This window comes from Peribacillus simplex (genome assembly GCF_900156045.1).
Taxonomy (GTDB): domain Bacteria; phylum Bacillota; class Bacilli; order Bacillales; family DSM-1321; genus Peribacillus; species Peribacillus simplex_D.
The window spans coordinates 1-57,671 of the sequence record NZ_FTMX01000008.1 but is presented as its reverse complement, the minus strand read 5'-3'; the positions used below and the strand labels follow the sequence as shown (position 1 = coordinate 57,671).

Sequence of the window (57,671 nt, the reverse complement as noted above, 5' to 3'; positions counted from 1 at the left end):
TCTCGAGTAGGAATATAATAAGCGGTGAAATTCAATGTTTGCACGGCTTGCCGCTATTCGGTCATTACTATTAATTGCCTGTTGCAGTTTATCCGTTGCCCATTCCAGTTTTTTTAATTCCTCTTCCGTAATTCCTTCACAAGCTTTTTGTATCGAATAGTTTTCGAGCATTTTCCTGATTTCCAATTCCTGATGTAAAAGTTCAATATCCACATTGGAAATGACCATCCCTATACCAGGTTTCACCTGAAGCAAATTTTCCTGTTCCAATTTCCTCAAAGCTTCCCGAACCGGTGTACGGCTACAATTGAATTGTTGAGCGATATCATCTTCCGTTAAACGGTCTCCAGGCAAAAAAATCCCTTCAATGATCGCATTTTTTATAACAAAAAATATAGCTTCCCTTAAGGGCTTAGAAGAATAATGTTCTATTTGTTCTGTAATATATTGATAGTGATTGGTTTCCATGGTGCTCCTTTCTACAATCCAATTATATACAAGTATATTTATTTTATCTTAAAAAACGATTGAAGTCATTGTAATGCTTCAGACTTTTAAATATTTATACAATTCAATGGGAAGGGTACATTACTGTTTTGGCCCAACAAATGATTTAGAGTTTTAGTTCATATAAAAATGTGGAAACAATTATTTCTTTTTTACAGATAACCATGAAGAAGTGAGATTCATGTTGCTGGAATACATAAAGATGCTATGATGGAAATCGAAGCTTATTTTAAACAAAAGAGAACATCAGATTGATATTTTCTTTTTTTTAATATACATAGATGATACAGGAGGAGTTTTTAAATGAATTTAGCACAATTTCCTAGAAAGCGATATACACCGACATATACACCGATTGAAAGATTAGATCATTTTTCTGAAGTTCTTGGGGGCCCATCCATTTATATTAAACGAGATGATATGCTTGGTTTGACTGCTGGGGGAAATAAAACAAGGAAACTGGAATTCCTTGTTGCAGATGCATTGGAAAAAGGCGCGGATACGTTGATTACATGTGGAGGCATTCAATCCAATCATTGCCGCTTGACACTAGCTGCCGCCGTTAAAGAGAAAATGAAATGCATCCTTGTGTTGGAAGAGGGACTTTCAAAAAATTCAGAGCCGGATTTTAACGGTAATTATTTTCTCTATCATTTATTGGGGGCTGACCAAATTATAGTTGTCCCTAATGGTGCGGACTTAATGCAAGAAATGCAGAAAGTGGCTAAAGAGGTATCAGAGAAAGGACATCGACCTTACATCATTCCGGTTGGAGGATCCAATGTCATAGGCGCAACGGGATATGTTGCTTGCGCACAGGAGATCTTGGCACAGTCCTTTGACCAAGGGATTGATTTGAAAGCAGTTATTTGTGTAAGCGGAAGCGGAGGGATGCATGCTGGTTTGGCGGCCGGATTTCATGGAAATCAAAGTGGAATATCGGTAATCGGAATAAATGTAAGCAGAGGAAAAGCTGAACAAGAAGAGAAAGTTTATCAGCTAGTTAACGAAACTTTAGCACACATCGGCATTCCAAATTCAATTCCTCGTGAGGCTGTTACGTGCTTCGATGAGTATGTCGGTCCGGGTTATGCTCTGCCTACACCTGAAATGGTGGAAGCAGTCAAGCTAATGGCAAGAACGGAAGGGATTTTGCTGGATCCGGTATATACGGGTAAAGCGGCAGCGGGACTCATCGATTTAATACAAAAAGGCACCTTTAAGCCTGAGGATAACATTCTATTTGTTCACTCTGGCGGTTCTTCATCGCTATACGCGAATACATCTCTCTTTAATTGAGATGTGCTTATAAAAAAAGTTTAAGTGGAAGCGAGAGTATTTTAAAGAAGCAACAAGTAATGATGCAGCGATGGATGGACATAGCACATGATAGAACCGGTTTCCCAATGTGCTAGCGTAATAGACTATTGTCCATGGACAACAGAGAGGATTCTACAGTTGTAGAATCCTCCTTTAATAATTATGTTACTTTTCGATTAAAGCCGTCGTACGATCATAAACTACTTTTCCATCCATGATCGTTAACTGTACCTTTGTATCTGGTATTTCTTCCACGTGTACTTCAAAGAGATTTCGTTCTAATACTATGATGTCTGCAAGCTTATCTACTTCTAATGATCCTAATTCCTGCTCTCTAAATGCACCGTAAGCGGGTCCAGCCGTATAAGCTTTCAATGCTTCGGCAAGTGTTATGCGCTCATGTGGATGCCATACCGTTTTTCCGCTGCTATCGATTCTCGTTACAGCACGATAGATTTGTAGGAGCGGATTAAGGATATCAATCGGGAAGTCCGTTCCAAATGCCAATCTCGCTCCCGCTTCTTGCAATGTATTAATCGAGAAAACATGTTTTTCCCGTTCAGTACCAATTCGCTCGGTGTAAACACCTCTTTCGGACATGGCAAAGTGATCCGGCTGCATTGAGGCAGTAACGCCTAGCTCTTTGAAACGATGAACATCATCCGGGTGGATCACTTCAATGTGTTCAACAGAATGACGTGAATCTCGTTTACCGTGTGTTTTTTGGGCTTCCTCATAGGCATCTAAAGCAAGGCGGACCGCTCCGTCGCCAATGGCATGAAAACGGATGCTAAAGCCTTCTTTATCTGCATCAACGACCCATTTTTTGATCGTTTCAGGAGGGAACGAAGATTCACCGCGAGTTTTCGGTGAATCAGCATAAGGTTCAAGTAAGTAAGCGGTACGGGCCGTAATGACGCCATCGATAAATTGTTTAAGTCCTGACACACGAAGTTTATCCGATTGATACGTATCTCGTAATTGTTTGACACGTTCAAGATTGTCATTTAAAGCTGGCCATAAATGAATACGGGCTGTTAATTCTCCATTGTCTTCAAATTCCTTGAAAACATCATAATCATTAAGCATTTCCAATGCTTCAATCGCGAATAAGTCGTGGACGGATGTAACTCCTAAACTAGCCGCATGAGCGAGGAAATTCGTGAAAAGTTCTCTCTTTTGTTCTTTTGTAAAATCATAGGCATAAAGGATAACCGCGTCCATTGCTTTTTCGTATAAAAGACCATTAGGTTCTCCAGTTTCGTCTTTTCCGATAATTCCATACGAAGGGTTTTCGGTATGACGGGTAATATTAGCGATTTCAAGTGCCTTTGAATTTACCCATGCGTAATGACCTTCGGCGTGAAACATAAGCACCGGACGATCGGGGAGAATACGATCCAATGAATGCCGATTCGGTAATTGCTGCGTATCCCAATATCCTGCATCCCATGAAGAGCCGATTATCCATGGATCTTCCGAGCGAGATGCGGCAAATTTACGAATCATTTCCAACGCTTCTTCTTCTGAACGGGCTGAGAATAAATTGGCACTATTCATCGAAACGGCTCCATCCATCATGTGAAGATGGAAATCATGAAAACCTGGTATAATTAATTGGTCATTAAATTGATAGATTTTCGTATTCGCGCCTGAATAAGGTTTAATCTCATCCTCAGAACCAATCGCAATGATTTTGTTGTCCGTAATCGCAATTGACGCGGGCTCCGGTTGATCAGAAAGACCTGTAAATACAGCATTACTTGAAATAATTATATCAGCTAGTTGTTGATTCATTGTCTAACATTCCTTTCAATCCTATAGAGTAGCTTCCAAATTATTAAGCTTGTTCAATGGCAAGCTCAGGAGGCGGTTGTTTAAACATTTTCGTGAGGTTTAGAAGGTACACAAATCCGATCGCAAACCAAGTTCCTCCTAATATTAACGAATAGATGTCTAACTTTATCCAAAAGAAACCTGTCAAAGAAGCACCAATTAACGGAATGATAAGGTACCGAATTGTCCCCATTAAGGAACGCTGTTTTTTTCGGAAATAATAGTGAGCGATAACAGAAAGATTAACGAAAGTAAAAGCGAATAATGCACCAAAATTTATAAGTGATACGGCAGTCGTAAGCCTTAAGAATAGTGCGCTTAAAGCAACGCCTCCTATAATTATAATGTTGAAGACAGGTGTACTATATTTAGGAGAAAGATATCCGAATATTTTGGCAGGAAGTACACGTTCACGTCCCATCGCATATAAAATACGTGAAGCACTTGTTCCTGACGCAATAGCTGATGAAAAACTTGACATGATTCCCTCAGCAAGCATATAACTAATCAAAAAGTTACCCCCGATATACATTGCAATTTCCATATAGGCAGATTCCGGGTCTTTAAATGATTGGTAGTCTGGCCAGACAAGCTGTAAAAAGTAAGAACCGATAAAATAATATAATCCACCAATGATCGTTACAAGATAAATAGCCCTAGGTATGGATTTTCGAGGATTTTTCGTTTCTTCAGAAAGAGTTGTCACTGCATCGAATCCTAAAAAGGAAAAACATAAAATAGGGATAATGGACATGAAGCCCTGTATATTTATATTTGAATCGATAAACGGTAGGATCGAAAAAAGGGTACCTGCTCCTTGACCATTTAAAAGACCCTTTATTGAAAAAATGGTGAACAACGCAAGTGTTCCGAATTGCAAGAATAGAAGCCCCATATTAAGTTTAGCAGCAATCTTAATACCAAGAATATTTATAATCGTAACCGTGACGATAAAGAGAATAATCCAAATATACATAGGAATCAAAGGGAAATAGGCCTTCATTGCAATTCCTAACAATAGAGCACTAATCATTGGACTGAACATATAATCCAGTATGATGGTCCAACCTACGAGAAAACCAATGTGAGGACTTAGGGATTTTTGGGTAAACGTATAGGCAGCACCGGCATTTGGAAAGGCTTTTACCATTTGCGCATAGCTGTAAGCCGTAAATAACATAACGATTAAGGCGACGATATAAGCAGTTGTAATCATCCCGTTCGTGCTTTGAACAGCTACTCCATATGTTGAAAACAAAGTAGTTGGAGCCATAAAGGCCAAGCCAAAAAACACAACATATTTTAATGGGAGTGAACGTTTAAGAGTTGGTGTGTTTGAATGATTCATATATCAGTCCTCCGTATTCAAATGGCTGCATCGATATAAGTGAACACTACATGATAATGACGCTCTTTGACCAGCCTCTTAATTTAATTATTGCCCCAGGTTATCATAAACTACTTTTCCATCCATAATCGTTAACTGTACCTTTGTATCTGGTATTTCTTCCACAGGGACTTCAAAGAGATTTCGTTCCAAGACTACAATATCTGCAAGCTTATCTACTTCCAATGTCCCTAATTCCTGCTCTCTAAATGCACCATAAGCGGGTCCGGCTGTATAAGCTTTCAATGCTTCGGCAAGTGTGATGCGCTCATGTGGATGCCATATCGTTTTTCCGCTGCTATCGATTCTCGTTACTGCACGATAGATTTGTAGAAGCGGATTAAGGTTATCAATCGGGAAGTCCGTTCCAAATGCCAAATTCGCTCCGGATTTTTGCAATGTATTTATAGGGAAAACATGTGTTTCCCGTTCAGTACCTATTCGCTCGGTGTAAACACCTCTTTCTGACATCGCTAAGTGATTTGGCTGCATCGAAGCAGTTACACCAAGCTCTTTGAAACGATGGATATCATCTGGATGAATCACTTCAATGTGTTCGACGGCATGTCGTGAATCTCGTCTATCATTTGCCCTTTGCGCTTCCTCATAGGCATCTAAAGCTAGTCGAATTGCTCCATCTCCAATCGCATGAAAACGAATGCTGAAGCCCTCTTTATCTGCATCAACGACCCATTTTTTGATCGTTTCAGGCGGGAAAGATGTCTCACCGCGTGTTTCTGGTTGATCCGCATAAGGCTCGAGTAAATAAGCTGTCCGAGCGGTAATGACGCCATCGATGAATTGTTTCAGTCCTGACACACGGAGTTTATCCGATTGATACTTCTCTCGCAATTGTTTGGAGTGCTCAAGATTGCCATTTAAAGCAGGCCATAAATGAATACGGGTTGTTAAATTTCCTTTGTCTTCAAATTCTTTGAAAACATCAAGAGATTCTATATTTTTTAAACCATGTAAATCATGGGCAGCGGTTACCCCTAAGCTTGCTGTGTGTGCCAAGAAATTAGAGAAGATATCTTTCTTGTGTGCATTTGAAAAATTAAATGCATGACGGACAACCCCATCCATTGCTTTTTCATATAAAATACCATTGGGTTCTCCATTTTCATCTCTTCCTATAATGCCATAAGAAGGATTTTCCGAATGACGAGTGATATTTGCAATCTCCAATGCTTTCGTATTCACCCATGCATAATGGCCTTCAGCATGAAACATGAGTGCTGGCCGTTTAGAGAGAATGCGATCCAATGAATGGCGAGTCGGTAGTTGCTGTGTATCCCAAAAGCCTTCATCCCATGTAAATCCGATTACCCATTGATTTTCTGGTTTTGCTTCGGCGAATTTGTGAATCATATCCAGCGCATCATCTTCTGAACGAGCTGCGAACAGATTGACACTATTGAGGGCAACGGCACCATTCATAATATGAAGATGGAAATCATGGAATCCCGGCATTATTAATCGGTCTTTAAACTGATAGATTTTCGTGTGCTCACCTGCGCAGTGTTTAATTTCTTCAACAGAACCAATCGCAACAATTTTGTTGTCCTTAATCGCGATGGAAGCGGGTTCAGGCTGGTCGGAAAGACCTGTAAATACAGTATTGCTTGAAATAATTAAGTCAGCTAGTTGTTGACTCATCATCAATCATTCCCTTCTTTCATGGCCTATTATCAAGCTTCCTCAAAGGAGAGCTCAGGAGGCGGTTGTCTAAACATTTTCGTTAAGTTTAATAGATAAATAAATCCGATAAGTAGCCAAATTCCACCTAGTATTAGTGAATGTTTATCTAATTGTATAAAAAATAATCCAATCAGTGCTGCACCAATAAGCGGGATAATCAAATATTGAATCGTTCCTTTAAAAGACCTCTGTTTCTTTTGAAAAAAATAGTAAGAAACAACCGAAAGATTCACAAAGAAAAAGGCAAATAACGCTCCAAAACTAATAAGCGATACCGCTGTCGTTAGATCTAAGAAAAGAGCACTTAACGCAACCGCACCCATGAGTAAAATATTGAACACCGGTGTCCGGTATTTTGGGGATAGATAGCCGAAGAATTTTTTCGGCAATACATTTTCCCTTCCCATTGCATACAAAATACGAGAGGCGCTCGTTCCCGAAGCAACGGCCGAAGCAGTGGTGGATGTTAGCCCCACTGCTACAAAGAAGCTCACAAAAATGTTTCCGCCGATATACATCGCGATCTCTAAATAGGCGGATTCAGGGTTATTGAAAGAATGAAAATCCGGAAAAATCAGTTGTGCAAAATAAGAACCTGTAATAAATAAAAATCCGCCAATTATCGATATAAAATAAATCGCTTTTGGCAACGTTCTCGTAGGATCCTTAGTCTCTTCTGACAATGTAGTTACTGCATCGAAGCCTAAAAAGCTAAAACATAGAATAGGGATAACAGATAGTAGAGTAGGTACGCTAATTTCAGAATCATAAAAGGGAATGGTTGAAAATAATGTCCCTGTTCCTTTTCCTGCAAGAAGCCCTTTAATGGACAAAATAAAAAATAGGCCAAACAATAAAAATTGAAAGAAAAGCATATACGTACTAAGTTTCGCTGCTAATTTAATGCCAAGGATGTTGACAACAGTAATGTTCACAATAAATAAAATGATCCAAACAAACATTGGAATGGATGGAAAATAAGCTTTCAATGAAATTCCAACGATTAGGGAGCTGATCATCGGGCTAAATATATAATCAATGATGAGTGTCCAACCAACGATAAACCCAATATGTGGACTTATTGATTTTTGCGTAAACGTATAGGCTGCTCCCGCCTTTGGAAACGCTTTCACTAATTGGGCATAGCTATAAGCTGTAAATAACATGACAACTAAAGCAATAGCATAAGCCGTTGGCATCATCCCGTTAGTGCTGTTTACAGCTACCCCATATGTTGAGAAAAACGTTTTTGGAGCCATGAAAGCCAATCCGAAAAAGACGACATGCTTTAAAGTAAGAGCACGTTTAAGAGTTAGTGAATTCGTATTTTCCATTAATCAATCCTCCTTGTGATTTTTTTACTAATGATCGGTAGTTACATTTCATTAAAGTGCACTTCGTTAATAACTGGATTATTCGGAATATTTAACTTAAAAATCCCGTATATATCCAGGTAATGAAAAGTTATCATTTTTGTTTTAAAGGATAATCAACATAAAAAGTGTTTACTTGTGAACTGAAACAACTTTATGCCTGAATGTTTTTAACCGTTTTCATAATTCCTCTTTTTTTGCCTGTCCTCTAATCGGCCGCAGAGAGGAGTTGGTAAAGAAGAGTAGGAAAATGCAAGGAACTACTTCGTAAAGGCCTTGTCTTTTTTGATTTCACATTTTTAATTAAAGGCATCACTCCTTAGAACATAATGATTTTTCAAAATAATGCTTTGCTGTTTCATTTAGGAATGCATCACTCCATTCAGTATGTGTAAATCCATTATAAAGTCTCGTCTAACACCAGAGTAAACAGTTACGATACAAAAAAAACAGCCTTTGAAATGATAATGCTTTCATTTCGAAGGCTGTTTACTAGTTACTTTCTCTTGAATCGGAATTTGTATTTCATAATAAGCTTCATCATATTGATCGGTAAGAGAAACGTCGACCTGCATAATTCGAAAGGCGTCACCGGTAATAACATAACCATGTGTATCGCAATAATGGAGTAGCTTTTTTAGCTGGGGTAGCATTTTTTCCCTTGTGAGTCCTCCATAATAGGAACATAAAAATAGGCCTTCTTCAATTTTTTGGGTTGGTTGCCCTGACTCTTCATCCTGAACTAGAATGAATAACTGAGATTGATAGTCACTTAGGTTAGAGGAAAAGTCAGATGATTGACGAATTTTATCAAAATACTCTTTCTTGATAAAATCTCCAAATTTATTGCTGGCCAATGCAGGAATGATTCCACCAATCCTGTTTTCGAGCTCCAAGTATCCAAAATAAAGATTTTCTGTATCCGCCCAACTTACCGATCTGCCTAGCTGGATGTATTCCCGTTCTTCAAATTGTTTTATCACGATATCCGAATTCCTGTAACTGTTTGTGAAATGTTCAATATTGTATAATCGGGTCATCAATATATTATGGATATCTTGCAATTTCTTAATTTCTTCCTGAATATTCGCCATTGATTTTTGAAGTGATTCAACCGACTTTTTTACATTGCGATTCGTAAGAAATTGCTTGATTTCCCCTAAGGAAAATCCGATGCTCCTTAAATCTTTTATCGTTCCGAGAACTTCATACTGGGAAATGGAGTAATAACGATAGCCAGTTTCGGGATCAATATGATAAGGCTTTAGCAATCCAATTTTATCGTAATGACGCAATGTATCTACGGTTACACCTCGCAACTTCGCCATTTCTCCTATACTAAGCTTATTTTGCATGGCTTTTTCTCCTAACCAATAATGAATTTATCTATATTAATAACATGATTATCCTTTATTATAAAGTAGTGATTCTTGTTGTGTATAGCTAGTGTAGGATGATTTGTAGAGCATTGCACTTCCGGTTTAGGTCGAATACTGGACGAAAAGTTTACGTATGCAATTTTATGTACATGGGTTTTCCATTTCAACTCTTGAAGAATGGGAATAACAACCGGATGAAAAAAATCCACTCTCAGATTTCAACTGAAGTTCCATCGCATGTTCATTAAGGAATTTGTAATGAGGGAACGTATGTTTTATAATGTGCTTTAAGTAATTATCTATCGAAATAGGGAGGGATTATATGTATATTTCAATTTCGGATTTTATTAAAGAATGGAATAAAGAAGCCATACTGACTCAAAATGTTTTGGATGGTTTGACTGATGAATCCTTAGATCAACAAGTTTATCCTGAAGGTCGCACTTTAGGAAGAATTGCATGGCATTTCACAACGAACATTCCAGATTATCTAGATCATTTCGGGTTAAAGATAGAACGGATAGAAAGTTCGGAAAACGTTCCATCTTCAGCCCGGGAAATTGCCATCACTTTTAAAAATGTAAGTTCTCACGCAGCCCAAATTATTGAACAGCAATGGACAGACGAATCACTGGGACAAATACAAGAAGCGTTTGGAAGACAGGAAACAAATGCTTCCATCCTTATGGGGCTAATCAAGCATATTGTTCATCATCGCGGACAAGTTACAGTTCTGATGCGTCAAGCAGGAATAAAACCTTATGGGGTTTATGGTCCGCCAAAAGAAGATTGGATTCATCTAGGTGTGCAAAATCCACCGCTTTAATAACTTATGAATGCTTAAGTTAGGATTTTCAACATTGGGGTTCATTGGCGAAATTAAATTCCAGTTCTCCATTTTATAACTGATAATATGTTAAAGCATCCTTTGAAGGGTGCTTTTTTATTTTACAAAGTTTAAATGAAACCAGCTAATTTAGAGGCGATGTTTTAAATGGCATCCTTATTTTTCAAACTAAAGCTAATGAAGTAAAAGTAAAAGGTGCCATAGATTCCGTCTTGCCTTTTTGAATAGACTATATTAAATCATTAGTGCAGAATAGTTCTTTTATAATATTATTTATAATTAAATGACGAGACCTTACCAAATCAATTAAAGTAAAGCTGACTGAAAGTGTCTAGTTATAAATATCAGTATTTTGTTGAAAAATGTCGTTATTTGCGAATATCATTATCTTCATTTCTGAGATATTATTATATTGAATTAACACATTGAAGTGATAATGCAACCTTATGTCGGGGCTCAATTAAGTGAGTGGGGGAAAATAAATGAGTGTAATCATCGAGAAGAAACGAATGGAAAACTATACTCATATGGAAGATGTAATGTTGGTTGGAAAAATCCATAATGGTGATGAGGATGCACTGGACTTTTTAATTAAAAAATACAGATGTGTCGTTCAATCAAATGCTTTGAAGTATTTTTTAACGGGTGGAGATAAGGAAGACGTCTTTCAGGAAGGGATGATTGGACTATATAAGGCCATTCGAGACTACAAAAATTGCAAAAAGTCGTCTTTCAGATCATTTGCGGAACTTTGCATTACAAGACAAATCATAACGGCTGTTAAAGCGGCTATTCGCCAAAAGCATTCTCCCTTAAATAATTATGTTTCATTGTATATGCCTATCTATCAAGGGGAGTCTGAACAGGGCCTAATTGATCTAATTCCTGAACAGAGACAAAATGACCCAGTCACGATTTTAATAAAATCAGAAGAAATTTGCGATATTGAGCTAATTTTAACCGAAGTCCTTACTGAGTTGGAAAGCAGTGTTGTGGACTTGTACCTGGAAGGAAAAACTTATTTTGAAATAGCAAAAGAACTGAATGTTCAAAAAAAGACGATCGATAATGCACTTCAGCGGGTAAAAAGGAAACTGGAGAGGCACTTAGAGTCCAGGAGGGTGGAAGAATAATAACAATAAATCTTTAAACTTTCGGTCATTATTATTTGAAAATTAGCATCGAAACGATTTAGTTTAATAAAAAATAGAATAGATAAAAATACTAGTTAATAATGGAGCTATTCGTGCAGTGCTATCCTAAAGGAAAATAAAATCCCTCTAGGTAAATCGCCGATGATAAATTTTTTGAGTATAAACACAAAAAGCCCAACTGGAACACATGGGCTTTTTATTATGTTCATTTTTTTAATTCACTCTATTCAATTGGAGATTATATCTCAATGTTTCATCTTCTGAATATAATTTGTATCCAAGTCCATCACTGTAATTAAGAAAGACTTTATCGGGAAGATGCTTTTTAGACTCACTTGAAATTAATACGGGGACCCCATCGATTATGAACCTCTCATCATCTTCGTTCTTATTATCAATTTTCAATTCATGTTCCACATAAATCGAACAGCTACCAACATAAATGGCTTCGATGCGAACACCTTCATTCTCTTTATAATTCACTTTTAATAGTTGTTCAATCGCTGCTTCTTTAATCTCAATATTCATAAAACCCGCTCCCATACAAAAATTGATATTATTTTTTATCTAATCAAGGAAAACAAAAATCAATATATGAAGAATCCTCTATTTATTCATATACCCAATTGTTTATAAGTTAATGTGAATAAGATTGACAAGTTTGGATTTACTCAGACTTCTTAATTAAGTATATTAAAGCCGATGTTTAAACAGTCTAGTCCCGGATCATCTTGGCTTATGATTGTTTAATAATATCACCAATAAGTTCCTGACATCATGTGTCTGTAACTTCATTATTGGAATAGCATATTTTCCAATGATCATCCTATCGGCTTTGCTTTCATAGGCCATTTTTTGTTTAATTCAGTTATGAAAGTTTTGACATTCTTTTTATCTTCCATGATTGGGGAATAGACGTACGAAAGTGTTCTGTTAAATGATTCATTTTTTACCTGAATAATAGAAAGGATTTTATTTTGTACATCCCTTTCAATTACACTTCGGGAAAGCAGTGCCAGCCCCAAGCCATTTTTTATAAGTGTTTCTTTAATTCCTTGATTACTGCTTATCGTGAGTATCGATTTAATTTTCAATCCATTTGAACGTATGACGTGATTAAGGTATTCGCGTGTCCCTGATCCAACTTCCCTTGTTACCCATGCTTGGTCATGTAAATCAGTAATCTCGACTTCGTCTTTATTAGCGAGTTCATGATTGTTAGAAGACACAATGAATAGCTCATCTTGCATGAATGGGTGAACAGAAAGCTCTTTTTCATTAGTTTGACCTTCGATTAAACCAATATCCACTTTGTATAGCCGAACGGCTTGAACGATTTCTTCCGTGTTTCCGATTACGACTTGAAGTTCAAGTTCAGGATAGTCCTCTTGAAGGTCGATGAGTAAAGAAGGAAGGATATACTCTCCTATTGTAAAACTTGCTCCTATCTTCAATTCGCCCTTGATGGACCTATCGTGTTCCTGAATGTCTTGTCTGGTCTGTTCATAGATTGTGATCATTTGTTTGGCCCGGTCGTAAAGAATTTCTCCCGTTATGGTGACTTTTAGGAATTTAGGAGAACGGAGAAATAATTTGGTTTGGAACTCTTCTTCCAATTTTTTTATATGCAAACTAACACTTGGTTGCGACATAAGAAGCATTTCTGCTGTTTTAGTAAAATTTTTGACTTCGACAAGGGTCACAAATGTTTTTAGAGCATCATAGTACATAGAAATTTCTCCTTATTATTAATATTCTTAATAGTTACAATAAATTATATATATTTTACTAATGATGCGCCTTCCAGTAAAGTTTTAATGAGAAACTTATTTTAGGAAGAGTATAAGCTGGGGAAGGTTAATGTCCTTTATAACCTAATTTTTTATTTGTAGCGTGCTATGAACCTATATGACTGTATTTTCAATTTTTTTTGTAGTTAAAACCGACTTCGTCTATAGGAGTAAACGAGTTAATTATTTTATGGATGGAAATAAAAATGTTTAACCCACTCGTTATACCTAAGAATCAACTAAGATAAGTTAATATCCCTTTGTGAGGTGGAAATCGTGCAACTTCAGGTAAGTAACAGTCCCTTTAAACATGAGCAGGCAGAGCTCCTTAACAGCCTCCTGCCCAGCTTGACAGAAACACAAAAAGTTTGGTTGAGCGGTTATCTGACAGCATCATTGTCAGTTTCGAATATGAGTTCAGCCGACGCTCCGGTATTGGAAGCTCAAAGCAGCGGAAAGACAGTATCAAAAGAGGTGACCATTCTTTATGGTTCACAGTCGGGCAATGCTCAAGGGCTGGCAGAAAATGCAGCGAGTAAGCTTGAGGGTAATGGCTTTCAGGTTACCATTTCATCCATGAGTGACTTTAAATTCAACAATTTGAAAAAAGTCCAAAATCTCCTCATTTCCGTTAGCACGCATGGAGAAGGTGATCCGCCGGATAATACATTGTCTTTCCATGAGTACCTTCATGGCAGGAGGGCACCAAGCCTCGAAGGTGTCCGCTTTTCAGTATTGGCGCTTGGGGACAGCTCATATGAGTTTTTCTGTGAAACGGGAAAACAATTCGATAAACGCTTGGAGGAACTAGGCGGGACACGGTTATTTCCGCGAATGGACTGCGACCTTGATTATGATGAGCCTGCTTCTGAATGGCTGGAAGGAGTCATTTCTAGTTTAAATGAAGGGCAAGGCAGTTCTGTTGCTGCAGTTCCCGCAACGATGGCTTCAGTAGGTGAACAAACGTATTCGAGAACAAATCCGTTTAAAGCGGAAGTGCTTGAAAACATAAATTTGAACGGTCGTGGCTCCAATAAAGAGACACATCATCTCGAGTTATCTCTTGAGGGCTCTGGTCTTACATTCGAACCTGGAGACAGCCTTGGTATGTATCCGAAAAATGATTCGGATTTAGTGGATATGCTTCTTAAGGAACTGAATTGGGACCCAGAAGAAACCGTGAAGGTCAATAAGCAGGGAGAAGTTCGTAAGTTCAGGGAATCGCTCATCTCCGATTTTGAAATTACGGTTTTGACAAAATCCCTCATTGAACAAGCGGCCCAGCTTACAGATAATGAGGATTTAAAGGAGCTTTTAGCGCCTGGTAATGAAGAAAGGTTAAAAGAATATCGTGAAGGCCGTGATTTGCTTGATTTTGTCCGTGATTTTGGCTCATGGGGTGAATCGGCGCAAGAATTCGTATCAATTCTCCGGAAAATTCCAGCCCGCCTATATTCAATTGCGAGTAGCTTATCCGCATATCCGGATGAAGTGCATTTGACAATCGGAGCTGTCCGGTATGAAAGTCACGGAAGAGAAAGAAAAGGTGTCTGCTCCATTTTATGTGCGGACCGGTTACAGCCTGGGGACATGCTGCCTGTTTACATTCAGCATAACCAGAATTTCAAGCAGCCGAATAACCCCGACACTCCAATAATCATGATTGGACCGGGAACGGGCATAGCTCCGTTCAGATCTTTTATCCAAGATCGCGAAGAATCGGAAGCGAAAGGGAAAACGTGGCTCTTTTTCGGCGATCAGCATTTCGTGACGGATTTCCTTTATCAGACTGAATGGCAAAAGTGGTTGGAAACAGGCGTACTTACGAAAATGGATGTTGCCTTTTCACGTGATACTGATGAAAAAGTGTATGTTCAAAATCGGATGCGCGAGCACAGCGGGGAATTATACGGATGGCTTCAAGAAGGGGCAGCTGTATACATTTGCGGTGACGAGAAAAACATGGCACATGACGTCCATAATACGCTTATTGAGATCATAGAAAAAGAAGGCAATATGAGCCATGCTGATGCGCAAGCTTATCTTGAAGAATTGCAACAAAATAAACGCTATCAACGTGATGTGTACTGAAAATTTGGAGGTAAAGGAGATAACAACATGGTGAACCCACTATTGAAAGCACTATTGAAAGCACCAGAAGGCCCGCCTAGTGATGTTGAGCAAATTAAAGACAAAAGCGATTATTTGCGAGGTACACTTGGAAAAGTGATGCAGGATCGGATTAGTGCTGGTATTCCGGATGATGACAATCGACTAATGAAACATCACGGCAGTTATTTGCAGGATGACCGGGATCTACGCAATGAGCGTCAGAAACAAAAACTGGAGCCTGCCTATCAGTTTATGTTGCGTGTCCGCATGCCCGGCGGGGTGGCACAGCCTTCTCAATGGCTTGTTATGGATGACCTTGCCCAAAAATACGGTAACGGGACCTTGAAATTGACCACAAGGCAAACATTTCAAATGCATGGTATTTTAAAATGGAATATGAAAAAAAACATTCAGGAAATCCATGCTTCCATGCTGGATACAATCGCTGCATGCGGAGATGTAAACCGGAACGTAATGTGCAATTCAATTCCATTTCAATCCGAAATCCATTCCGAAGTATATGAATGGTCGAAAAAATTGAGTGATTATCTATTGCCACGTACAAGGGCGTACCATGAAATCTGGCTGGATGAAGAAAAAGTGGTCGGTACTCCTGAATTGGAGGAAGTCGAACCAATGTATGGAAAGCATTATTTGCCAAGGAAGTTTAAAATAGGCATTGCGGTCCCTCCATCGAATGACATTGATGTTTACTCCCAGGATCTTGGCTTCATCGCAATTGTTGAAAATGGAAAACTCATTGGTTTTAATGTGGCGATCGGCGGCGGTATGGGAATGACCCACGGTGACAAGGCGACATATCCCCAATTAGCCAAAATAATCGGCTTTTGCACCCCTGATCAAATATTGGATGTGGCTGAAAAAGTCATTACGATTCAGCGTGATTATGGAAACCGGTCCGTACGGAAAAATGCACGGTTCAAGTATACGGTTGACAGGCTTGGGCTCGAAACGGTAAAGGCTGAATTGGAAAATCGTCTAGAATGGAAGCTGGATGAAGCGAGAACTTATCATTTTGATAATAATGGTGACCGCTATGGATGGGTAGAAGGTGTGCAAGGAAAATGGCATTTTACATTTTTTGTCGAGGGTGGCCGAATTGCCGATTCCAATGATTACAAGCTGATGACCGGTTTGCGTGAAATTGCAAAGATCCATACGGGTGATTTCCGTTTGACGGCCAATCAAAACCTGATCATTGCAGATGTATCAAGTCAGAAAAAGAAAAAAATCATAGAATTGCTTGAGACATACGGTTTGACGGATGGTACACATCATTCGGCGCTCCGACGCAGCTCGATTGCATGCGTGGCGCTTCCAACATGCGGGTTGGCAATGGCCGAAGCGGAGCGTTATTTGCCGGTTCTGCTTGATAAAATCGAGGACATCGTAGATGAAAACGGGCTGAAGAACGAAGAAATCACGATACGCATGACTGGTTGTCCGAATGGCTGTGCCCGGCATGCACTCGGGGAAATAGGTTTTATCGGTAAGGCACCTGGCAAATATAATATGTATCTGGGTGCTGCATTCGACGGAAGCCGATTAAGCAAAATGTACCGTGAAAACATCGGTGAAGAAGAGATATTGAAAGAGTTGCGTGTACTTCTTTCCCGATATGCAAAAGAACGTCAGCAAGGAGAGCATTTCGGAGACTTTGTCATCAATGCGGGCATTGTTAAAGAAGTGACGGATGGAATGAATTTTCATGATTGATTAAATGCAGTGAGAGACAGGTATAATTCCTGTCTCTTTTTGTATTCAATAGTTTTCCGGAGTGCAATGATAAGAATGATAACTAGGCCTGGAACACCGGCATTGAAACATGACCATTCATTTTCATCGTCTATTTTTTTGACTTGCTGTTATTTTTATAGGCTACCTCTGCTTCAATCTCAATAAGATAATCCGGCGAAACCAGACTTTGAACCCCTACTGTAGAACGAGCGGTTTTTACTGGATTATCCTTTGTATTAAAGAACAGGGCATACGCATCAAACCAACCTTGATAATCTGGTTTATCTGCTTTGTTTGGATCTGGCGCGACATACACACGCAGATAGGTTACATTAGCGAGGGAAAGTCCTTTAGTTTTCAAATCTGCTTTTAATTTTTCTAAGATTCCGATTGCCTGCCTTTCTGTATTGCCATATCTCTCATAAATGGTTTTTCCATCCTTGTTTAAAAGAGGGGCGACTGTTCCGCTAAACAATAACCGGTTATAACTTTGAGGTATAGCAACTGAACTGGAAATCGCAGAAGTTGGAGAGCCAAAGAAGATCACTTTATCTGAGTTCAATTCATTTATATCGTTACTTGCGGAAGCAAAAGAGATTCCTGTGATTAAACTTATACCTAATACTAAAGTAGTAATGACTGATTTCATGTTTTTTTTCATAAAGTCAGCTCCTTATCGAAAAGTATTCCTGAAAATTTATTATTCTGAGACCCCGGTTTGGATGATGTTGACTTTAGTTTCTACATTAATGTCCATCACCGGATAAATCTTTTTCCAAAGTTCATAGGTCATTTTTTTATTTTTGGCGTGATATTTTTCCTTCAATCCAATCGGGTCAAGCGATTTTTTTTGAAAATCTTTAATAAGACGGTTTGCTTGCTTGGTTATGTCATTTTCCATTTCCTTTTCAATTTTTTTTATCATCTTTCTATTGGTAAGGTTGTCACTTCTCATGGATTCCTTGATTTGGCCTTTAATTTTGATCTTAATCGAAATCGAGGGATTTCTCTCTGAGCCGGATACCTCATAACTTGAACCACTTCGGATACTTTCCACAACGATATCACTTTTCTGCTTGTCTTTTAATTTGAACTTGTAAATTCCCCGTCTATGATGTTGAACTAATGTCTTAAAAATGAACATATCATCCGTTCGAACTTTACTGACCATTTTATCCTCATGAAATAGGGCGATTCCAGAAACAGCCACTTCATCATTAATTAATTTAAACAAAGGAAGATACGAATCGCCGCCAGTCTCTAGAGAGTTTCCTAAAAAAAGATGAAGGTTAGTATCCGGTCCGTTCCCTGTTTCATTTTGTTGATTGATCAAATCCGATAAATAGATTCCAATATTCACATTTGTATTTGGTGGTTTCGTATGTATGACATTCTTGACCTTTCCTTCAACGATGGCCAAAATGACCCTGTTTCCAAGTTGTGGCTCACGGTAGAAATAATCGGTCAGTTCTGTTATTCCGATTTCACGGACCATTTTCTCGCTAAATAAAATGATGCGTGTCTGTCCAAGCAACACCGGCTTATCTGCTTTTTTTGAAACGATAGCCTGGACATCACTCGTTGTCGTTGATGTTCCAGTTAAGATTTGATACATACCCGTCTTGTCCTGTTGGAAGATAGGGATGACGAACATTCCTTCGATTATTTTATCCTTTCGTATGTCGTAGCCAATGGCTTGGGACATATTGACTTCATCAACCACTCTTGGCTGGGCGCAGCTGCAAAGGAGGGGAAAGATCAAGATAACAGGAAATAATTTTTTCATATAGGTTTCCTCCTTTTCTTTATATAAATGATGACCAAAAGAAGAGGCAAGTATAAAACAAGGAAGAGCACGCCGTATGGATTGATGATTTTATTCAGTATATATAGGGAATCGACATCAACAACAAAAATATTCGTAAGCAGGATTATTATGGACATCCCCCATAATGGATACTTTTGCTGAACATTGAATAAACGCTTGAAACCTCTGCTTGCTGCCCACAAGGATATAGTCATGTTGGGAATGATGACGATGGCCCACCAAGATACATCTATGTATTCAAATCGCTGGATGAAGGGCAACTCGACAATGCTGGTCATTGATAGTGTCGGCCATATAGTCAGCTGCAACTGTTTTTGTGAATAAAAAACAAGTGAAACCAAATAAACGAATACGGTTATTAAGGTTGTTGTCAAGGCGCCACCATGGGCATATTTTTGTGAAGTTTTAGCATCTTTGATGAACGGGTAATACATCACGATCATTTCAAAACCAAGCAATGTCAATGAAGTACTTCTGGTTCCTTTCCAGATATCCGATAGAGTGTGGTGGAAAACAGGAAGTAAATTGGTGAATTCAGAGTATTTCATGGCATAGAATAGGACAAATAATAGCCAGTATGTCAAAATGACGCTTAAAAAGGCAATACCCGTAACCGTACGGAACCCTCCCGTATTTATATAATAAATCACGAGCAGGAATACTATAGCAAACGCCCATGATGGTACCTCATCAAACATCCATACATGTATGACATTTATATAGCTGATCATGACTGTCATACTAAGAAGAAAAAAGTAAAGAATGAATACTAGACTGAAGAAATTCCCGATCCATTTCCCGAATGCATGATTATTTGCCGAAATAATATCACCAGGAACGATACTGAAGATTTTATATATGACCCAAATCATTATATGTACGATCAGGCCCGCAAGTAGTATCGAAATCCAGCCATCCGTTCCAGTTATCTTCGCCAATACCCTTTGAAAACTTAAAACGCCTACTCCCGTTTGCATGGAATGCACTAAAAAAAACACATAGAACGGTGACACCTTATATTTTTCATTAACTCCAGCTTGGTTCATATAGGCCCCTCATTTAAATCATTCATTAAAATCATTTTTTTTGATTCTTGCTTTTTTTGGCTGTGGCTGTCTGGATATATTATCAGGACGTAAATTTACAGGTCGCGACTTGAAAATGTTAAAGGGAAGCCGAACAAAGCTGTCTTTCCAATCTTGCATACGAAATGGATATATCGGTTCAAGGTATGGATGTCCCATCGACGTTAATTTGATGAGGTGGGTCATCAAAAACACGGCTGCTATGGTAATGCCGAGCAGGCCCCAAATTTGGGCTCCGATTAAAAAGGGGAACCGCAGAAGTCGTATGGCATTACCCATTTTATAAATGGGAGTTACAAATGATGCCAATGCCGAAAGGGCAACGATGATCAATAAGATATTACTGGTCAAACCTGCTACAACGGCTGCCTGACCGATTACGATACCGCCGACGATACCTAATGTCTGACCTACCTTCGTTGGCAGCCTGGCAGCCGCTTCACGTAATAGCTCAATGGAAATCTCCAAGAATAATGCTTCGATCAATGGCTGGAAGGGGATTAAGTTCCTTGAAGTGACGATCGTTTCCAAAAGGTCTTTAGGAATCAGTTCATAGTGATAAGTAAGAACGGCTACATAAATGGGAGTGGCAAATATCGAAAAAGCGACCGCGAATATCCTTAATAACCGGAAAGCAGATGCCGGAATCCAAGGCATATTATAATCTTCCATGGTGATAAAGTATTCCAACAAAATGGTTGGAGTAATGAGTACTGAGGACGACCTATCGATCAACAAGGCCACTTTACCTTCAGCCAGTGCACTTGCGATGCGATCAGGCCTTTCCGTATTTAGAAAAAGGGGAAATAAGGTATTTGAATTATCATATAGCATTTGCGCGAGATAGGACCCATCCAATATTTCATCAAACTCTACGTCATTGATCCTTTGTATAACATTATCGACGTTTTCCTGATCAACGATCCCTTCTATCGATAAAACTGCCACCTTCGTTTTAGACAAGGTTCCCACTGTCATTTCACTTACTTGCAAACCAGGGATCGGCAGCCTTTTTCTAACTAGATTAAGATTGATATCAATATCCTCGACAAACGCTTCTTGAGCACTTATGATCCCAAATTCGAGTTCAGGTTTCTCAACTTGTCTTCCTTTTTGGGCTGCAACATTGATTAATAGGCATTCATCAAGATTTCCATCTAAACGAAGTGCAATTTCGCCTCTCATGATCCTTTCTTCGATTACAATCTTGGTACTGGTAATCAGTGTGTTTTCAATTGGTACGTTTTCCTTAATTTGCTCCAAATTTATCGTTTCCAGAGTCGGTATGACAGAAAGAACACTTTCGTGAAGTTCCTTTGCATCGATTAAAGAGCGATAAAAGGATACCCAGTACCCTATGCCATTATAGGTTCCTTGATGGTTTACGAAATCATGGGATGAAGAAAGGGTATTGAATAGGTCCCTTACTTCCGAAACTTTATTTAATTCATCATTTTTATCGTTTGGTTGATTGGGTTTTTTTTTGAACTTTCCGCGGTTAAACAAATGATGTCACCTCTAATCTAAAGCTGGTTATTCTAGCATTTGCAATTTAATTACAAATTAACCATTTACAATGTTAATGTTCCTTAAAGGAAATGGGGATATATATATAAATCGTTGGTTATAAAAACTGTCACCATTTCCTTTTCGAATAAAATAATTGAAGAAAGTGGAAACTAAAATAAAACCCATTCAACCAAAGGAGTTCACCATGAAAAGTACACCCTTGCATATTAAATTGGATCAAAAGCAGGAAAAATTGAAATCTGAATTGGATATGCAGGATGATGTAGTTTTTAAACAGGTTTTCATTCCCGGTTATGAGGTTTCAGGATTATTCGTATTTGTCAATGGAACGATGGACTATCCAGCATTCAATGAAATAGTCCTGGATTTATCGGCTGCGCAGGTCGAATCAAGGCACCCGGTTTCCATCGAGAAGCTGGTCATTTCCAAAATCTGTTCAGTCAGGGAACAGGATGTGGAAACCTATGAAACAGCCAAAGAGCATATTTTTGACGGGAAAACACTTTTGTTTATAGATGGAATGGAAAATGGCTATGTCTTGAACCTGGAAAAGGAAAAAAACCGTACTTTTGGTGAACCTTCGACAGAGAGGGTTGTCCGGGGCCCGAAAATGGGCTTTATCGAAAGTCTCCAGGAAAATATCGGCTTGATAAGGCAATATTCAAACCATCCCAACCTTATCGTCAAACAACAGAAGTTAGGAACGCTTGAAAAGCGGAAGGTTGCATTGATCTATTATGAAGGTAAAGCAAGCAATTCTTTGTTAAAAGTAGTGAATAAACGGATAAATGGAGTAAAAGCTACCGATCTCCAAGACTCGGGGATGCTTGAAGAATTAATTGAAGATACATCGTTTAGTCCTTTCCCACAGATCCAGAATACGGAGCGTCCGGATAAAGTATTGGCGTCACTGCAGGAAGGAAGGGTAGTCATCATGGTTGACGGCTCACCATTTGCATTGATGGCACCTACGACAATGACGATGCTTCTGCAGTCACCTGATGATTATTATGAAAGATGGGTAGCGGGTTCTTTTCTACGTGTTCTTCGTTACTTTTCTTTATTTATTACCGTTTTTCTTTCAGGAATTTATATCTCCTTGGTTTCGTTCAACCCTGGATTGCTTCCGACAGAATTGGCTATGTCAATAGCAGGAACAAGGGAGAACGTTCCCTTTCCTCCTTTTGTAGAGGCAATCATCATGGAATTGACGATTGAACTGCTTCGTGAAGCAGGTATCCGGCTCCCGGCGCCCATTGGGCAAACGGTTGGATTGGTTGGTGGCGTCATTATTGGACAAGCCGCCGTTCAAGCGAATATTGTTAGTTCCCTCATGGTCATAATCGTTGCGATTACGACGATTACCTCTTTTACGGTACCACAATATAGCTTTGGACTGGCATTCAGGGCATTAAGGTTCGGGGCGATGATTTTTTCCGCCGTTTTAGGCCTATATGGAACCACTTTATTCTTTATCATCATTATCAGCCATTTGTCGAAATTGACTAGCTTTCAAGAACCTTATTTTCAACCAATGGATTTTATCGGTAAAAAGACGTGGAAGGACGCGTTCCTCCGGTTACCGAAGCGGAAAAAAGGGGGAGAATTTTCTTGAGCCAAGCAGACGGCAAAATTCTTAGAGGGGAATTGGCCTCGATTATTTCATGCGCCATGTTAGGAGTCGGGATGCTTACGCTTCCAAGGACGATAACGGAAAAAATTAATTCATCCGATGGTTGGATCGTCTTGATTTTTAATGGGATTGCTATTGCCCTTTTCATATGCTTATTGGTTGTACTGTTAAAAAAACATAAGGTGGCTAGCTATTACACATACATGGAGGAGGCCTATGGAAAGTGGCTCTCCAAAATTATTGGGTTGATCGTAGTGGTGTACTTTGTAGGCGTGGCGAGCTTTGAAGTGCTTGCAATGAGTGAAATGGTCCGCTTTTATTTGCTGGAGGAAACCCCGGTTGAAATATTGATACTCACATTGATTTTAGCAAGTGTGCATCTATTGACAGGCAAAATTAAAGCCATTGCAAAGGTGTGCGTATTCTTTCTACCTCTGACAATTGTCATCGTCTTGCTCATTTATATGTTCAGTATTAAAGTAGTCGAAATAAAAAACCTGCAGCCTGTACTTGGAAAAGGATTACTCCCCGTGATGAAAGGAATGGGTTCCGGGACTTTGTCTTTTTTTGGAATTGAACTTTTCATCTTTTTGTTTGGTATCGTTAAAAATCAAAACAAAGTAAAAAGTGGCGTGTTAATCGGTTTTTTCATACCGATGATATTATATGTTATTACATATGTTCTGGTAGTCGCTACACTGACTGTCCCGGAAGTTAAAGCTGTTACATGGCCAACCATTTCTTTTATTCAATCGTATGAAGTAAAAGGGATATTTATAGAGCGTTTAGAGCTGTTTCTATTAATCACCTGGATTCTTCAGTTCTTTTGTACTCATGCAATTTACTATTACTTCGCAGCAGAAGGACTGACGAAAATTTTCAACAATTCGTATTCAACGAACCTTATTGTTTTGGTTCCGCTCATTTTTTTCCTGGCCAAAGTCCCTAAAAATACAATCGAGATTTTTAAATTCAGCGATTTGCTGGGTTATGTTTTTCCCTTTATATTGATTGGCTTGCCAATTATTACATTCCTAATCGTTCAAGTGAAAAGGAGCAGAAGAAACGGATGAAAAGATTATGGTTGATCTTGTTTATTCCATTGCTTGCTGGCTGTTGGGACAGTCAAAATATTGAAGAATTATCTCTTGTGGTGGGAATGGGAATCGATAATAGTAAAAAGAAAGACGAAATTATGTTAACAGAGCAAATTCTGGTACCTCCAGGAAATGGTGTTCAGGAGAATCAAGCTCAACTAAAATATAAGAATGTTACAGTCAGTGCTAAAACGTTGCATGAAGCAATAAGGGATTCTTTGCTCATAACCAATACGGTTTTAACCAATCATCAGCGTATCATGCTCATTAATGAAGATGTATTAAAGAAAATCCCGATGGAAGCGATCATTAATCAGGCAATTCGCGATAATAATACAAGGAGAAGTTGCCTTGTTTATTTAACAAAGAGACCGACCAAAGAAATTTTGGGATTAGCCGACGATGGGGAGATCCCTTCGAATGTAATTTATGAATTGAAAGATAATGAGAACAGAACGAATAAAATCCTTCAGCCTTTAACGATGGGCAAAGCTTCCTCAAGTTTGCAATCAGATGGAAGCTTTGCCATTCAGGCCGTTGATATTAGAAGAGGGAAATTAATTTTGGAGGGTGCAGGGGTAATCAACAATTCAAAGTTGGTCGGAGTCATGAATGATGAAGATATAGCTGCTTTAAATTGGTTGAACGGAAATGTGAAAGGCGGAATAATCGAAGCGGTCCAACACGGTAAGCCTTTAAGTGTTGAAGTGATAAAAAGGACAAGGAGGAAGGTCACGACGGAATTGGACGGTGATCATTTAACGATCAATGTTAAGGTCGGGTACACAGCTAGACTTTCGGAAGATTGGTATGGTAAGGAAAATTCATTTGAAGAAGCCTATCTTAAAGAGATTGAGCGTATTGCCGAGGATGAAGTGAAGAAGGACGTCAAGAAAATCGTATACAAATTACAGCATGAATATAAAACAGGGGTAGCGGGATTTTATCGTTATGTGGAAAATCAGCATCCAAAGTTTTGGGAGAAAAATAAGCAGAAATGGGACGAAATTTTCAGTAAAGCTGATATTAATTATGAAGTGGACATAAGGATCGTGGACTTCGGTGCAAAAGGAGGGGTGAAGTGAATGGGCTTACGAAGAAAAACCTTCCGAATGGGAAGGTTTTTTCAAGTGCTCTTTAATTGATATGCATTTAAAAAGGCTCTCTGAATGTTCTAGGCAGATTCGTCACTTCATGTGCAACCCTGATGCCGGATTGAATGGCTCCTTCAATCCATGCTGGAACTGTTGATGTATGCTCACCAGCGAAGTGGACCCTTCCTTCAGGTGTCGGGATGTATGGAAACAAGTCCGTTTCCTGACCAGGTTTAAACATGGAGAAAGCGCCGTATGAATACTGATTCAATGTCCAGCTATAAGAAGCCCCTGATAAAAAATGATCATATACTTGTTTTCCATGGACCTGGGCCAAATTTTTCAATGCGTGTTGTATACGGTCTTTTTCAGGAAGTATATCCCATAAAGTGGCATCATCTTCCCATGTATAACTTGCCAAGATGATACCTGATTCACTCTGGTTGCTCGTTTGGCTGGGGTAATAAGAAAATCTAATCGGTAAATCGGTCGTCAATTTACCACCGAAGATTCCTTCTTTTTCCCAAAACCTATGTGTAAACTGAAGTCCGATTTTCGTGGACGCAGCATAATGGAGTTCCCTTATTGCCTTCCACTTATTATGGGAAAAGGAATTCCGGGGTTCAATATCCATAAATTGCAGCAATTGAAGTGGGATAGTCACGATGGCAAGGTCACCTGTAACGGTTAAGGGGTTTTGGCTTTGAGTATGTTTAGAGTGGATGGTGACTTGATTATCATGTTGGATGATCTTTGTCACTTCATATCTGAAGTTTAGATTATCCCTCAATTCCGGTATAAAAGCATAAGGAAGCCGGTCGTTTCCTCCTTCGATTGCAAAAAATTCTATGTCTGGATTAAAGAGTGGCATAAGTTCCCGAAGTATGGCAGGAAAAGAAAGTTCCGGGAATCCTTCTAAACCCATTAGGACTTTGATGCTTTCAATCGCCCCTGTTGAAAGGCTCATTCCTACTGGATTGTACTGCAAAAAGAAGCTCATGGAGTATTTATCAAACTCTTTGATGACAATTTCCCAATTTCTACGTGGGTTTTGAATGATGAAGTCAGTCACAGGCTTAATTGCCATGTTAAGTAATTCTTCAGCTGTTTTACCTCTTTCATGGGGTGCTACAGGGTACCTGAGTATATCCGGGTTCCGTTCATATATGGCAGCGATCGTCTTGATTCCGTTGGCATAAATGGGATCATTAGGAGTCGCATTAATAAAAGTGTTGACTCGTAAACCATACTTCTTGATGTATTCAGCAACTAAGTAATGATAATTCGGGATGCGCATGGCACCTGCTTCAAGGTAGGAACCTTCTGAAAATGGCTCACGTATCGTCAAAACACGCCCTCCGACCCTCCCGGTAGCCTCCAATATCGTAACTTCGTGCCCCGCTTGTTTTAAAAGGGATGCTGCAACCAGCCCAGACATGCCAGCACCAATGATAATGATTCTTTTGGGAATCTGGGATGGTCCCAGGCCATTTCTGATAACAGCCAGCATTTGATCGGGTGATAGCGGATCTTTGAAAAAGGACAAAGTGTTTTTCTCCTCTCTTGTTGCACTTCCTATATGGGATTTAAGCTATCTTATTCCTATTGGGTCACCATTTATGAAGGATCTTCAATAATTTGTCATGATTGATTATTTCTATCATATTCCTCTAGGTTTATCCTTTATGTGGAACACTCAATTATTAGATAATTTAAGGTGCAGAAGATGAATAAGCTGATTCATTGTTAAAAGACGATGCCATTTTTTTCGGAATGGATGGAGCCGATTAAGTTTAGACAGTTAGAGAAGCGGTGTTCAGCTTTTTTGAAAAATGGGATGAAATGACGAATAATGCTTTTCGCAACCTTATTTCGGAAAAAATGCACAAATCTATATCTATCAATTAAAGTTGATCAAGCAATAAAAAAGTGGATATTAAATAACTGAGGCAATTATCGTTCTTGTCTATTGAAGCCAAACGCTAATTTAGCATAACAATTGGAGTTAGTATAGTTTCATATTTTTAGTGAGTGCACATAAATCAGTGTGTTAATTAAGTTACAAAAAGGTTTTAGGCTCCTGGCCTATGAATTATTTTATTTATACGTGGTGGGGGATAACACTATATAGTATCATTCATAAAAGTGCTAATTCGTGAGCATATAATAAAAAAACTCTATTTTATGATAGAGTTTTTTTATTATAGTATTCCGTATTTCATTTACAGAAAATCAATCGATAGAAACATAGAGCGAAGTTTATATTATAATAATGTTATTAGTTTTTATTTACACATATTTGTTTTATGATTGTTTTAGAAGATGATACTGTATAAATTCTTATACTTTCTCATAAAATATATAATAAAAGGGGTTTATTATGTATAAAATGGAAGAAATTAACCTAGACAACTCCTTCACTATAGTGAAACCCTATACATCTTTAATTGATATAAAGAATAACTTTTTAAAGTATGATTTTGTAATCATTTCTGCGAAAGAATACTACATTGTTTCAAAGAATGAATGCAATTTCTTGGCATTAATGGATGATTCACTGTCTGTAATCGAGTGGATTGAAAAGGTAAAATGGACTCCCTCTACCATTTCTAAAATAGAAGAACTTTTTATGTTACAAATTGATTGGAGCAGACCGGTCCTAATTAAAGATCCAGAAAAAGAAGGAATTATTGGAATCATAACTGCAAACCAATGGGTTCAACTGCTGGAAATGAAAAATGAGGAGCTATCCGCATACTTTTCTACATTGGCGGAAACCATTAATGACGCAGTCACGGCTGTGGATCAAGAGGGGAAAGTTATCTGCTGGAATACCGTCGCTGAGGGAACATATAGTATTAAACGTGAAAATATCCTTGGTCAAAAGATTGGAGAGCATTTTCAATCAGAGTCTATTATATTACATCGTATTTTAAATGAGGGACGTCCCGTTCGTGGGGCTTATCATCGCCCTAATAATGATAATCACGTATTAGTAAATGCCTCTCCCGTTATAAAGGATAATACAGTTATTGGAGGCATTGCAACAGAACATGATATTACTCAAATTGTTCGTTTAAACGAGGAACTTGATTCTTCGTTACCGTTACTTATCCATCAGGACAACCCTTTTTCATCTATTATAGGAGTTAATGTAGAAATTCAAAAAGCAGTGAAGGTAGCGCAAAAAGTTGCCTACGCGGACATTCCGGTTCTGTTAACTGGAGAACCAGGTTCAGGAAAAGAGATGTTAGCACAAGCTATTCATTACGGCGGTTCAAAGCGTACAGGTCCTTTTGTATCTATTAATTGTTCAGCCATTCCTTCCACTCTTTTAGAGATTGAATTATTTGGATATCAAAAAGGAGCTTTTACAGCAGATAAGAAGACTGAAAAAAACGGAAAAATTGAACAATCACATAATGGAACATTATTTATTGAAGAAATTGATAAAATGCCATTAGACATTCAAGAAAAATTTCTACACTACTTGGAACATGGATCATTTTATCGTGTAGGTACAACGGAATTATTGACGACACATACACGTGTAATTGCCTCTACATCTCAGGCATTAGAAGCAATGGTAAAGGAAGGGAAATTCAACGAAAATCTTTATTATCGCTTAACTGTAATTAACATTGATATTCCTCCATTACGTGAAAGACCGGAAGATATTGTCAAATTAGTTGAACAGTTTGTGCAAGAGTTCAGTTCTAAGTATAAGAAACCAGTTCCGAAAATTGGATCGGAAGTTATAACTATATTAGTTAACTATGAATGGCCAGGAAATGTCCGCGAACTTCGGAATGTTGTGGAACGTGTTATCCTTCTGAATGATGAAAATATTATTAAAAGCAATCATCTTCAAAAAAACATAACTAGTAGTTATTATGTTCATAATGGCCATATCCCAGGCCCACAAGAAACATTATTTCAGGAAGAGGAAAAAGAAGAGTTATTCATGATTCAAGAAGCCTTAAGCAAGACATATGGAAACAAAAGTGCGGCTGCCAAATTACTCGGTATGTCCAGAGGAACACTCTACAATAAGATTAAAGAATACAAATTAAACTGATTTATTTTGCATTTTATTATTTCCCAGTTACGCACTCTATTGAAAATTTTGCTATCGCAGATAACAAAAAACGAGAGCCAGTTTCTGAAAAGACTGCTTTGATATTATCCCCTTTAGGTAGACAGTATAAAAAGACCACAAACAATCGTGGATATTACGCTGCTGCCTGGAGGGGATTTTATTATGGCTAAAAAAGGGCAAAAGTTCGAGAAATATTCAAAGGAGAAGAAAATGAAAGCTAATGATGTATTCGAATGGGGAAGGCAGCGATGAAATGATTACGAAGAACGTAAGCCTTCGTAGTAGGTATTCAGCTCAAACTAGTCTCTTTAGACGTTAAGATGGTTTATCCCCCAAAAAGGGATGTATACAGAACCATTCTCCATTCGGATCAAGGCTTCAAATACACAGTCCATGCATACAATGTACGACTTCAATAGCTCGGTATTAAATGAAACGAACTTGATAATGTCTGAGTGGAATCGTTCTTCCCCATTATATATCAGAGATGTTGAATCAAAATCATTTTAAAACTGTTTAAAGGTGAAGAAATTCTATTATTACGACAGCAAACGATTCCAAAAATGACTCAGCCACCGAGCTTCGATTGAATATCGAAACTCGATGGCTGTAGTCGTTTTATGACTGTCTACTTGACAGGTGAAATCAAATAATCTGAGTTGGGATTTTTTTATGCGCCAGCCGTGCCTAAGTTCTATTGGAAAAGAGTCCATTGTTTATGACGTCTTACCTTTTGTTTTGTAATTAAGATGCATTTTTTTCTTTGTTCATTGATAATAAATCCGATGATTTATTTTTCTTTAAGACAAAGAAAGAACCGACAATCAGAATAGTGAGAAGTAGTGTTAAAAAGAATTGTAAACGTAATGAATCAATAAATGTCATCGAGATGAAAATACTAGTGATCGTAATAATCGTTGCATATGTTAAATAAGGAAATAACCACATTCTGATTTTAAGTGCTCCAGGATTTTCTTTTTCGTATTTTCTTCGCATACGTAATTGAGAGAAGGCAATCACTAGATAAACAAGAAGCGCTACACCTCCGGAAGCATTAACTAAAAACAGAAATACTTTATCTGGAGAGACGTAATTGAACCCAATACTAATATAAGCAATAACGGTACATCCTAAAACCGCATTCATTGGTATCCCCTTCTTATTTACCTTTAAAAACATTCGGGGAGCATCTCCATTTTCCGCCATCGAAAATAACATACGGGAGCTCGTGTAAATACCAGAATTCAAACAAGAAAGTACTGCCGTAAAAAGAAGGAAATTCATGATTTGAGCTGCAGCTGGTATATTTAAAAGTTCAAGGACAGAAACAAAAGGACTTTTCATCAAACTAGTAGAGTCCCATGGAAGAATTGTTACGATTATTAAAATTGAACCTAGGTAAAAAGTTAAGATACGATAGATAACGGTATTTGTAGCAACCCTCATGGCTTTTTCAGGATGTGAGGTTTCCCCTGCTGCAGTCGCCACGATTTCACTCCCCATAAAAGAGAACATAACAACGGCAACTCCTATAAAGACAGAACTTATTCCAGATGGCAGGAATCCACCTCTATGTAGAAGGTTTGAAGTGCCAGGTGATTCGATACCTGGTATGAAACCGAATATAATGGCCCCTCCAAGGATTAAAAAGAGAACAATACTGACAACTTTGATCATGGATAGCCAATACTCAAACTCACCAAATGATTTAACAGAATAGATGTTAGTTAGGGTTAATAAAAAAGTAAGCATTAAGCTGACTGACCAAGAAGGCAAAGAAGGAAACCAATATTGAATAATTGTCGCACCTGCTATTGCTTCAACTGCAATGGCAATTACCCAAAAAAACCAGTATAACCAGCCAATTGTGTACCCGGCCCAAGGGCCGATCGCCTCTCGGGCGTAAGTGGAAAAAGAGCCGCTTGATGGATTTGCCGTTGACATTTCCCCAAGCATCCGCATCACCAAAATTACCAGTAATCCAGCTATTGCATATGAGAAAATAGAACCTGGCCCAGCCGTATTAATTAACGGGCCACTTCCAACAAATAATCCAGCACCGATGATTCCTCCTAGGGAAATCATGGTAATATGCCGAATTTTCAACTCTTTTTTCAATTTAGGTTGTTGATGATTCATATCCTACATCCTCTCTATAACGTAAAAACCAAAAAAATTAAGGGGATTCAGATCTTTCAAAATAGCAGAAAGTGAAAACCCTTAAAACAAGAAATAAATCTTTAACAAATCTTCCTCTTTTATTTCTTCTGCTTATTAGCATTAAAAATTCCATTTGCATATAGACTCCAATTAAAAGGTGAAAAAATATTAAGAATTATATGATAATACACTTTGTTCATATTTGTCTATTTATTTCCTGGAACGGAACAAAAACTATACAGTTATGTATACTTTAAAGTTATTTAAAAAACATAATCATCAGTTAATTAAAAAGCGAGCTCGTTCTGTTGTTATGATTGAAGGCATTCTTACAGCCATTTACATACTTTGTGATTCAGGAACTATGCCTTTGATTAAAAAGAAGCCGGTTACTGGGGGTGAATTCTCCCCAAGATAAATAAATTCTCCCATATACTGTTTAGAATATATCTATTGAACAAAAGTGTTTAATTTTAATTTATTTACACAATTTTGTTAAAAGTAGTATACAAAAGTGTGTAAATGGAATTATAATATGTTCATATTAAGTTTTTGAATATTTTTTGTATTATAAATTTTCCGTTAATAAAGGAGGCGAAATTGGATTAGTAAACTTTTTCATAACATCCATTAAATCTAAACGAAGAATTAGTATTTCATTTAAATTAGAGGCAGCTGCTATCATTTGAAAATTATTCATTACTTTTAATTAACTTAAGTTGAAGCGCAATTCCATTGATTATACAAATCTATTTTTTAAGGGAGAGAATAACATGATTACAACAAACAATACCGACATTAAAACATATAAGCACGAACCATTTACAGATTTTACACTTGAAGAAAATAAAAGTGAATTTAGAAAAGCTTTGGAAGTTGTACAATCAGAGTTAGGAAAAAATTATCCACTTGTCATTGGAGAAGAATTCATTACAACAAATGAACAAATTGTATCGTTAAATCCAGCAAAAAAGGAAGAAGTAATCGGTCGAGTTTCTAAAGCTAATAAAGAATTAGCTGAGAAAGCAATGCAAGCAGCATTGTCTACATTCACGACATGGAAAAAAGAAAAACCAGAAGAACGAGCTAACATTTTATTTCGTGCTGCGGATATCATTCGTCGTCGCAAACATGAATTTTCAGGCTATCTTGTTAAAGAAGCTGGAAAGCCATGGAAAGAAGCTGATGCAGATACGGCTGAAGCAATTGATTTCCTTGAATTCTATGCCCGTCAAATGATGCAATTAAAAGACGGAGTACCTGTAAAAAGTCGTGAGGGAGAGGCAAACAAGTTCAATTATATTCCACTTGGTGTAGGTGTCATTATTTCTCCATTCAACTTTCCATTAGCTATTATGGCCGGAACTGCAGCTGCAGCGATTGTTGCTGGAAACACGATTCTTCTGAAACCATCAAATAACACACCAGTGATTGCAGCGAAATTCGTTGAAGTTATGAAAGAAGCAGGTCTTCCTCATGGTGTACTTAACTATGTCCCAGGAGGCGGTGCGGAAATAGGCGATTATCTAGTTGATCATCCTAAAACTCGCTTTGTTTCCTTCACGGGTTCCCGTGAAGTAGGCTGCCGCATTTATGAACGCGCGGCAAAAGTGCATCCGGGTCAAATTTGGTTAAAGCGTGTGATTGCCGAAATGGGCGGAAAAGATACTGTAGTCGTAGATAAAGACGCGGATTTGGATGTAGCTGCCTCCTCGATTGTTTACTCTGCTTTTGGATTCTCGGGACAAAAGTGTTCGGCTGGTTCACGTGCAGTGGTACATCAGGATGTTTATGATGAAGTCCTTGAAAAAGCAGTGGCATTAACCCAGACTTTAACGATTGGCTGCCCTGAAGATGTAAATACTTATATGGGACCCGTTATCAGCCAGGCTTCTTACGATAAAATCATGAAATATATTGAAATAGGTAAGGAAGAAGGCAAGTTGATGACAGGTGGAGAAGGGGACGACTCAAAAGGGTACCTTATTGAACCGACCATCTTTGCGGATATTGATGAAAATGCACGTCTGATGCAGGAAGAAATTTTTGGACCTGTTGTAGCCTTTTGTAAAGCGCGCGATTTCGATCATATGATGGAAATCGCGAACAATACAGACTACGGCTTAACGGGTGCGTTACTTTCTAACACTCCTGCTCATATTGAACGAGCAAAAGAAGAATTCCACGTAGGTAATCTATACTTCAATCGCGGTTGTACAGGAGCAATCGTTGGGTATCATCCGTTTGGTGGGTTCAACATGTCTGGAACGGATTCGAAGGCAGGTGGACCTGATTATTTGATTCTACACATGCAAGCGAAAACAACTAGCGAAACACTTTAATAAGAGCTGGGGCAATTAAAAAGGTTGCCCCATTTAATATAACGAGGACATGCATTTTAGGGGGATATATTCATGCTAGCAGATGTTTCAAAAAATATTTTTCTTCACGCTTCCAACAACAAAGCGTTAAATAAAGCTGCGAAAAAATGGGGCCTTCGATTTGGGGCTTCCCAAGTTGTGGCAGGAGATACTATCAAAAGTGCGATTAAGAAAGTTCAAGAATTAAATGAAAAAGGCTTGGTTTGTACACTGGATCATTTAGGGGAATTTGTTTCAAGTAGAATAGAGGCGATAGAGGCAACGGAATATAACGTAAGAACGTTGGAAGCAATGGGTAGTGCAGGAGTAAATAGTAATCTATCTGTAAAAATGACCCAACTTGGTTTGGACATTGATCGAAATTTTTGTGTTCAAAATATGTGTCTAATTCTTGAGACAGCCAAGAAATACAATAATTTTGTCAGAATCGATATGGAAGATCATGCACATTGCCAAATCACGTTAGATATCCTGAGAGAATTACGCGAAACATATGATAATGTAGGAACAGTAATTCAATCCTATTTATATCGAGCGGAGCAGGACGTAAAAGAATTAAAAGGAATTCCCCTTCGTTTAGTTAAAGGAGCTTATCAAGAATCTCCTTCTGTGGCTTACCAAGAGAAAGAAGAAGTGGATAAAAATTATATGAGAATCATTGAAGAGCATTTGCTGAGTGGTAGCTATACGGCGATTGCTTCCCATGATCATCGTATCATTGCCAGTGTAAAAGAGTTTGTTCAAAAACACAATATTCCACGTAACCAATTTGAGTTTCAGATGTTATATGGATTTAGAACAGACATGCAATTAAGTTTAGCTAAAGAAGGATATACAATGCGTGTGTATATTCCTTTTGGTAACGACTGGTTTGGTTATTTTATGCGTCGCTTGGCAGAAAGACCACAAAATATTGCATTTGCCCTTAAAGGATTCTTTTCTAAATAATGGATGAGTGTATTAAAATGGGTGAAGATATCATAGAAAGTTAATTTACTTGTAGAATTCGTAACTGGGAAACTAAACAGATAGGCACAACCACTCTTTCTAAAATAGAAAAATATAAGCATAAATCTTCTCTCTTTCTCCGATTTAGCATGCATAAGGAAGATTTACGTTGTTGATAATTAAGTCGAATTCATTGATGATGGTTCAGTTTCAACTAGAACCGGAAGTCAAAGAAAGCGCTCAGTGAAGATATAATATGACCCCGTCCTCCCTTGACCGGTGAATTCACCAGTATGAAAAGACTTGAGCAGGTGGTGAATGATATTGTAAAGCAAGCTGCGCATTCTTGGAACACTAGGCTACGTACGCCGTTAGTGTTTTAAGGATAAAAAGCTCAAAATTGTATCATAATATAACCATATACTAAAAGTTTACATAGGTGATGATTTCAGCTCCCATGTTTTAGGAGGACGAGTTTATAGAAGCAAAATATTGCAGAGAATCAAGGGTGATAAGAACCAGTCGTATATTTCCAAATGATGTGAACAATCATAATACATTATTTGGCGGCAGATTAATGAGTGATGTCGATCAAGTAGCATCGATTTCGGCAGCACGTCATAGTCGAAGTGAATGTGTAACCGCTTCAACAGATTCAGTTGACTTTTTACATCCCATTCGTACAACAGATTCAGTGTGTTTTATATCTTATGTGGCATGGACCGGTACCTCTTCAATGGAGGTTTTTGTGAAAATTATTGCTGAAGATTTAAAAAGCAGTGTTCGTAGAATCGCAGCGACTGCTCTATTAACATTTGTTGCACTTGATGAACATAAACGTCCAACACGTGTTCCAAAGGTTATTCCGGAGACAGAAGAAGAAAAAAAATTACATGAAACGGCATTAGATCGAGCAAGTATGCGGCAGCAGAGAAAACAAAAAAGCAAAGATGTGGCTACGTTTTTAAGTGTAGATTATCCTTAACTTTCATAAAAAAGCTTTGAACCTACGAGGTGCAAAGAAGGTAAGAGGCAATCCTCATCAATATCGATCAAGTTGAAAAGCCGGAAAATAAGCAAAGTGAAGTATTAGATTTACCAAGTTCAAAACCAGTCTTTTCTCCGGCTATCGTTTCCAACATAATGATCAGTTGGGCCTACACCATTTGTATTGAGAAAACAGCTGGAATAGAGATTGAATTAAAGAGTGGACGAGCAATTATTCAAGTGTTGGGTAATGCAGGAAGTTACCTTACAACATTTATGCAAGAAGCAGGAGCAAGAGCGATTGGAATTTCAGTTTCATATGTTGCGCTATATGACCCAAAAGGGTTTGATATAGATTATTTGCTTGACTGCAGTGATAGTTTTAGCACAGTAAATAATTTGCTACAAACGTAATAACCGATGAAGGATGAATTGGGAAATAATGTAAGGTCAGGTTGTTCTAATCAAATCTCAAGTATGAATGTAGCATGCATTCATGCTTCCATTGTTGTCGAAGTTGCTAATGGACCGCCAACAATTGAAGCAACAACCATTTTAAGAAAAAGGAATGTATTTCAAGTACTGTCTTACTTGCCATTTCTGGTGGGATAATAGCTTCATAACTTTGAATGGGTGCAAAACAATCAGGCCATTATTGGACAGAAAAAATAGCACAAAAATTACGAAATAATAGTAATACTTTTCAAAAGGTTGCTTCAATAGCACAAAATTATCAAAACGATATGCGTTTAGCTGCTTACATGGATCAGTGTATATGATATTTGGAATGTCTAATTTATTTCTTTAGAAAGAGAGGTTTTTAAGGTGAAAAGAGTTATAGAAACTGTCTATAGTCCTTGTTGTGGAAAAGTTGAAAACATATTTGTTAGTCAAGGTTCTTATGTATATGAATGGGAAAAACTAATGGTAGTTCATACAACGGACAATAAAAAAGTAGAAATTGAGACTGGTGTAAGTGGTCATATTGTTTCAATTGAAGTAACAAAAAATCAAGATGTAAGTAATGAAACAGTGTTAATTCAGTTACAGGATGATTTATTAATCACAGGAAGTGATTGATAAGAAGGTGGGTATTTAAGATTAAGGATCTTGAATATGGATTTTTCTAAATTAGAGTCTTGCGATCCTATATATCGAATATTAAGAACATTTTGTATATTTTAACGTAGCAAAGCGGAATAAATGTAAGAGCTTCTAATTAGTGAGTAATCCCTTTTTTTATAATGGAAGAAAGCTTATTTATTAAATTTGCTGAGTACATTCATTTTTTTCATTCATAAGAGTACTAGTTATTGCACATATGTTTAAGGAGCTCTACGATATGGTAGAGTTTTTTTATTATAGAAATCCTTCTTTCTGGTGCAAAAACGACTCGCTAGAAACATAAAGCGATTTTAGCAATAAAGCTAATTTTTGTTTTGTTTGCCTTTTTAGGAACATTATTCTTGAAATTGGGAAAAGCCAATGCCAGCCGCAAATACACACATAGACTACTATATTGTAGGGTATGTGTGTATTTTTTATTGAAAGAAATATAAAAATAAATACATAGTTCTATAGACAATTTTGAACAATTCGCTGAATCCTCGATTCCTAGTGTTATCAATGGTGTTTGTTCGGTGACCCGTTCGATAAGTGGAATCATAAATTAACAGGTGGTACTGGTAAGCCAAAAGGTTTGGACAGAGGATTCTATGTGAAATCTACTATCTTTTCTGATGTGACGAACGAATGAAAATCGAACAAAAAGAAATCTTTCATCCATCCTTCGTGATGAATGAAACTTATTTTAATAAATATTTATTATTTGCACAACTATAATAAAATTGCCATTCGTACAGGCAATCTAAGTAAGGTTAAGAAGCGATCAACCATAGTGAATATATCCCAAAAATAACCTCGATAGAATACTTAAATAAAACAATCAACCAAAAACGTCATCAAGTAAAATACTGTCTTTCTGCAATACCATGAAAACTTAGTTTGTGGAATATTATTAAATATTTTCCTTTACAGAGGAGATACTACCAAGAGACAAAGGTTAGAAAGGAAAACAGTATGGATCATATACAAATGGCCCGTGCGATGTTCGGGACGAATATGGCTGTACATATCATATTTGCAACGATAGGCGTCGGGTTGCCGATGATGATGTTGGCAGCGGAATTGATGTATCAAAGGACAAAGGATATACAGTATGTTGTCATGGCCAAACGCTGGACCAAAACATTAGGGGTCTTGCTTGGGGTCGGGATTCCGACTGGTACGATTGCGGGTGTGCAACTGTCACTATTATGGCCAGGGTTCATGGAAGTGATTGGACGTGTTATGGCGCTTCCATTCCAAATTGAGATTTATGCATTCATGGTTGAAGCGCTATTCATGTCAATCTACGTGTATGCTGCTGAAAAAATAAAGCCTTGGGCCCGTATCGTGAGTTTATTCTTTGTTGCATTCGGTGCAATGGCTTCGGCGGTTTTGATTTCTAATGTCCATGCTTTTGAAGGGACACCGGCCGGGTTCCGGTTTGAAAATGGGGAAATCGTCGATGTCGATCCTTGGGCTGCATTTTTCAACCCAAGTTTCTTGGTGACGGCAGGTCATACGGCCCTGACTGCTTATACGACAGGTGCTTTTGTCGTAGCTGCCGTTGCAGCCTATAAGATGCTGAAAAATAAATATGGCACTGCTGAATTTAATTTTCACCAAAAAGCACTGAGGCTCAGTATTGTATTGGGTTTGGTTTTTTCTTTTTTGACGGCATTGAACGGTCATGCGACTACACAGCATTTATATAGGGAGCAGCCGGAAAAATTGGCGGCGGCTGAAGGGTTGTTTGAAACAAAGGACCATGCCGGACTTACCTTGTTTGGTTATACCGATAGGGAAGCACAGGAAGTGAAGTATGGGATTGAATTCCCATGGTTATTAAGCTTTCTATCCGGCAATAGCTTTGATACGGTCGTGACCGGCTTGAACGATTTTCCAGAAGAATATTGGCCGCCGCTATATGTCCATATCTTATTCAACGCCATGGTCATCATCGGTTCCGGCTTAATTGCCTTAGCACTGTTTGCATTGGTATGGAATAAATGGATGAAAAAGGAGACTTATCCGAAATGGGTTCTCTGGCTGTTTGTTGCTGCAGGCCCGCTTTCGGTGATTTCGATTGAATGTGGTTGGATTTTTGCTTGTACTGGCAGACAGCCATGGACGATATACAGGATGCTGACTACGGAGGATTCAGTCACTTCGTACGAAAACCTTGGATTTTTATTCACGATGTTCATTATTGTATATATCATTTTATGCGTTTCTGTCGTATTTACACTTTTGTATTATTTCAAACGTCATTCGGTAATGGATGATATATATAAGGCTGAACAGAAAGATGTAAGGCATTTCGATTCGAATTCATAAAAGGGGGGAAGGCGGTTGAGTGATGCTCTTCTTGCGATAACATTGGTCTGGGGCTTTATTTTTCTTTATGCCATCATGGCCTCCATGGACTTTGGCGCTGGCTTCTGGGCGATGACTTACATTAAAAAGGAAGAAACGAATGCTACGAAGATTGCAAATAGCTATTTATCACCGACTTGGGAGGTGACCAATACATTTGTTGTTGGTCTTGTCATTGCGATTTACAGTTTATTTCCAGGTGCGGTTTTCCCGATTGGAGTAGCCTTGATCGTTCCTGCGAGCCTGATATTGGTCCTGTTATGTATTAGGAGCGCTTTCTTGGTTTTTTCGCATAGCGTGGACAAATATGAAAAAGCGTTAACATATATCTCAGGATTGACGGGATTGATCATACCCGGGCTATTAATCAGTGTATTGCCCATCACCCACCTTGGATTTGTAGAAGGCGTGAGAGGAAATGAAGAATTGAATCTATCTAAACTTTTCACGAGTCCGAATGAGTATGCATTTGTGGGGTTTGGAATCATGAGTACGCTTTTTTTATCATCTTTGCTACTGTCCGATTACTCAAAACAGGCTGATGAAATGAAAGCATACAAAATATATCGCAGGGATGCGATGATAACGGGACCGCTTATGCTGGTCATGGCTCTGTTGGTTATGCTCACGTTAAAAAACGAAGCGAATTGGATCTACCAAGGAATGATGAAAAACTCGGCATTGTTATTCGTCTCGCTAGTTTTTTTCATCATTAGCGGGATAGCACTGTACTTACCCTATTTTTCTAAGCAGGAGGTTAAAGGAATGCCTCGCGTCGCTGTAATAGCGATTATCATTCAGTATTTAATTGGCAGTTATGTTTATGGTATCGCACATTTACCTTATATCATATATCCAAATGTCACGATTCTTTCAGGATTTACCGATCCAACATCTTTCCGGGCAGTTTTTGCCACATATATCGTGGGCTTTGCGATATTAGTGCCAGGGTTCTATTATTTCTGGTCCATCTTCATGAAAGATCAGCGTCGAAAGTTCAAACGGCGGCAAATGTCAAATTAGTTCATCTTGGAAAAGAGAGGTTATCACTATGAAAAAGTTAGATCTGCTAAAATATGCGGTTTTAGTCATCTCACTCTTTTTGAGCTATCAAGCGGTTGAAGCGCATGATAAAAATTTTCATGTCGATGGCACTTATATTTCAACAAAAAGAGATGTAACAGGTGACCAGAAAATAGACATCATCCAGGTTCAGGGGCTGCCATATGAGGAAGGAAGCAAGTTTCTGAAGAAAATCGAGTTAAGTGTGGAAAGCAATCGCCGTACAATCACTGTCCCGCTTAAAGCTGGATATAATCCAGATCTCAAGGTTGCCGACTTGAATAATGATGGGGTACAGGATGTATTGGTCACGGTTTTGATGGAAGGTAGAGAGCGGTTGATAACCAGTTACGCCTATACGTTCAAGGATGGAAAAGTGAAGGAACTGGAAATCCCTCCATCCGTTCCCGTAATGGCCCAATTTCTTGACGGATACAAAGCGGAAATCATTATTGAAGGTCAAAAGCCTGTGGTGATAGATGTCAGTTCCAGAAAACAAGCTTATGATGAAATGGGCATTTATCAAAATGGAAAACTAAATGAACCGACAGAGCTTTTGGTTGATCCATATTCTTCACTGGACTTAAAGAACGTTTTTGGAAAAGGGAAAGCGCTTGTGGGAGTCCAAAATGTAAAAGGGTCCGATGAACGTGATTCGATATTGGAAATCAAATCAGTATGGAAGTATAACAATGGATGGCAGCTTGTAAAAGCCCAAGTTAAACCGGTCAAGGGAAAAAAGTGAATGGCAATAAGGGTTAGTATCGAATGTGTCATATTCAAGCATAAAGTAGATTGACAGCTCTTGGTATTGAGGGCTGTTTTTTGTTTATAATTTAAAATTGACAATTTTTAAATATTTGGTAAAATCTAAATAAATCCAGTTTTTACATAATAAATCTCTTTATTCTGGATTAAATGTAAGCGGATACAAGGGGGGTGCAGTCTTACGGAGTTAAAAGAAAAAATAATTGAAACATCGTTGGCGCTCTTCGATCAGCATGGTTTTCATGGTGTCTCCGTTAACGAAATCGTTAAGGCATGCGGAACTAGCAAGGGGGGGTTTTATCACCATTTCTCTTCCAAAGATGAACTCCTATTTGTCATTCATGATTACTTTATTTCATATGTTTTAATAAAAGCACAGGAAGCCATTTCAGAAAGTACCCATCCAACAGAAAAAATGCAAAAGATCATTCAATCATTCGTTAAAGTTTTTGACCTCTATAAACCACACATCTCAGTTTTCTATCAAGAAAGCATTTACTTAAAACCACCTTATGTTGAAGCAATCAAAAAAAAGCGTCAAATGTATAAAGAAATCATTTTTTCCGTCATCAAAGAAGGCATTGACAAGGGAGTATTCCGCAGCGAATTGCCAGTGGAAATTACCGGAATGTCAATTCTTGGCATGGTGAACTGGTCCTACAAATGGTACAAAAGGGACGGTGGAAAAACGATTGATGAAATCGGTGATATTTACGTAGATTTAATTCTGAATGCCCTATTGACAGAGAAACAAAAAGATACTGAAATCACCCAGCCATTTTTACTGAAGAACAAAGTTGTTGCGGATTAAACAATTAACTTGATTTGTACAGACCAACTAGTCGGTCTCAATTGAAAGGGGAATGAAAATATGGATTTTTCACTTACAAAAGAACAGCAGATGATTAAGGAAATGGTAAAGGAATTTGCCGAAAAGGAAATTAAACCCATAGCGATAGAGTTGGATGCAAAGTCCATGTTTGCGGAGGATGCATTCAAAAAAATGGGGAAACTCGGGTTGCTTGGAATTCCATTTCCTGAAGAATATGGCGGTTCGGGCGGAGATACGATTTCATATGCCATTGCAGTTGAAGAGGTTGGCAAGGCGTGCGGGGGAACGGGCTTAAGTTATGCTGCAGCCGTTTCGCTCGGAGCAAGTCCAATTTACTATTTTGGAACCGAAGAACAGAAGCAAAAATATCTGGTTCCAATCACGACCGGAGAAACTCTGGCAGCTTTCGGGTTGACAGAGCCCAATGCGGGTTCCGATGCTGGCGGCACTAGAACCACTGCCGTGTTGGAAGGTGATGAGTATGTGATCAATGGTGAGAAAACTTGGATTACAAATGCCAGCTATTCAAGAACCGTAACCGTCACTGCTGTATCGGGCAAAGATTCCAAGGGCAAGAATATCATCTCGGCATTCATCGTGCCAACCGATACCCAAGGGCTTACGATTAATAGCAATTATGAAAAAATGGGAGTTAGGGCTTCCAATACTTGTGAAATCATTCTGGATAACGTCCGGGTACCAAAGGAAAATATATTGGGAGATCCAGACAAAGGGTTCAAACAATTCTTATTCACACTGGATGGAGGAAGGATTTCCATTGCAGCTTTGGCCGTCGGTATCGCTCAGGCTGCCTTTGATAAAGCTTTAGCTTTTTCAAAAGAGCGCATTCAATTCGGTAAATCGATATCAAATTTCCAGGCCATTCAATTCAAGCTGGCAGACATGGCGATGGAAATTGAATTGGCGAGGAATATGGTATATAAGGCTGCATGGTTAAAAGACAATAAAAAACCTTTTGCGAAGGAAGCGGCATACGCCAAGCTTTTTGCAAGTGAAACCGCTTTCCGGGCCAGCAATCAAGCGATTCAAATACATGGCGGATCTGGTTACATGCGCGAATATGAAGTGGAGCGCTATTTAAGAGATGCTAAGTTATTGGAGATTGGTGAAGGCACATCCGAAATTCAAAGACTCGTTATCGCCAGACAATTAGGCTGTTAATCTTTCTGGAACGTAAAATGAACGATGATGCTTTGGTTCATTTTGGTGAAAAGCAGATGTTATCTATACAGCAAAACGCGTCCATTCTTACTTTTATTTGATTAGGAGGAGTTTGATGTCTGATTTGCTAGATATTACGATCGGGAAATTGCTTGAAAGGACAGCTGAACAATATGGTGATAATGAAGCGGTTGTATACCATGAACTGGGCCTCCGCCATTCCTATCGCGAATTTGAAAAGATTTGCCGAAAGGCGGCCAGGGGGTTTATGTCACTCGATATAAAAAAAGGGGAACATATCGCCATTTGGGCGTCCAATAAACCGGAATGGCTTATATCCCAATTTTCCACCGCGAAAATGGGCGGGGTGCTGGTTACGGTCAACACTAATTACCGCACAAGTGAATTGGAATACTTGCTCAAGCAATCCGATGCGACGACGATCATCCTGATGGAGCAATTTAAGGATCATTCATATATAGATACGCTGTACGAAATCGTTCCTGAATTGAAAAATGCAGAACCAGGAAAATTACAATCTGAGAAACTGCCAAAATTGAAAAATATCATCGTTTTAGGTAAAACGCGTTATCCCGGAACGTTTTCGTGGGATGATGTCATTAGCGGGAGCGAGTCCATTTCGGAGGAGTCACTGGACATGAGGATGGAGGAATTGGCTCCAGATGATGTGATTAATATGCAATATACATCAGGGACGACAGGATTTCCAAAAGGAGTGATGCTGACGCATTCTAACCTGGTCAACAACGGATTGAATGTCGCGGAATGCATGAAACTTACCGAAGTTGACCGGCTTTGCATCCCGGTTCCGTTTTTTCATTGTTTCGGCTGTTCCCTTGGTACGATGGCATCTGTTTCTGTAGGGGCAGCAATGGTGCCGATTGTGGAATTTAATCCACGCGTCGTCCTTCAGACCGTTGAAGCCGAAAAATGTACGGCACTTCATGGTGTTCCGACGATGTTCATCGCTCAACTTAATCTCGATGATTTTGACCAGTATGATTTACGTTCGTTGCGGACTGGAATCATGGCAGGCTCCACATGTCCGATCGAAGTCATGAGAAGCGTGGTGAATAAGATGGGAATCTCGGAAATCACGATTACTTATGGTCAAACGGAATCGTCTCCAGGAATTACGATGACAAGAACGGACGATCCGATCGAACTTCGTGTTTCCTCAGTGGGAAGGGCTTTGCCGAAAGTGGAAGTGAAAATTGTCGATCCGGCTACAGGGGAAGAAGTCCCTCGGGGTATACAGGGTGAACTCTGTTCCAGGGGATATCATGTAATGAAAGGATATTATAATAACCCTGAAGCTACTGAGCAGGCGATTGACCGGGAAGGCTGGCTTCATACGGGAGATTTGGCAGTGATGGATGAAAGGGGTTATTGCAAGATTACAGGGCGGCTGAAAGATATGATCATTCGCGGAGGGGAAAATATTTATCCCCGGGAGATCGAAGAATTCCTCTATCAACATCCTGCAATTGTCGATGTCCAGGTACTCGGCGTTCCAGATCGGAAGTATGGGGAAGAGGTAGCTGCATGGATCATTCTGAAAGCGGGTGAAACCCTTACGGAGAAAGAATTGATAGAGTATTGCAAAGGGAAAATATCTTTTCATAAAATTCCCCGTTACATTCAATTTACCGATGCTTATCCCATGACTGCATCCGGGAAAATCCAAAAGTATAAGCTTCGGCAACAAACTCTTGATTTACTATCGGAACGCACTAAATAAGGAGGGTATCGAATGATTCGAAAAATTCTTATCGCAAACAGGGGAGAAATAGCATCACGCATTATTCGTACATGCAGGAAGTTGGGAATACTTACTGTCGCTGTCCATTCGGAAGCAGATGCGGATTCGCCATTTGTGGGATTGGCGGATGAGGCATATTTATTGGGTGGCCCGAGAGTACAGGAAAGCTATTTAAACGTCAATAAGATTTTGGAAATAGCCAAGAAAACGGGAGTGGAAGCCATTCATCCAGGATACGGATTTCTTAGTGAAAATGCAGATTTCGCACGTTCATGCGAAGAAGCCGGCTTGATATTCATTGGTCCAAAACCAGAAATCATCCAGCAGATGGGCAATAAAGTCGAGGCCCGGAAAAAGATGGAACAAGCGGGACTTCCATTGGTGCCTGGATTTTCACGTCCGTTAATTGATAGTGCAGAAGCGGCAGCCGTTGCCGAAAAGATCGGCTATCCAGTCATGTTAAAAGCAGCAGCAGGCGGCGGGGGAATCGGCATGCAGGCCGTTGCTAATGAAGATGAACTGACCAAGGCCTTCGAAGGGAATCAAAAACGTGCCCAATTGTTTTTTGGCAATGGAGATATGTTCATAGAAAAATTGATAGAGAAGCCTCGGCATATCGAAATTCAGGTATTGGCGGATTCCTTTGGGAATGCTGTTTACTTATGGGAAAGGGAATGCTCCGTTCAAAGGCGCCACCAGAAGGTCGTGGAAGAGGCTCCCTCTTCTTTCCTTGATGAAGAAACAAGAAACAGGATGGGAATGGCTGCTGTGAAAGCGGTAAAATCCATCGGTTATAGCAATGCGGGAACTCTCGAATTTTTAGTTGATGGTGATAAAAACTTTTATTTCCTGGAAATGAATACACGTCTTCAGGTTGAGCATCCTGTCACCGAAGAAATTACGGGGCTGGATTTAGTCGAACAGCAAATTAAAATTGCATCGGGCAACAAATTGGAATTCACTCAAAGTGAGATTAAACAGGATGGACACTCCATTGAAGTGCGTATATACGCTGAAGACCCGAAAACGTTTTATCCAGCACCGGGGAGAATCACCAGCATGGAACTTCCGGAAGGTGAAGGAATCCGTCATGAATTGGCGGTTCATGGAACTTCCGTCGTATCCCATTTTTATGATCCGATGATCGCCAAATTGGTAGTGAGCGGCGATTCAAGGGATAAAGCGATCAAGAGATTAAGAGAAGCGCTGGCAAACTATAAAATAGAAGGAATAAAAACAAACCTTCCTTTGCTTATGGAAATAATTTCTCATGAAGCTTTTTCCCAAGGAGATACAACTACGGATTTCATTGCGAAATATATTAAAAAATTGACTGTATAACCCATATTTTAAAACAAAATGATCAGGAGGAATGTAAGATGGCAGAATTAAAGGCAAGCATGGCAGGAAGCGTTTGGAAAATCGTAGCGAATGAGGGGCAAAGTGTAACAGACGGACAGGACATCATTATCTTGGAATCGATGAAAATGGAAATCCCCATTGCAGCCGAAGAAGCTGGCACCATCAAAGAACTTAAAGTTAATGAGGGGGATTTCGTAAATGAGGGCGACATTTTGGCCGTCATTGAATAAAAGGACGGAGGGGTAAGATGAATTGGCCTGAAAAAGTGACAATTAAGGAAGTGGGTCCGCGTGACGGGCTGCAAAATGAAAAGGTCATGATACCTGCACAAAGCAAAATGGATTGGATCGATCAGCTCTCTGATACGGGATTATCTTATATAGAAGTGACTTCTTTTGTCCATCCAAAGTGGATTCCCCAATTAAGTGATGCCGCCCTTGTGGCTAAGGGAATAAAGCGCAAACCCGGTATCACTTATGCGGCCCTTGTACCCAATCAAAGGGGACTGGAGTCGGCTCTTGAAGCTAATATCGATGAAATTTCCGTGTTCATGTCATCCAGTGAAACGCATAATCTTAAAAATATTAATAAATCGATCTCCGATACCTTTCCAATAATGAAGGATGTCATCGGGACAGCAGCAAATAGCGGGAAAACGGTCAGGGGCTATATTTCAACCGTTTTCGGCTGTCCTTATGAAGGGGAGATTTCGTCCGAACAGGTTTTCCGTGTTTGTGATCAACTGTTTGAGTATGGAATCGATGAGGTCTCATTGGGTGATACCATTGGGGTCGCATCTCCAAGACAAGTTGCCTTGTTCCTTGAACAGGCAGTAAAAAGATATGATACAAGCCGGATTGCCCTCCATTTTCATGATACAAGGGGTATGGCACTCGCAAATGTCCTTGAATCACTGAATTATGGTGTTGACACATTTGACTCTTCGCTCGGAGGTTTAGGAGGATGCCCGTATGCACCAGGTGCGAGCGGAAATGTGGCAACGGATGACCTGATCCATATGCTACATAAAATGGGAATTAAAACGGGAATCAATCCAGAAAAACTAATGAAGGCTGCGGCCATGATGCAAAGCTTTTTGGAGAAACCATTGCCTAGCCATCAGATGGCTGTTTATAACGCACAATAAGAGAAATTGAGGTGAATTTATGACTTCATTAGTTGAGATCAGTCATGAAGAAAAGGGAATTGCCCTCGTGACTTTGAACCGGCCGGATGCTGCTAATGCTTTATCCACAGAATTGCTTCATTGCTTAGTCGAAGGGCTGTATGAATTGAAAAAAGATTCCAATTTACGAACGGTCATTATAACGGGAGCAGGTGATAAGGCGTTTTGTGCAGGTGCAGACCTTAAGGAACGAGCAGGTATGAATGATGATAAAGTCAGGGAGACAGTCAAGTTGATTGGAGACACGATTACGGCTGTCGAAAATCTTCCAGTTCCAGTCATTGCCGCGATTAACGGTTCGGCTTTTGGCGGCGGGCTGGAGTTGGCACTCGCTTGTGACATACGCATCGCATCGGAAACGGCTAAGGTTGGACTGACAGAAACGTCATTAGGCATCATCCCAGGCGCCGGCGGTACACAAAGACTGCCGCGGATAGTCGGAATGCCGACAGCGAAAGAACTGATTTATACGGCAAGGAGATTGGATGCAAAAACGGCACAGGCCTTGAAAATCATCAGTCATGTATATTCACCCCAGCATTTACTTGAGGAAGCGAAAAAATTGGCTGGGGAAATTGCGGTCAATGCCCCATTAGCACTCAGAGCTGCAAAAGCGGCGATCAATCAAGGGGCTGAGACTAATTTGAAAACAGGATTGCAAATTGAAAAAGACTGCTATCAGAAAACTTTAAAAACCCGGGACCGACTGGAGGGTCTGTCAGCATTCAAGGAAAAACGCAAACCGGTTTTTAAGGGCCAATGATTTCAATTGAAGGAGGAACAGGGATGGTAACGACGGATAAACTAACCGAAACGGTTGAAACGATTAAAAAAGGCGGTTTAGAAAAATATCATCAAAAAAACGCTGAAAAAGGAAAGCTTTTCGTGCGTGAACGGCTAGAGCTGCTTTTCGATGAAGGGGTTGAAATAGAGGACGCTTTCTTTGCTAATTGTGCCAGTGATGGATTACCTGCTGATGGTGTAGTTACAGGCATCGGGAAAATCAATGGTCAGAGGGTCTGTGTCATGGCCAATGATTCGACTGTAAAAGCTGGTTCCTGGGGAGCAAGGACCGTCGAGAAAATCATTCGCATTCAGGAAACAGCTGAAAAGTTGCAGTTGCCCCTTCTTTATTTAGTCGATTCTGCCGGGGCACGAATTACAGATCAAGTAGAAATGTTTCCAGGGCGCCGCGGAGCAGGACGAATCTTTTACAACCAAGTGAAGTTATCAGGAAAAGTACCGCAAATTTGTCTATTGTTCGGTCCGTCTGCCGCAGGCGGGGCATATATCCCTGCTTTTTGTGATATTGTAGTAATGGTTGATGGCAATGCATCCATGTATTTAGGTTCACCGAGAATGGCAGAAATGGTCATTGGCGAAAAGGTAACCGAAGAGGAAATGGGCGGGGCGAAAATGCATTGTTCTGTGTCTGGATGCGGGGATGTGCTTGTAAAGTCGGAGGAAGAATCCATCGCGTTTGCACGCAGATACTTAAGCTATTTTCCAGGAAATTATCAAGAAAGACCTAAAAGCGTAAGACCTGAGCTGCCTGCGGATTTCGAAAAAACTTTGGAAGAACTGATTCCCAAAAATCAGAATGCACCCTTCAATATGTATGACTTGATCGATAGGGTTATAGACAGGCAATCGTTTTGTGAAATCAAGAAACTATTTGCACCCGAATTAATTACTGGGCTTGCCAGGCTTAATGGACAAACGATAGGGATCATAGCCAATCAGCCGCGTGTCAAGGGCGGCGTCCTGTTCCATGATTCAGCTGATAAGGCAGCCAAGTTCATCAATTTATGTGATGCTTTCCATATTCCGCTGTTGTTCCTGGTGGATATTCCAGGATTCATGATTGGGACGAAGGTCGAACAGGCAGGGATCATTCGCCATGGTGCAAAAATGATTTCGGCCATGAGTGAAGCCACCGTTCCCAAGATTTCTGTCATTGTCCGTAAGGCTTATGGTGCAGGACTATACGCGATGGCTGGTCCCGCTTTTGAACCTGACTGCGTTCTTGCCTTACCGACGGCATTGATTGCGGTCATGGGGGCAGAGGCTGCGGTCAACGCAGTCTATGCCAACAAAATAAATGCGATGGAACCAGAAGAGCGCCCAGCATTCATCGAACAGAAGCGCAATGAATATAATGAAGATATCGATATCTACCGCTTAGCCTCCGAAATGATTGTTGATGGCATCATCCAACCAAATGACCTGCGTGATGAATTAAGTGCCAGGTTTGAAGCTTATAGCAGTAAGCAATTGACATTTACCGATCGTAAACATGGAGTCTATCCCGTTTAAAGAATTCAATAAACAAGCCTGGTCATCATGACCAGGCTATTTATCATGTATGAAAATAAATGATTTTTTAAATAATTAGAAAATTATCTGATTTAGAGTTGCTAAATTACACAAGGAAGAGTACTATAATTAGTAATTAATGATTTACTAATTACTCAATCCCATACTTAGTAAAGAAAGTGAGAGTTGCCATGGATCAGCAGGAAAAAAAGAAATATATTACTCCAGATGGATATACAGCAGATATTGCAATCTTTACGATTACTACAAAGAAAACGGCAGAGAAAGCCCCGCCTGAAATGTTTTTGAAATTATTATTAATCAAACGTGCCACAAAAGATAAGGAAGGAAGCCCGAATGTTGAAGGAGATAAATGGGCTTTACCTGGAGGTTTTGTCAATGCTGGCGAGACTGCTTATGAAGCAGCCAAAAGAGAATTGAAAGAAGAAACGGGCGTAGCTGGATTCCATGTCAAGCATTTCGGGGTTTATGACCGGCCAGGACGTGATCCCAGGGGTTGGATCATATCCAATGCTTTTTATGCAATTGTTCAGGAAGAGTTTCTTCATCAAAGAAAAGCGAATGACGATGCAGCCGAGGTTGAATTGTTCACGATCCAGGAAGCCTTACAATTAGATCTTGCATTCGATCATTATACAATTATAAACGATGCGATGAATTTAATGAAAAAAGAAATGGTGCAAACGACGATAGCCCAAAAATTCCTGCCGGATGAATTTACACTTTCTGAATTGCAACGGGTTTTGCTGACAGCCAGAGATGATGCAAAAATAAGCGCAGACTCACTTTTTTATGCAAAAGCCCCGAAACTCCCGTTTTTGGAGAAAGTCTTGGATGAAAAGGGAATGCAGAAGAAAACGAAACGTAATTCGTATCGGCCTTCACAGCTTTACCGATTTAATGCAGAGGTTGTCATGGACTCTATTTACTACTGAGGGGGGGAATTGCGCAATGGGAAAAAAGGCATTGATCAATATAGATTATACGTATGACTTCGTGGCAGACGGGGGGGCATTGACCTGCGGGAAGCCAGGCCAGGATATCGAGAAGGCTCTTGTCAGTATAACCAAGGATTTTATCGAACAAGGTGAATACACGGTATTCGCGATTGATTTACATGAAGAAGGAGACCGCTTACATCCCGAATCGAATTTGTTTCCACCGCATAATATTAGCGGTACAATGGGTAGAAACCTATACGGGGCGTTAAAAGAGGAATATGAAACAAATAAAAATCAAAAGAATGTTCATTATATAGATAAAACACGTTATTCGGCCTTTGCAGGAACGGACCTTGATATCCGCCTGCGGGAACGTCACATTACCGATGTATATTTAGTCGGGGTTTGTACAGATATCTGTATTTTGCATACGGCAATCGACGCTTATAATCTAGGCTATAAAATCTTTGTATATGAAAATGCAGTGGCCTCGTTCAATGATGCCGGTCACCATTGGGCGCTTGGACATTTTAAAGGATCTCTTGGAGCAACCATTCTATAACATTAACGTAACAGAATAGAAGGGAAGCGAAGGCTTCTCTTTTGGGAGGAACTATCCATGGAAAAAAAGTACAACGACGACAGTTACGCATTACACACTGATCTATACCAAATCAACATGGCCCAAACTTATTGGCAGGACAAAACACATAATCGAAAGGCAGTTTTCGAAATATTTTTCAGAAAGCTTCCATTTAACAGCGGATATGCGATTTTTGCGGGACTTGAAAAAATTGTCCAATACCTTCAAAACTTTTCCTTCTCGGAAAGTGATATCGACTATTTAAAAAATGATCTGCACTATGATGAAGAATTTTTGAATTATTTGCGGAACATCCGTTTCACGGGAGCGATTCGCTGCATGAAAGAGGGAGAGCTCGTCTTCGGCAATGAACCGATTTTACGGGTGGAGGCACCGCTCGGTGAGGCTCAACTCATCGAAACTGCGTTGCTAAACATTGTGAACTATCACACACTCGTAGCAACAAAAGCTTCGCGCATCAAACAGGTCATCGGTGAAGAATCTGCCCTCGAATTCGGTTCAAGGCGGGCGCAAGAAATGGATGCTGCAATTTGGGGAGCGAGGGCGGCCTATATTGCTGGCTTTGATTCCACCAGTAATGTACGTGCTGGAAAGCTGTTCGGCATTCCTGTTTCAGGGACCCATGCACATTCCATGATCCAAGCTTATAAAGATGAATATACTGCTTTTCACAAATACGCTGTTTCCCATAAAGACTGTGTATTCTTGGTTGATACTTATGATACATTACGTTCTGGCATCCCGAATGCAATCCGTGTTGCCAAGGAACTGGGCGATAAAATCAATTTCATTGGCGTCCGTCTTGACAGCGGTGATTTAGCTTACTTATCAAAAGAAGCACGACGTATGCTCGATGCTGCAGGGTTCCATGATGCGAAGATTGTCGCTTCCAATGACTTGGATGAATATACGATCATCAACCTGAAACAACAAGGAGCAAGAATTGACATATGGGGCATCGGAACCAAATTGATTACGGCTTATGACCAGCCAGCGCTCGGTGCCGTTTATAAAATGGTTTCAATAGAGGGCGAAGATGGGAATATGAGAGATACCATCAAAATTTCTTCTAACCCTGAAAAGGTTACGACACCTGGCTTAAAACGAGTATATCGTATCATCAATAAAGTGAACCATCATGCTGAAGGTGATTATTTGGCGATGGAATATGAGAAGCCGCAGGAACAGGAAAAATTAAAAATGTTTCATCCTGTCCATACCTTCCTAAGTAAATTCGTCACGGATTTCGATGCGGTTGATCTGCATGTGGATATTTTCAAGGATGGGAGTTTGATTTATGAATTGCCAACCATAGATGAAATCAAGGCATTCACGCAAAAAAATCTCCAAGTATTATGGCCGGAGTACCTGCGTGCACTTAATCCTGAAGAATACCCGGTAGATCTAAGCCAGGATTGTTGGGATAATAAAATGAGGAATATAGATGAAGTAAAAGCCAATGTAGAAAGAATGCTAACGAAATGACAATCCTATTTTATTAGAAAGCGGGGCTTTGCCAATGCGTCCATTACAAAAAGAAATCGTAAAAAAATTACTTGTCCAACCAACGATCGATCCTGAAGTCGAATTCAGGAAAAGTGTTGATCTATTAAAAGGGTATATGAAGAAAAATACGTTTCTGAAAAGCTTTGTACTTGGAATATCTGGAGGGCAAGATTCAACACTGGCAGGGTATATTGCCCAAACCGCTGTCAATGAATTGAATGAAGAAACGAATGGCAACGACTACAAGTTTGTTGCTGTAAGCTTGCCATATGGAGTACAGGCTGATGAAGATGACAGGCAGCTGGCTTTAAAATTCATCAAGCCAAGCCAAACGGTTACAGTCAACATCAAGGAAGCGGTGGATGCATCAGTAAAAGCTGTGGAAGAAGCAGTTTCTGAAAAGCTATCGAATTTCTTAAGGGGAAATGTTAAAGCACGTGAGCGAATGAAGGTACAATATGATTTAGCCGGACTTTATAAAGGCGTCGTGCTTGGTACGGACCATGCAGCAGAAGCGATCACAGGTTTCTTTACGAAACATGGTGATGGCGCAGCGGATATCCTGCCATTATACCGATTGAATAAAAGGCAAGGAAAAGAAATCCTGAAGTTCGTCGGGGCTCCCGAGCGTCTTTATACGAAAATACCAACGGCCGATTTGGAAGATGACAAACCGTTGCTTCCTGATGAAGTCGCTTTAGGCGTTAGCTACGATGAAATCGATGATTACCTTGAAGGCAAGGATATCAGAACGGAAGCTGCCGAAATCATCGAAGGATGGTATACTAAAACCGAACATAAACGCAATGAAGCCATTAACGTTTATGATACTTGGTGGAAATAAGAAGCTGATAAGTTACCCCGCATCACATAGATGCGGGTTTTTTTGCAAGAACATAACGAGCACCTTGGCCAACACATCAGTATTGAAATTTTACCGGCAAAGGTGGAAACGAAATGTCGATTCTAAATATGGATTTATCCAGGATTATTGAAAAAACCAGCAAGGAAATTGAATTCTCGGGTGTAATCGGTGTGAAAGCGGGAGATGACGTGATCCATAGCTCAGCACATGGCTATTCCAATCGAGCGGATGAAATCATGAATACGACCGAAACAAAGTTCGGAATTGCTTCTGGGTGTAAACTGTTTACGGCGATAGCCATTGCCAGTTAATACAAAATGGGAAACTTAGGTTCGATTCTAAGCTTAAAGACTGTCTTCCGACCGGGTTTCCTTGTTTCAACCAAATTGTAACCATACATTACCTCTTAACACACACATCGGGCATTCCTGATTACTTTGATGAAGAAGTGATGGATGATTTTGAAGAGCTTTGGCAGAAAAATCCGATGTACCATATAAAAAGATTAAAAGATTTCCTGCCGATGTTTCAAGATGAGGTGATGATGTTCGAACCCGGGGAAAGATTTCATTACAATAATGCAGGCTATATTTTATTAGGATTGATTGTTGAGGAACTAACCGGGCTCGAATTTTCCGAATATATCGACAAGAACATCTTTCTGCCTTGTGAAATGAAAAATTCCGGTTATTTTTCCATGGACCAGCTTCCTAAAAATACTGCATTAGGGTACATTGACGAAGAAAATGGAGCATGGAGAACGAATGTTTATTCCCTTCCGATCAAAGGCGGTGCGGATGGAGGGGCGTATATTACAACATCGGATATGTTCAGATTTTGGGAAGGGTTATTTTCCAATCAATTACTGAATCAAGCATATACCAATCTTTTATTGAAGCCCCATATTGCTACGGAAGATGAAGGGGGATACTACGGATATGGTCTATGGATTCGTAAAAAAGATGACGCGATTTTCAAATATCATCTTATGGGGTATGACCCGGGTGTAAGCTTCAATTCAGCGGTATATCCGGCAAATCGATTGAAAACCGTCATTACTTCAAATGAAAGCACGGGTCCATACCATATTGCTTGCGCGATTGAAAAAGAACTATAAACAAAGGGAACCTTTCTGCTTGTGAAGGGTTCCCTTTGTTTAGTCAATGTGAGTTCATTCATGGAGAACCTGTTTTTTAAGAAAGGGACGAATTCGTATCAATTGCAATATTGGTTCCAGAACTTCTGGAATTCAAGGGAAGAAATTTTACCTGTACCCGTATTCAAGAACTAAGCTTTAATGAAGCGGCACACCAATTTTTCATTTATTGTCTTTCGGAAATCTTTTATGAGGTAGCTTTATTTAGGTTTCAAGGCTTTTTCAAACAAAGAATTTGTATATTTAAATATCTTGAAGTAGAGTATATTTAATATACTTTATTTTATCCGGTATTTTCCGATGGAGGTTCTTTTTACATTATGAAGGCAAGATATGAACTCGCGAACATGAACTTAACAGTAAGCAATGTGACTTTACGTAATGCTGCGGATAGCTATGTCCTCTTGAAAGCTGCAGATGATCAAAATAATGAAATCACGATCAAGCTTTCCCACGAACAAGCGGAATTTCTGGAAGCGGAATTAAGGGAAGTGAATCGCCGTCGCAGGGAAAATAGTCCTGATGTAACAGGAAATGACCAGGAACGCATTAATGACGACGATTCTTTTAATCTGTTTAGCATTGATTTATTCAATGAAAATGAATCGAAGTAATTCCCCGAATCAAATTTGCTTCTCTGTAACCTAGCTTTCCAATAAAGATGATGCTACAGAGAGATTATCATTCCCGCCAATGCAAAAATCCGAATTTCCAGTTATTGAAAGGCATTAGGAATGTTTTAAGCCAAGGTGACCTATCGTTACCTTTATTTTGATTGCTTGAATAAATTCTTCACCAATAGGAAAATGGATGAAAGTACAGCAAAAACCATGAAAAATACGATGAACCCCCATAGGCCTACCGCCGCATCTTGAAACTCCATATTCCCCCTGCTGGTAAGGGCTTGCTGTATTTCAATGGCAAATACTAAAACAACCATGACGGTAAAGGTATAAAGGAAAGAAAGGATCGTTATCCCAAAACGCATCCGGGAAATTAAATTAGATAAAAATAACACGAACAAAAATATGATGATACCGATGATTCCCATTATCCAAAAATGCAAATCTTTGTCCGTTGCATTTGAATTTAATGTGTCACTTACAAAGAATAGGATGAAATCGTGAAGATTATTGACGATTTCAGCTAATATCTGGATGATTTCTTTCATTTTTCACACCTCCAATCCTTAGATTATAGCAGGTTATAAATCTATATAGAAGAGGGGGGTTGCCAGACTGACCTTCGATGGAAGTAATATGAAATCATAGACATGTTAAGAGAAGTATATTCCGGGTAACGTAAAAAAACATAAGTGAATGAATTGGGAAGTCAGGACATGCAACGCCAGTTTAAATATGATTATAGTTAATAGATCAACCAAAATACATAAAAAAATAAAGTATAAGCGATTCAGGGAAAGTATGTTTGTCTATTTCCAAAGTTTTAATGCCTTTAGCGATCTTAACCATGGTTTGTTGTTTGGATCGGTTTCTTTATTATAATGCTAGTAAAAAATATCTTTACTTAATGCTTTCATGGTTGGAGGGAAAAAGAATGAGTGATGTACATAATCATGTTTTAACGGTAATTGATTTTATGAAAACCGGTCACAAAACTTGCTTTGTGAAAGTCATAGGTTTTGATGGTGAATCCGGACAGGATTTTGAAGGCGAAGTTAAGTTTGTCGGTGACTTGCCTTTTGGAGATTTGATACATCCTGAGCGGTCACATCTATCCTCGACTTGCAGGGAGTTTGTTCGGGATGATTTGTTGCACAGATACAATTTAGGGCAGTTTGAATGAAGTGGAGCAATATTTAAGAGGATCCAATGAGATGACATTCTGTTCACTTGTTTAAAATTGGTAAAATACAGGGTATATAGAATATGGTATGTAGGAACTTTTTTATGCCAATCTTCTCTTTTAACTGACAAAATAGCATATTTCTCCCTATTTAACTCTCGGACTTTAATCCTTATAATGTTAAATAGGAAAATATGACATTTAGTGTAGGATTATACTGTTTTTGAGGTGAGTTTCATGGTTTATGCAGATATTTTGAGTAATATACACTCTGCTATCTCCAGTAAAAAAGCTGATTTGAATGTGAAAATTGAACGTTTAGAAAATGCGAAGAACGATATTATAAAAGAGCAGAGCATGTGTCTGAACGAGATTAGGAAAATAAATGACCCTGAGCTAGGTGGCAGCTGGACAGGGAACCGTTCGGATCAATTTCAGGATGCCCGTCATGATGCCTATAATGTGATGTTCAGTATCATTCATGACGATTATGACGATTACCAATGGAAAATCGAGGCCATGATTACAAAGCTGAATGCCGAGAATACGCTTCTGAGCATAGCGGGGAATATAGCCCAAGAAGCCGACTCCCTTTTGAACAAAGGCGAAGAGGCATTTGAGCAGCTGGAAAGTAAAATATCCGATTTAAAAAGGCGGTTGTTTTAATGACGACAATCAAACTGAATCATCCTGCCGTAACGAAGCAAGTCGATCAGGTGAAGACGGCACTTGGTACAGTCACGCTTGGAAATTTGCCGGCAGGCGAGCTTGGCAGCAATAAATTGGAATTCACCT

46 protein-coding genes and 2 pseudogenes (1 of these 48 running past the window's edge) are annotated in these 57,671 nt (G+C 39.2%); 33 read left to right on the top strand and 15 right to left on the bottom strand.

Annotation, left to right across the window (positions count from 1 at the left end; translation table 11 throughout):
* A protein-coding gene (locus tag BW986_RS23375; protein WP_076371304.1) for a GntR family transcriptional regulator crosses the window boundary here: on the bottom strand, positions 1-468 show its 5' portion. Its footprint begins 246 nt before the window's first position; only the first 468 of its 714 coding nucleotides appear in the window; its start codon is at positions 466-468; its stop codon lies beyond the left edge, outside the window.
* Between the two features lie 342 nt (positions 469-810).
* Between BW986_RS23375 and cuyA the strand changes: the two genes are divergently transcribed.
* Positions 811-1,806 carry a D-cysteate sulfo-lyase gene (gene cuyA / locus BW986_RS23370; protein WP_076371302.1) on the top strand — a complete coding sequence of 332 codons (996 nt, stop codon included), beginning with the start codon at positions 811-813 and terminating at the stop codon, positions 1,804-1,806.
* 186 nt (positions 1,807-1,992) lie between these two features.
* On the opposite strand, the gene BW986_RS23365 is transcribed toward cuyA, so the two are convergent.
* The 5 genes from BW986_RS23365 to BW986_RS23345 all read right to left on the bottom strand — a co-directional run bounded on the left by BW986_RS23365 (position 1,993) and on the right by BW986_RS23345 (position 9,479).
* Positions 1,993-3,624, bottom strand: a complete 1,632-nt coding sequence (locus tag BW986_RS23365) for an amidohydrolase (RefSeq protein WP_076371300.1) — start codon at positions 3,622-3,624, stop codon at positions 1,993-1,995.
* A 43-nt stretch (positions 3,625-3,667) separates the two neighbouring features.
* The gene (locus tag BW986_RS23360; protein WP_076371298.1) at positions 3,668-5,011 is read right to left on the bottom strand and encodes an APC family permease; all 1,344 of its coding nucleotides are present in this window, start codon (positions 5,009-5,011) and stop codon (positions 3,668-3,670) included.
* Positions 5,012-5,098: 87 nt separating this feature from the next.
* Positions 5,099-6,709, bottom strand: a complete 1,611-nt coding sequence (locus tag BW986_RS23355; protein WP_076371578.1) for an amidohydrolase — start codon at positions 6,707-6,709, stop codon at positions 5,099-5,101.
* A 32-nt stretch (positions 6,710-6,741) separates the two neighbouring features.
* A complete protein-coding gene (locus BW986_RS23350) occupies positions 6,742-8,085 on the bottom strand; it encodes an APC family permease (protein ID WP_076371295.1) in 1,344 nt (447 codons plus the stop codon).
* 512 nt (positions 8,086-8,597) lie between these two features.
* A complete protein-coding gene (locus BW986_RS23345) occupies positions 8,598-9,479 on the bottom strand; it encodes a MerR family transcriptional regulator (RefSeq protein WP_076371293.1) in 882 nt (293 codons plus the stop codon).
* Between the two features lie 346 nt (positions 9,480-9,825).
* Between BW986_RS23345 and BW986_RS23340 the strand changes: the two genes are divergently transcribed.
* Positions 9,826-10,329 (top strand): DinB family protein, encoded by a 504-nt coding sequence (locus BW986_RS23340; RefSeq protein WP_076371291.1) that lies wholly within the window; start codon positions 9,826-9,828, stop codon positions 10,327-10,329.
* A 503-nt stretch (positions 10,330-10,832) separates the two neighbouring features.
* Positions 10,833-11,483 (top strand): RNA polymerase sporulation sigma factor SigH, encoded by a 651-nt coding sequence (sigH, locus tag BW986_RS23335; RefSeq protein ID WP_076371289.1) that lies wholly within the window; start codon positions 10,833-10,835, stop codon positions 11,481-11,483.
* Between the two features lie 234 nt (positions 11,484-11,717).
* On the opposite strand, the gene BW986_RS23330 is transcribed toward sigH, so the two are convergent.
* Together BW986_RS23330 and BW986_RS23325 are read right to left on the bottom strand one after the other, a co-directional pair.
* Positions 11,718-12,032: an iron-sulfur cluster biosynthesis family protein gene (locus tag BW986_RS23330; RefSeq protein ID WP_076371287.1), complete on the bottom strand. Its 315-nt coding sequence runs from the start codon at positions 12,030-12,032 to the stop codon at positions 11,718-11,720.
* A gap of 293 nt (positions 12,033-12,325) precedes the next feature.
* Positions 12,326-13,234 (bottom strand): LysR family transcriptional regulator, encoded by a 909-nt coding sequence (locus BW986_RS23325; RefSeq protein ID WP_076371285.1) that lies wholly within the window; start codon positions 13,232-13,234, stop codon positions 12,326-12,328.
* A 336-nt stretch (positions 13,235-13,570) separates the two neighbouring features.
* Here BW986_RS23325 and BW986_RS23320 point away from each other — a divergent pair, with 336 nt between their 5' ends.
* Entirely contained in the window at positions 13,571-15,385 is a 1,815-nt protein-coding gene (locus tag BW986_RS23320) for an assimilatory sulfite reductase (NADPH) flavoprotein subunit (protein ID WP_076371283.1), read from the top strand.
* A gap of 27 nt (positions 15,386-15,412) precedes the next feature.
* A complete protein-coding gene (cysI, locus tag BW986_RS23315) occupies positions 15,413-17,143 on the top strand; it encodes an assimilatory sulfite reductase (NADPH) hemoprotein subunit (protein WP_076371281.1) in 1,731 nt (576 codons plus the stop codon).
* Positions 17,144-17,273: 130 nt separating this feature from the next.
* Here the strand turns inward: cysI and BW986_RS23310 are convergent, their stop codons facing one another.
* The 4 genes from BW986_RS23310 to BW986_RS23295 are packed head-to-tail and all read right to left on the bottom strand — an operon-like array spanning position 17,274 to position 21,583.
* Positions 17,274-17,825, bottom strand: a complete 552-nt coding sequence (locus BW986_RS23310) for a Rid family hydrolase (RefSeq protein WP_076371279.1) — start codon at positions 17,823-17,825, stop codon at positions 17,274-17,276.
* Positions 17,826-17,864: 39 nt separating this feature from the next.
* Positions 17,865-18,950 (bottom strand): Ger(x)C family spore germination protein, encoded by a 1,086-nt coding sequence (locus tag BW986_RS23305; RefSeq protein ID WP_076371276.1) that lies wholly within the window; start codon positions 18,948-18,950, stop codon positions 17,865-17,867.
* Complete coding sequence (locus BW986_RS23300) at positions 18,947-20,038, bottom strand: GerAB/ArcD/ProY family transporter (protein ID WP_076371274.1); 1,092 nt, start codon at positions 20,036-20,038, stop codon at positions 18,947-18,949. The genes BW986_RS23305 and BW986_RS23300 overlap by 4 nt, the downstream gene beginning before the upstream one ends.
* 18 nt (positions 20,039-20,056) lie before the next feature.
* On the bottom strand, positions 20,057-21,583 hold the full coding sequence (locus tag BW986_RS23295; protein WP_076371272.1) for a spore germination protein: 1,527 nt from the start codon (positions 21,581-21,583) through the stop codon (positions 20,057-20,059).
* Between the two features lie 208 nt (positions 21,584-21,791).
* Between BW986_RS23295 and BW986_RS23290 the strand changes: the two genes are divergently transcribed.
* From BW986_RS23290 to BW986_RS23280, 3 genes are read left to right on the top strand one after another with little or no spacing between them, the layout of a single operon-like run.
* Positions 21,792-23,222 (top strand): spore germination protein, encoded by a 1,431-nt coding sequence (locus BW986_RS23290; RefSeq protein WP_076371270.1) that lies wholly within the window; start codon positions 21,792-21,794, stop codon positions 23,220-23,222.
* Complete coding sequence (locus BW986_RS23285) at positions 23,219-24,313, top strand: GerAB/ArcD/ProY family transporter (RefSeq protein ID WP_076371268.1); 1,095 nt, start codon at positions 23,219-23,221, stop codon at positions 24,311-24,313. Before BW986_RS23290 ends, BW986_RS23285 begins: the two co-directional genes overlap by 4 nt.
* Entirely contained in the window at positions 24,310-25,422 is a 1,113-nt protein-coding gene (locus BW986_RS23280) for a Ger(x)C family spore germination protein (RefSeq protein WP_076371266.1), read from the top strand. Before BW986_RS23285 ends, BW986_RS23280 begins: the two co-directional genes overlap by 4 nt.
* Positions 25,423-25,489: 67 nt before the next feature.
* Here the strand turns inward: BW986_RS23280 and BW986_RS23275 are convergent, their stop codons facing one another.
* Entirely contained in the window at positions 25,490-26,941 is a 1,452-nt protein-coding gene (locus BW986_RS23275) for a flavin monoamine oxidase family protein (protein WP_076371576.1), read from the bottom strand.
* Positions 26,942-27,811: 870 nt separating this feature from the next.
* On the opposite strand from BW986_RS23275, the gene BW986_RS23270 reads away from it, so the two are divergent.
* Positions 27,812-29,509 carry a sigma-54 interaction domain-containing protein gene (locus BW986_RS23270; protein ID WP_076371264.1) on the top strand — a complete coding sequence of 566 codons (1,698 nt, stop codon included), beginning with the start codon at positions 27,812-27,814 and terminating at the stop codon, positions 29,507-29,509.
* A gap of 765 nt (positions 29,510-30,274) precedes the next feature.
* On the opposite strand, the gene BW986_RS23265 is transcribed toward BW986_RS23270, so the two are convergent.
* Positions 30,275-31,669 (bottom strand): amino acid permease, encoded by a 1,395-nt coding sequence (locus BW986_RS23265; RefSeq protein WP_076371262.1) that lies wholly within the window; start codon positions 31,667-31,669, stop codon positions 30,275-30,277.
* Positions 31,670-32,463: 794 nt separating this feature from the next.
* On the opposite strand from BW986_RS23265, the gene pruA reads away from it, so the two are divergent.
* From pruA to BW986_RS23150, 22 genes and pseudogenes are all read left to right on the top strand, one after another.
* Positions 32,464-34,032 (top strand): L-glutamate gamma-semialdehyde dehydrogenase, encoded by a 1,569-nt coding sequence (gene pruA, locus BW986_RS23260; RefSeq protein WP_076371260.1) that lies wholly within the window; start codon positions 32,464-32,466, stop codon positions 34,030-34,032.
* Positions 34,033-34,104: 72 nt separating this feature from the next.
* On the top strand, positions 34,105-35,019 hold the full coding sequence (locus tag BW986_RS23255; RefSeq protein ID WP_076371258.1) for a proline dehydrogenase family protein: 915 nt from the start codon (positions 34,105-34,107) through the stop codon (positions 35,017-35,019).
* Positions 35,020-35,497: 478 nt separating this feature from the next.
* The gene (locus BW986_RS23250) at positions 35,498-36,004 is read left to right on the top strand and encodes an acyl-CoA thioesterase (RefSeq protein ID WP_076371256.1); all 507 of its coding nucleotides are present in this window, start codon (positions 35,498-35,500) and stop codon (positions 36,002-36,004) included.
* 158 nt (positions 36,005-36,162) lie between these two features.
* Positions 36,163-36,618, top strand: a pseudogene (locus tag BW986_RS30920) (Rossmann-fold NAD(P)-binding domain-containing protein).
* 213 nt (positions 36,619-36,831) lie between these two features.
* Entirely contained in the window at positions 36,832-37,086 is a 255-nt protein-coding gene (locus BW986_RS23235; protein ID WP_076371251.1) for a biotin/lipoyl-containing protein, read from the top strand.
* A 999-nt stretch (positions 37,087-38,085) separates the two neighbouring features.
* The gene (locus BW986_RS23230) at positions 38,086-39,447 is read left to right on the top strand and encodes a cytochrome ubiquinol oxidase subunit I (protein ID WP_076371249.1); all 1,362 of its coding nucleotides are present in this window, start codon (positions 38,086-38,088) and stop codon (positions 39,445-39,447) included.
* A 15-nt stretch (positions 39,448-39,462) separates the two neighbouring features.
* Positions 39,463-40,509 (top strand): cytochrome d ubiquinol oxidase subunit II, encoded by a 1,047-nt coding sequence (locus BW986_RS23225; protein WP_076371247.1) that lies wholly within the window; start codon positions 39,463-39,465, stop codon positions 40,507-40,509.
* A gap of 28 nt (positions 40,510-40,537) precedes the next feature.
* Positions 40,538-41,293 carry a hypothetical protein gene (locus BW986_RS23220; protein WP_076371245.1) on the top strand — a complete coding sequence of 252 codons (756 nt, stop codon included), beginning with the start codon at positions 40,538-40,540 and terminating at the stop codon, positions 41,291-41,293.
* Positions 41,294-41,476: 183 nt separating this feature from the next.
* A complete protein-coding gene (locus tag BW986_RS23215; RefSeq protein ID WP_076371243.1) occupies positions 41,477-42,127 on the top strand; it encodes a TetR/AcrR family transcriptional regulator in 651 nt (216 codons plus the stop codon).
* A gap of 60 nt (positions 42,128-42,187) precedes the next feature.
* Positions 42,188-43,330 carry an acyl-CoA dehydrogenase gene (locus tag BW986_RS23210; RefSeq protein WP_076371241.1) on the top strand — a complete coding sequence of 381 codons (1,143 nt, stop codon included), beginning with the start codon at positions 42,188-42,190 and terminating at the stop codon, positions 43,328-43,330.
* A 124-nt stretch (positions 43,331-43,454) separates the two neighbouring features.
* Positions 43,455-45,092, top strand: a complete 1,638-nt coding sequence (locus BW986_RS23205; RefSeq protein WP_076371574.1) for an AMP-binding protein — start codon at positions 43,455-43,457, stop codon at positions 45,090-45,092.
* Positions 45,093-45,104: 12 nt separating this feature from the next.
* Positions 45,105-46,454, top strand: coding sequence for an acetyl-CoA carboxylase biotin carboxylase subunit (locus BW986_RS23200; RefSeq protein WP_076371239.1), 1,350 nt, complete (start codon positions 45,105-45,107; stop codon positions 46,452-46,454).
* Between the two features lie 38 nt (positions 46,455-46,492).
* Positions 46,493-46,705, top strand: coding sequence for an acetyl-CoA carboxylase biotin carboxyl carrier protein subunit (locus BW986_RS23195; protein WP_076371237.1), 213 nt, complete (start codon positions 46,493-46,495; stop codon positions 46,703-46,705).
* A 17-nt stretch (positions 46,706-46,722) separates the two neighbouring features.
* The gene (locus BW986_RS23190) at positions 46,723-47,622 is read left to right on the top strand and encodes a hydroxymethylglutaryl-CoA lyase (RefSeq protein WP_076371235.1); all 900 of its coding nucleotides are present in this window, start codon (positions 46,723-46,725) and stop codon (positions 47,620-47,622) included.
* A gap of 19 nt (positions 47,623-47,641) precedes the next feature.
* On the top strand, positions 47,642-48,424 hold the full coding sequence (locus tag BW986_RS23185; RefSeq protein ID WP_076371233.1) for an enoyl-CoA hydratase: 783 nt from the start codon (positions 47,642-47,644) through the stop codon (positions 48,422-48,424).
* 23 nt (positions 48,425-48,447) lie between these two features.
* Entirely contained in the window at positions 48,448-49,977 is a 1,530-nt protein-coding gene (locus tag BW986_RS23180; protein WP_179086151.1) for an acyl-CoA carboxylase subunit beta, read from the top strand.
* A 191-nt stretch (positions 49,978-50,168) separates the two neighbouring features.
* Entirely contained in the window at positions 50,169-50,933 is a 765-nt protein-coding gene (locus tag BW986_RS23175) for an NUDIX domain-containing protein (RefSeq protein ID WP_076371229.1), read from the top strand.
* A gap of 16 nt (positions 50,934-50,949) precedes the next feature.
* Positions 50,950-51,501 carry a cysteine hydrolase family protein gene (locus BW986_RS23170; protein WP_076371227.1) on the top strand — a complete coding sequence of 184 codons (552 nt, stop codon included), beginning with the start codon at positions 50,950-50,952 and terminating at the stop codon, positions 51,499-51,501.
* Between the two features lie 57 nt (positions 51,502-51,558).
* On the top strand, positions 51,559-53,028 hold the full coding sequence (locus tag BW986_RS23165; RefSeq protein WP_076371225.1) for a nicotinate phosphoribosyltransferase: 1,470 nt from the start codon (positions 51,559-51,561) through the stop codon (positions 53,026-53,028).
* A 34-nt stretch (positions 53,029-53,062) separates the two neighbouring features.
* Entirely contained in the window at positions 53,063-53,893 is an 831-nt protein-coding gene (gene nadE / locus BW986_RS23160) for an NAD(+) synthase (RefSeq protein ID WP_076371223.1), read from the top strand.
* Positions 53,894-54,006: 113 nt separating this feature from the next.
* A pseudogene (locus tag BW986_RS23155) lies at positions 54,007-55,031 on the top strand (serine hydrolase domain-containing protein).
* A 359-nt stretch (positions 55,032-55,390) separates the two neighbouring features.
* Positions 55,391-55,684: a hypothetical protein gene (locus BW986_RS23150; RefSeq protein WP_076371221.1), complete on the top strand. Its 294-nt coding sequence runs from the start codon at positions 55,391-55,393 to the stop codon at positions 55,682-55,684.
* A 152-nt stretch (positions 55,685-55,836) separates the two neighbouring features.
* Here BW986_RS23150 and BW986_RS23145 read toward each other — a convergent pair whose 3' ends face one another.
* A complete protein-coding gene (locus BW986_RS23145) occupies positions 55,837-56,241 on the bottom strand; it encodes a hypothetical protein (protein WP_076371219.1) in 405 nt (134 codons plus the stop codon).
* A gap of 386 nt (positions 56,242-56,627) precedes the next feature.
* Between BW986_RS23145 and BW986_RS23140 the strand changes: the two genes are divergently transcribed.
* Complete coding sequence (locus BW986_RS23140) at positions 56,628-56,876, top strand: hypothetical protein (RefSeq protein WP_076371217.1); 249 nt, start codon at positions 56,628-56,630, stop codon at positions 56,874-56,876.
* A gap of 237 nt (positions 56,877-57,113) precedes the next feature.
* The gene (locus tag BW986_RS23135; protein WP_076371215.1) at positions 57,114-57,542 is read left to right on the top strand and encodes a YwqH-like family protein; all 429 of its coding nucleotides are present in this window, start codon (positions 57,114-57,116) and stop codon (positions 57,540-57,542) included.
* Positions 57,543-57,671: the final 129 nt, after the last annotated feature.

What these genes read in the sequence shown, in the direction of transcription:
- cuyA (WP_076371302.1), top strand. Translation starts at nt 811, where the DNA reads ATGAATTTAGCACAATTTCCTAGAAAGCGATATACACCGACATATACA.
- BW986_RS23365 (WP_076371300.1), bottom strand. Translation starts at nt 3,624, where the DNA reads ATGAATCAACAACTAGCTGATATAATTATTTCAAGTAATGCTGTATTT.
- BW986_RS23360 (WP_076371298.1), bottom strand. Translation starts at nt 5,011, where the DNA reads ATGAATCATTCAAACACACCAACTCTTAAACGTTCACTCCCATTAAAA.
- BW986_RS23355 (WP_076371578.1), bottom strand. Translation starts at nt 6,709, where the DNA reads ATGAGTCAACAACTAGCTGACTTAATTATTTCAAGCAATACTGTATTT.
- BW986_RS23350 (WP_076371295.1), bottom strand. Translation starts at nt 8,085, where the DNA reads ATGGAAAATACGAATTCACTAACTCTTAAACGTGCTCTTACTTTAAAG.
- BW986_RS23345 (WP_076371293.1), bottom strand. Translation starts at nt 9,479, where the DNA reads ATGCAAAATAAGCTTAGTATAGGAGAAATGGCGAAGTTGCGAGGTGTA.
- BW986_RS23340 (WP_076371291.1), top strand. Translation starts at nt 9,826, where the DNA reads ATGTATATTTCAATTTCGGATTTTATTAAAGAATGGAATAAAGAAGCC.
- sigH (WP_076371289.1), top strand. Translation starts at nt 10,833, where the DNA reads ATGAGTGTAATCATCGAGAAGAAACGAATGGAAAACTATACTCATATG.
- BW986_RS23330 (WP_076371287.1), bottom strand. Translation starts at nt 12,032, where the DNA reads ATGAATATTGAGATTAAAGAAGCAGCGATTGAACAACTATTAAAAGTG.
- BW986_RS23325 (WP_076371285.1), bottom strand. Translation starts at nt 13,234, where the DNA reads ATGTACTATGATGCTCTAAAAACATTTGTGACCCTTGTCGAAGTCAAA.
- cysI (WP_076371281.1), top strand. Translation starts at nt 15,413, where the DNA reads ATGGTGAACCCACTATTGAAAGCACTATTGAAAGCACCAGAAGGCCCG.
- BW986_RS23310 (WP_076371279.1), bottom strand. Translation starts at nt 17,825, where the DNA reads ATGAAAAAAAACATGAAATCAGTCATTACTACTTTAGTATTAGGTATA.
- BW986_RS23305 (WP_076371276.1), bottom strand. Translation starts at nt 18,950, where the DNA reads ATGAAAAAATTATTTCCTGTTATCTTGATCTTTCCCCTCCTTTGCAGC.
- BW986_RS23300 (WP_076371274.1), bottom strand. Translation starts at nt 20,038, where the DNA reads ATGAACCAAGCTGGAGTTAATGAAAAATATAAGGTGTCACCGTTCTAT.
- BW986_RS23290 (WP_076371270.1), top strand. Translation starts at nt 21,792, where the DNA reads ATGAAAAGTACACCCTTGCATATTAAATTGGATCAAAAGCAGGAAAAA.
- BW986_RS23280 (WP_076371266.1), top strand. Translation starts at nt 24,310, where the DNA reads ATGAAAAGATTATGGTTGATCTTGTTTATTCCATTGCTTGCTGGCTGT.
- BW986_RS23275 (WP_076371576.1), bottom strand. Translation starts at nt 26,941, where the DNA reads ATGCTGGCTGTTATCAGAAATGGCCTGGGACCATCCCAGATTCCCAAA.
- BW986_RS23270 (WP_076371264.1), top strand. Translation starts at nt 27,812, where the DNA reads ATGTATAAAATGGAAGAAATTAACCTAGACAACTCCTTCACTATAGTG.
- BW986_RS23265 (WP_076371262.1), bottom strand. Translation starts at nt 31,669, where the DNA reads ATGAATCATCAACAACCTAAATTGAAAAAAGAGTTGAAAATTCGGCAT.
- pruA (WP_076371260.1), top strand. Translation starts at nt 32,464, where the DNA reads ATGATTACAACAAACAATACCGACATTAAAACATATAAGCACGAACCA.
- BW986_RS23255 (WP_076371258.1), top strand. Translation starts at nt 34,105, where the DNA reads ATGCTAGCAGATGTTTCAAAAAATATTTTTCTTCACGCTTCCAACAAC.
- BW986_RS23230 (WP_076371249.1), top strand. Translation starts at nt 38,086, where the DNA reads ATGGATCATATACAAATGGCCCGTGCGATGTTCGGGACGAATATGGCT.
- BW986_RS23220 (WP_076371245.1), top strand. Translation starts at nt 40,538, where the DNA reads ATGAAAAAGTTAGATCTGCTAAAATATGCGGTTTTAGTCATCTCACTC.
- BW986_RS23210 (WP_076371241.1), top strand. Translation starts at nt 42,188, where the DNA reads ATGGATTTTTCACTTACAAAAGAACAGCAGATGATTAAGGAAATGGTA.
- BW986_RS23200 (WP_076371239.1), top strand. Translation starts at nt 45,105, where the DNA reads ATGATTCGAAAAATTCTTATCGCAAACAGGGGAGAAATAGCATCACGC.
- BW986_RS23195 (WP_076371237.1), top strand. Translation starts at nt 46,493, where the DNA reads ATGGCAGAATTAAAGGCAAGCATGGCAGGAAGCGTTTGGAAAATCGTA.
- BW986_RS23190 (WP_076371235.1), top strand. Translation starts at nt 46,723, where the DNA reads ATGAATTGGCCTGAAAAAGTGACAATTAAGGAAGTGGGTCCGCGTGAC.
- BW986_RS23185 (WP_076371233.1), top strand. Translation starts at nt 47,642, where the DNA reads ATGACTTCATTAGTTGAGATCAGTCATGAAGAAAAGGGAATTGCCCTC.
- BW986_RS23180 (WP_179086151.1), top strand. Translation starts at nt 48,448, where the DNA reads ATGGTAACGACGGATAAACTAACCGAAACGGTTGAAACGATTAAAAAA.
- BW986_RS23175 (WP_076371229.1), top strand. Translation starts at nt 50,169, where the DNA reads ATGGATCAGCAGGAAAAAAAGAAATATATTACTCCAGATGGATATACA.
- BW986_RS23170 (WP_076371227.1), top strand. Translation starts at nt 50,950, where the DNA reads ATGGGAAAAAAGGCATTGATCAATATAGATTATACGTATGACTTCGTG.
- BW986_RS23165 (WP_076371225.1), top strand. Translation starts at nt 51,559, where the DNA reads ATGGAAAAAAAGTACAACGACGACAGTTACGCATTACACACTGATCTA.
- nadE (WP_076371223.1), top strand. Translation starts at nt 53,063, where the DNA reads ATGCGTCCATTACAAAAAGAAATCGTAAAAAAATTACTTGTCCAACCA.
- BW986_RS23150 (WP_076371221.1), top strand. Translation starts at nt 55,391, where the DNA reads ATGAAGGCAAGATATGAACTCGCGAACATGAACTTAACAGTAAGCAAT.
- BW986_RS23145 (WP_076371219.1), bottom strand. Translation starts at nt 56,241, where the DNA reads ATGAAAGAAATCATCCAGATATTAGCTGAAATCGTCAATAATCTTCAC.
- BW986_RS23140 (WP_076371217.1), top strand. Translation starts at nt 56,628, where the DNA reads ATGAGTGATGTACATAATCATGTTTTAACGGTAATTGATTTTATGAAA.
- BW986_RS23135 (WP_076371215.1), top strand. Translation starts at nt 57,114, where the DNA reads ATGGTTTATGCAGATATTTTGAGTAATATACACTCTGCTATCTCCAGT.